Here is a 56789-nt window from a genome sequence, read left to right as displayed (position 1 = left end):
GCGTCACCACCACCGGCCACAGCAGCAAAGGCTGGGCAGTGCTCGGCGAAGTCGGCAAGCGCTTCGACAGCCTGGCCTGGACGCCACGCCTGGCCCTGCGCGGCGGCCTGACCGACAAACCCAGCGACGAAAACGACGGCTTTCGCCTGAACGCGATCCAGTCCGACCGCATCACCCGTACTGGCTCCTACAGCACCCGCCTTACCAGTTCGTTCGTCGCCCTGGACCTGCGCAACCTGAGCTACTACGGCTTCGCCGTGGAAACCCGCCCCACCCCACGCAGCGCGCTGGACCTGCGAGTTACCCAACTGCAACTGCGCGACCCCGACGGCACGCTGCCGATCCGCATGAACGGCGACCAGCGCACGCAGCGTAACCGCGCCATCAGCCAAGGTACCCAGGGCAACGGGCGCAACGTCGGGCAAATGATCGACCTCAACTACTACTGGAAGATGTTTCCGGTGGCTATCGATGGCAAACACCTGGACGTCAACGCGCTGGTCAGCGCCAGTTACCTCAATGCCGGCAGTGCATTGGAAACCGGCGATGACTACCAGTTGAGCGTCGGTGTGGTGATCAGTTACTAAGGAAGGGCCGTGCCATGATCTTCGCCTCCAATGTGTTCCTGTTCCTCTACCTGCCGCTGTTCCTGGCCGTGTACTTCCTGGCCAAAGCGCAGTGGCGGTCAACGGTGATCGTCGCCGCCAGCTACATCTTCTATGCCTGGTGGCGGCCAGACTTCCTGCTGTTGTTCGTCGGTATCACCTACTGGAACTACTGGTTCGGCCTGCGTATCAAGGCACGCCTGGATGCCGGCGACAAACCCATGGCTCTGCGCCTTCTGTGGATCGGTGTGGCCGGCAACCTGTCGACCCTGGGCTATTTCAAATACGCCAATTTCGGCGCCGAAGTACTGGCCATGCTGCTGGCACCGCTGGGCATCAACACCTGGACGCTGGAGAACATCTTCCTGCCACTGGGCATTTCCTTTTACGTGTTCCATGCCCTTAGCTACATCGTCGACATCTACCGCAAGGACGCTACGCCCACGCGCAATTTCATCGACTTCGCCGCCTTCGTCGCGCTGTTCCCGCACCTGGTGGCCGGGCCAATTCTGCGCTACAGCCAGCTGGCGCCACAGCTACGCGAGCGCACCCACTCGCTGGAGCTGTTCTCGCTGGGGGTTTGCCGTTTCATGCTCGGTTTCATCATGAAGGTGTTGATCGCCGACCGCCTGGCACCGATCAACGTGCTGTTCGTCAGCGAAGGTACGCTGCAGTTCAGCGACGCCTGGTTCGGCCTGGTGATCTCGACGCTGCAGCTGTATTTCGACTTCGCCGGCTACAGCCACATGGCCTTGGGCCTGGCACTGATGATGGGCTTTCGCTTCCCGGAGAACTTCAACCAGCCCTACGTGGCGCAGAGCATCACCGAGTTCTGGGCACGCTGGCACATGACCCTGGCGCATTTTTTGCGCGACTACGTGTACATGCCGCTGGTGCGTAAACGGGTGGCCGGTGCAATGCCGGCGCTGATCTGGACCATGCTGCTGTCGGGCCTGTGGCACGGCGCGAGCTTCGCCTTCATCTGCTGGGGCCTGTTCTTTGGCGTTGGCATGGTGCTGGAGCGCAAGTTCAACCTGGCGACCAAGGTTGGCGCGCCTTACAAGCTCGGCCGACACCTGCGCACCGGCCTGCTGATCCTGTTGAGCATGCCGCTGTTCTTCACCATGGACCTGCGCCACAGCATCGATATCTACAAGGCGTTGTTCGGCTTCAACGGCTTCGGCTCGCTGGAGCTGTATGTGCTGGGTGCCTCGAAGATGGCCATGGCCTTCGCTCTGGTGGCGCTGGCCTGGCTGCTGCTGGCCGGCATCAATAATTTGCGCTTCTACGCCGGCAACAAGGAAGGCTACTTCATGCGCCATGTCGGCGCGTTGCACAGCGTGCTGCTGTGGGGGGGCTTCCTGCTGGCCCTGAGCAGCCTGGCAGCCAACTCGTTCTCACCCTTTCTGTATTTTCAGTTCTAGGAGAACGCCATGTATCCGGTGATGAATTCGGCCAGCAAGGCCAACGGCATTGTGTTCATTGTGGTGCTGGCGGCCATGTTCCTCTATTCGCTGCCGCCGGTGTTCAGCTTTGCGCGCACCTCGACCGACACCTGGAACCTGTTCGTCGACGGCAAGCTGCTGCGCAAGTTCGAGCAGGCCTACGACAAGCGCTTCTTCCTGCGCGACCCGTCGGTTGAGTTGTGGGCCGACGCCCAGTTCCATCTGTTTGGAGAAGGCACCAAGGGCGTGGTACTTGGCAAAGATGGCTGGCTCTACACCAATCAGGAATACCGCGTACCCAACGATTTAGACGCCAATCTGGCGGCACAACTTGAGCAGATCGCCAAGGTGCGCCTGCAACTGGCAGAGCATGGCAAGCACCTGGTTATTCTGCCATTGCCGATGAAGCTCGACGTCTACGCAGCCCACGCCCAGCATGCTTTCGACCCACGGGTAATCAGCCTCTACGACCGCTTTGTCAGCGAGCTGCAAGGCCGCCAGATGGATGTGGTGCCGTTGCGTGCGGCCTTCCTCGCCAACCTTGAAGGCCCACAGCTGTTTCTCAAGTCCGACACTCACTGGAGCCCTGAAGGCGCACGGCTGTCGGCCTATGAATTGGCACGTCAGCGCCCGCAATTGCTCGGCGACCAAGTCTACGTTTCGCACAAGGCCGGCGACAAAAGCGTCAAGGGCGACTTGATGAATTACATCCAGTTCGACCACGCGCGCCTGGCCCCCCAGTTCGGCCCCAACCCCATCGCCCTCTACGAAACCCTCAAGGCCGAGCAAGGTGCCGACGACCTGTTCGCCGAACAAGACCAGAGCCTGATGCTGGTCGGCACCAGCTACAGCAAGATCGACGACTGGAACTTCGTCGGCTTTCTCAAGGAAGCGCTCAACCGCGACCTGTTGAGCATTGCCGTGGAAGCGCGGGGCCCGTTCGAGGCGATGAACCAGTTCCTCGCCAGCGATCAACTGGCAAGTACCCAGATCGACACTGTGGTGTGGGAATTCCCACTACGCACCCTGCTCGCCCACCGCCCAGGCTCACTTAGCCGTAGCGCTGCGCCCCAGCATTTCTGACGAATCAAGGAGAGTCCGAATGAAGCTTACCCACCTGTTCACCGCCATCGCCCTGGCCACCGCCGGCCATACCGTTTTGGCTGCCGAGGGCAACGCTGACCTATACGACGCCGTGGCCCCTGCCGACTCGGCCTTCGTGCGGGTGCTGAACCTGTCCGACAGCAACATCGACGTCAGCCTCAGTGGCAAGGTCAACCCGCAGCGGGTCGCCGCCGGGCAGCTCAGCGGCTATCGGTTCACACCCGCAGGCCCGCACAAGATCACCATCGCCGGTAAATCCATCGAACCGCAGCTCAAGGCCAATGCCGCCAGCACCGTGGTGTACGACGGCAAGCAGCTCAAGCTGATCAGCGACAAGTACGTCAATGAGCCGAAAAAGGCGCAGATCGCTTTCTATAACCTGACCCAGAACCCGGCAGCGCTGAAGACCTCCGATGGCAAGCACGACGTAGTACAGACCCTGGGCAATGGTGAGACCGGCACGCGCATGGTCAATGAGATCAAGATCGACTTCGCTGCCTACCAGCAGGACACCAAAGTTGCCAGTTTCGACGAGCAGTTCCTGAAGAAGGGGCGCTCGTACAGCTATGTACTGCTGCCGGGCAACCGCAGCATGACCCTGGCCAACAGCATCGACCCGACCGAGTGACGATTGCTCAGCAAGGATGAATGGCACATGAAGACCCTTGTACCTGTTGCCCTGAGCGCTGCCATCGCGCTGCTCAGCCTGCCCAGCCAGGCCGCGCAACCCGCCCAGGCGGGCAAGCCTGGTTGCGAGAACCTGCAGTGCATGGTGTGCCCGGCTTTGAGCGACCCGCAACGCTATGCCGAAGGGCGTATGAAGTTGATGCGCGAGATCGTGCCTGGCAAGGACCGCTGGCTGTTCCGTTCGGCCGTGGACCTGACCAATGAATTCGGTATTCCAGCACCGATGCGCCCTGAGTTCGCGCGCCTGATGCAGGCGTTCGAACGCCAGGGCATTCATGTGGCCATGGCGATCCAGCCGACCCGCGGGCTGATGCACCGCGACAAGCTGTTCGCCAACCAGCTGCACGGTTTCGACTACGCCCGCGCCAGCGGTAATCTCGCCACCTACCTTGGCCAGCTGCGCCAGAGCGGCGCGGTGGTAGCACCGATGATGCAACTGGTACAGCAGCCGCCCAAAGGCGAGTACTTCTTCCGCCGTGACCACCACTGGACACCGGCTGGGGCCGAGGCCACGGCGAAGCTGATGGCCGAAGAAATCCGTCGCCAACCGTTCTATGCCGGGCTGACCAAAAAGCAATATCGCACCGAGCCGGGCGTGATGGTGCCAAAGGACGGCACGCTGAACCTGGCGATGAGTTCACTGTGCGGCAACAACTATGGTTTTCAGTACGTGCGTGGCTACCAGACGGTTCCGGTGGCCAGTGGCGGCGATGCGCTGTTCGATGACGCGCCGGACCCTGAGGTGATCCTGGTGGGTGACAGTAACGCCGCCGCCCGCGAGGACGAAAGCAAGCAGTTCAACTTCGACGGCTACCTCAAGCAATACCTGAACGTCGACGTACTGAACTATGCCCTGCCTGGGGTTGGCGAAGACGGCTCGCTGCTCGAGTACCTGTTGTCCAGCGACTACAAGCCCAAGGCACCGCCCAAGCTGATCGTCTGGGAGCTGCCGGCCAACTACCGGTTGGACTCGCCGTTGATGTACCGGCAACTGGTGCCGGCCATTCAAGGCGGCTGCGCGGCAAGCCAGCAGGTTCTGGAAAGCAAACTCAAGCGTCCGGCCTTGAAGGTGGGTGAGCGCATCGAGCTGCTGAGCAATGCGGGCAGTGGCCGCCAGTCGCTTTCTAAAGGTTTTCTGGACATTCGTCTGAGCGACAAGAACGTCAAGGATTTCTACATCATCGTCTATTACGACAACGGCGCGCGGGACAAGGTGTGGTTCCGCCGTGAGGCGGCGGTGACTGGCGGCCAATATTATCTGGAGCTGAGCAAAGCACCGGAATTCGCCGGCGCCAACCTGTTATCGGTATTCATGGAGCCGACCAAGGCCGGTACCGCAGCGACCGCCGTGGAGACCCGCCTATGCCTATGAGCAAACTATTACCGGGCATCGGGTTACTGGCCATGAGCCTCGTGTTCCCCCACGCCCATGCGGCGCAGTCCATCTGGCCGGCACACCCCACGCCGCAATCGGCCATGATTGCCGATTACCGTACCCTGGTCTGCACCAAGGAACCGCCAGCACCTTTTACCGGCAGCCTGCGCCTGCAGAGCAAGTACGACCAGCGCGATGCAAGCAAGTCGACACTGCGCAGCAGCCCCGACGCCGACAGCGAACGTATCGGCAAGCAGGTCAAGCAGTTCGTCGGCGGCCTGATCTACGCCAGCAAGCGCTTCCAAGGCGCCAAGAAGCCGCAGGACGCCAACATGGCGCTGGCCTGTCAGGACCAGTGGCTGCAGCGCTGGGCCGACGCTGGCGCCCTGCTCAACCCTGATGCCACCGGCACAGGTATGGCGGCGCGCAAATGGGCGCTTGCGGCCATGGCTGGCACCGTGCTGCTTACCCAGGCAGCCAGCGACGGCAAGCTGCAACTGAGCGATACACAGCGTACCTGGTTCGCCGACCTTGGCGAGTTGGTGATCCGTGAATACGACCCCCGCCGCAGCGCCAGCGGCGTGTACTTCAACAACCACGACTATTGGGCAGCCTGGGCGGTGGCAGCCACCGGCATGCTGGTTGGCCGCGACGACTTCATCCGCTGGGCCGATGGTAATTTGCGCCGCGGCCTGGCTCAGGCCGTGCGCTCCAACCAGGGCAACTACGCCTACCTGCCGCTGGAGGTGGCGCGCAGCAAGCTGGCAGCCAACTACAGCCAGTACGCCCTGGTGCCGCTGGTGCTGCTGAGCGAGTCGGCGCGCGCCAACGGCCTGCCGTGGAGCAGCCAAGACCAGCAGACACTCGACCTGCTGGCCAATTTCGCCGCGCGCACGGTGCTCGACCCCGCCGACCTACCAGAACTCAAAGGCCAGTCGCAAAGCGATGTGGCGCCATACAAGATGGCGTGGCTGATCCCATTTCTGCAGCGCAATCCTGGTCATGCGCTGGCGCGTCAGCTGTACGACAGCCAAGACGGCGAGGTGGACAACTACAGCCAGCTCGGCGGCCCGATCAAAGCCTTCTATTCCCCTCTGCCCGGATCAAGGAGCTGACCCATGGCTGCCCTCGCCCGCTTTTCCATCACCTGCCTGGCTGCGCTGTGGCTGGCAGGCGCTGCTCAGGCCGCCAGCCAGGCGCTACCAGCCAACCAGATCGTCGATACCCTGCCGGCTGAGCAACGCCAGCTCAAGGTCGATCAATTGCGCCAGCAGGTGCGCCAGGCAGTCGCCTTTGCGCAAACCGAACGGCAGCGCCCGGCCGGGCGTGCCAGTGTCAGCCTGCAACCGATGTTTTCTTCCCAGGCCGGCAGCTGGCCCTTCGAGCCATTGGTCAACAACGGCCTGTTCCGCGCCATCGCCGGTTATCAGGCGCATCACCCACAAGTGGTGATGCTGCGTGGTGGCAGTATCACGCTGGCGCAGTTGCATGACGCACTCAACAACCCGCGAGTGCTCAAGCGCTACAAAGACGGCTACCTGTTGAGCTACCCGCTGATGATCGGCAGCGACGCCGGCCTGGTCCTTGAAGGCACCAGTCTGTACCTGGCGAGTTTCTCCGGTACGGCACTGATCAACCAGGGCTGGCTTAGCCTGAACCAGTCCAGCCTGCAGAGCATGGCCGGCGACAAACCGGCGAGCACCGACCGCGCGTGGCGACCCTTCGTTGTGGCCTGGGCTGGCAGCCATACCCAGGTGCTGGGTTCGACCCTCAAGCGCCTGGGCTACAACGCCAACCTCTCGCGGGGCTTGACCACCGCCTTGAGTACTCAGCAGGCGGCCAGTACTCGCCCGGCCACGGTGATCATCCGCGATAGCCAGTTCAGCGAAATGTCCACAGCGGTGGAGTTGCAGCATAGCCAGGCGACCATCAGCACCAGCCAGTTCGAGCGCTCGCAACAATACGCCGTGGATGTGCAGAACAGCCAGGTCAAGTTGCAAGGCAACCAACTACGTGGCATCGACAACAACAGCGGCGTACGACTGCGTGGCAAGACGCGGGCCTTGGTCGAAGACAACCTTATCCTTGGCGCGACCAAGGCTGGGATCGAAATCACCGAACAACAGGGCGCAGTGCTGCTGACTGGCAACCGCATCGGCGACAGCCGCGGCAACGGCATTCAGTTGCGCAGCCTGACACCAACTGCGGCGGCGCCACTGGTAATCGACGACAACCTGCTGGCCAGCAGCCAAGGCAGCGCAGTGGACGCCAGCGAGGTCGGCGCCGTGGCCCTGCTGGACAACCGTATCGGCAATACCGCCGAATACGCCGTCAGCCTGCGCAATACGACGCCGCTGGCCGGGCCGTTGCTGCTCAGTGGCAACCGCCTTGGCCGGGTCGGCAAGGCGCTGGTCAGGGTCGAGGGGGTTCGGGACGTGGTGTTGGGCGGCAACAGCTTCGACGGCAAACCGTTGCTGCAGAACCTGTTGATTGGTGACTTGTTGCCGCTGCAAGGGCAGCTGCTAGAGGCGACTGTTCGCCAGGGCGCGACGGTGCGGGTAAGGCAGCCATGAGGTATCGGTTGCAGTGATTTGCCGGGCCGGTAGCGGTCAACCAATGGCCCGTTGCATCCTCACGAAACACTCATCGTTACCCATGTCGATGAAACCCTGGCGCAGGTACAACTGCCGCGCCGGGTTGCTCTTGAACACCATCAATCGCAGCAGCGGCAAACGGCGCTGCGCGGCCCAGCCCGCCAGTGTCTGCAACACCTGACTGCCTACCCCTCGCCCCCGGTGTTGCTCACTCAGGTGCAGTTCACGAATGAACAGTGCCTGCCGATCCTGGCTAAGGCTACAAAAACCCAGCACCTGATCATCCTGCATCACCAGCCATTGCTCGCGCCAAGCCCACGCTTGATCGAAGGCCTCCTCGACCCACAATAGGCCGAACTCGTGGTAATAGGGCAACATCGCCCGCCGAGTAAGGTCACGGGCGAAGTCGCGATGGGCATCGCTTGCGCCAATCAATTCAACGGGCATGCTACACACCTGCGGCGTTCGAGGTTCAGCCTCGCTGGTCAGGCTGGGATTTTGAGGCCACGCTGTACCGCCGGGCGCTCGAGGAATTTCGCCAATACCCGCTGCACCTGCGCAAACTGATCGAAACCCACCAGTTCGCGGGCGTTGTAGCGCTCTACCAGGTTGCGCACCCATGGGAAAATGGCGATATCGGCAATGCTGTATTCATCGACCATCCAATCACGCCCCTTCAGATGCCGATCGAGCACACCCAAGAGACGCTTCGATTCATTGACATAACGGTCACGGGGGCGCTTGTCCTCGTATTCCTTGCCAGCGAAGAAATGGAAGAAACCCACCTGGCCGAACATCGGCCCGATGCCGCCCATCTGGAACATCAGCCACTGCAGGGTTTGATAACGCTGGGCCGGGTCGTTGCTCAGCAGCTGGCCGCTTTTCTCCGCCAGGTACTGCAGGATTGCCCCCGACTCGAACAGCCCCAGCGCCTGGCCGCCTGGCCCATTGGGGTCGAGGATGGCCGGAATCTTGTTATTGGCGCTCAGCGAGATGAACTCGGGGCTCAACTGGTCATCGCTATCGAAGCTGACCTTGTGCGGCTCGTAGGGCAGGCCAATCTCCTCGAGCATGATCGAGACCTTCACGCCATTGGGAGTGGGCAGCGAGTACAGCTGCAGCCACTCGGGATGCTTGGCGGGCCATTTACGGGTGATGGGGAAAGCGCTCAAGTCGGTCATGGTCAATTTTAGCCTTGGGGGTGGACGTACCACTGTAGTGACATCCCGCGCGGCTGACCATCACCGGCCATTGATCAACTGGCCTTGCCATGGGCCTTGAGTTTGAGCTTTTCGGTATCCACCCGCGCGAATACCGAGTCGGCACTCACCGTCAGCACATCGCCGGCCCAGACTTCACAGATCACCCGCGTCTTGCGCCCGACTTCACCTTCGACCCGGGCCCTGAGCAGCAGCTCCACGCCCATGGGGGTAGGTTTGAGGTAGTTCAGCCCAAGGCTTGCGGTAACGCAATCGATGCGCGGCAGGCTCCCCGCCTCCCGGCCTTCGGCGCGGTAGTGATGCGCCATCGCCGTCCAGTTCGAATGGCAGTCGACCAACATGGCCAGCAGGCCACCATAGACCAGGCCAGGCCAGCCGATGAAGGTGCTGTCGGGTGAATGCCGGCACAGCAGGTGAATGCCGTCGGCATCCCAGTAGCTTTGCAGGTGCAGCCCACTTGGATGGGAGCAGCCGCAGCCGTAACAGGTACCTTCGGGTGCGGCCAGTGCTTGAAGGGAGGGAATCGGATCGTTCATACGCTGCCTGTGCTTGTTGAAATGGGGGCGCGAAACGCCCCCATTAAAGCAGAAGCTCAAGCCGGTTGGGCGAGCGCCTTGCCACCCTTCTGGGTCAGCGACACCAGCAGGATGAATGCGGTCACGCCAGCGGTCATCAGCGTCTCGTAGCGATAGGCGTCGCTGAGCAGCATGTAGCCCAGGACCATGACGATAGTGCCGATGACCAGCCAGGTCAGCCAAGGGAACAACCACATCTTCAACTCCAGTGCACGCCCCTCCCGCTCGGCACGTGCCCGCATGCGCAATTGCGACACGGCGATTACCAGGTACACCAACAAGGCGATGGCACCGGTGGTGGACAGCAGGAAGCCGAACACCTTGCCTGGCAGTACATAGTTCACGAAACAACCGACGAAGCCTGCCAGGGTGGAGACGATCACCGCAACGGTCGGCACACCGGCACCAGAAATACGCTTGGTCATGCTCAAAGCCTGGCCGCGGGCGCCCAGTGAATAGAGCATGCGCGAAGCGGTGTACAGGCCAGAGTTCATGCAACTGGTCACAGCCACCAGCACCACCAGATCGACCAGCAGCTTGGCGCCTGGCACGTTCAGCACCTCAAGCACTCGCTGGAACGAGCCCACTGCCTTGAGGCTCGGATCGTTCCAAGCCACCAGCGACACCACCAGAAAGATCGACGCCAGGTAGAAAATCGCGATGCGGTAGACCACAAGGTTGGTGGCACGGCGGATCTTGTCCTTGGGGTTGGCAGTTTCGTCGGCCGCAATGGTGACGATCTCAGCGCCGAAGAACGAGAAGATGGTGATCAGCACCCCACCGAGCACTGTGCCGAAACCGTTGGGCATGAACCCACCGTTTTGCCAAAGATGGCCAATGCCAGATACCTCGGCCAGCGGCCAGAAGCCGAACACCGCCAGGCTGCAGACCACGATGAAGGCGATGATCGCGACCACTTTGACCAATGCGAACCAGTACTCGAACGCACCGAAGTTCTTGACGCTGATCAGGTTGGTGGCCGACAGCACCACCATGATCACAAAGGCGAACAACCAAGACGGCACGTCGGGGAAATAGGCATGCAGGATGTCTGCGCCAGCGATGGCCTCGACAGGAATGATCAATACCCAGAACCACCAGTAAAGCCAGCCAATAGTGAAGCCGGCCCAAGGGCCGATCGCCTCGCTGGCGTAAGTGGAGAACGACCCGCTATTGGGGTTGGCAATGGCCATCTCCCCTAGCATGCGCATGACCAGCAGCACCAGTAAGCCGGTCATGGCATAGGAAATGAGGATGGCTGGGCCGGCGGTAGCGATGGCGTTCGATGAGCCAATGAACAGGCCGGCACCAATGATGCCAGCGATTGAAATCATCGACACCTGACGCGAAGTCAGGCCGTGTTGCAAGGACCGCTGTTTGTTCTTATTTGGCGAAACCATGGTGAACCCTCGAATGGGTCGGCCGCTATACGGCACTCGGCCGTGGGCGGCTGAAAGTTGAAGCAGAATTCAGGTAATAGGGTGTTCGTTGTTCTTGTTTTATATCGCCGGTTGCGCATAGCCCTCCTCTTTGCGTTACCGGTTGTAATCGTTGTTCAAGGTCAGTATTAATCTATAAGGCGAGGTCAACAAACGACCTTTTCGAAACACATGATTCCATTGCGGAATGAACTCTTTCCTTTTTTGCTGGGTACGCCTTTGCTATGTCCAAACGCCTGATGCCCTCGACCACTGCCCTGCAGTGCTTCGAAGCTGCCGCCCGGCACCTGAGCTTCACCCGTGCAGCCCAAGAGCTGCACCTGACCCAGAGCGCCGTCAGCAAGCAGGTCGCGCAGCTTGAAGAGATGCTGTCGCATTCGCTCTTCCAACGAATTCGCAGGCGCCTGCACCTGACTCCGGCTGGGGCGCTGTACCTCACTGAAGTGAACAAGATCCTCACCCAGATCGATATCTCCAGCCGTTACATCCTCAGCTACGGCGACGAGACCGAGGTGCTGCGCATCGCGACCCAGCCGACCTTCGGCGCACGCTGGCTGATACCTAGGCTCAAAGGTTTCGGCGAGCGCCATCCTCGCATTCACTTGGACATTCGCAACGAACTGGAGCCCTTCGACCTGGTGCAGGCCAAAGCTGACATCGCGTTCTTTTTCGGTCAGGGCACCTGGCCCGGCGCCACATGCATCGCGTTGTTCAGCGAGGCCGTGGTTCCTGTGTGCGCGCCAGAGCTGCTGGCCCGGCACCGGTTCGACAGCGCAGAGGCGCTCATCGAACACCGCCTGCTGCAATGCGCATCGCGCCCTGAAGCTTGGCACGAATGGTTCCAGGGGCTGGGTCTGCATAGCCAGAACAGCTACCACGGCCCACGCTTCGACACGTTCTACCTGTGCATCCGCGCGGCCATCGCCGGCTGCGGGGTCGCTCTGATCCCACGCTACCTAGTGGCCGAGGAACTGAGCGAAGGCAAGCTGGTGATCGCCTGGGACCACCCGGTGCCAAGCAACGGTCGGCATTTCATCGCCCATGCCGAACATGCCGCCGAAGTGCCCAAGGTCAAAGCGTTCGTGCAGTGGATCCGCGAGCGGGTGGCCGAGCACGACCAGTAAAGATCGCGAATTCAGGGAATGATCGCAATCGAATAATTCGTTTGCAGAATAATACCGCGGCGCGCTTGGATAATAGGAAACATGAACAAGGTCCGCGTGCCCATGAAGCTGGAAAGTATCAGTCAATCCATCGCCATCGTTCACCCGATTACACTTTCCCATGGCCGCAATGCCGAAGTCTGGGATACCGATGGCAAGCGTTACATCGACTTTGTCGGCGGTATCGGCGTGCTGAACCTGGGCCATTGCAACCCGGCTGTGGTCGAAGCGATCCAGACCCAGGCCAGCCGCCTGACCCATTACGCGTTCAACGCCGCGCCTCATGGCCCCTATCTGGAATTGATGGAGCGCCTGAGCCAGTTCGTGCCGGTCAGCTACCCGCTGGCAGGCATGCTCACCAACAGCGGTGCCGAAGCCGCCGAAAACGCTCTGAAGGTGGCACGCGCAGCCACCGGCAAACGCGCCATCATCGCCTTCGACGGTGGCTTTCATGGCCGTACCCTCGCCACCCTGAACCTCAACGGTAAGGTCGCGCCATACAAGCAGCGGGTCGGTGAGCTGCCGGGGCCCGTCTATCACCTGCCCTATCCCAGCGCAGATACCGGCGTCAGCTGCGAGCAGGCGCTCAAGGCCATGGAGCGCCTGTTCAGCGTGGAGCTGGCGGTGGAAGATGTAGCGGCTTTCGTCTTCGAGCCCGTGCAGGGAGAAGGGGGCTTCCTGGCCCTGGACCCGTCATTTGCCCAGGCGCTGCGGCGGTTCTGCGACGCGCATGGGATCCTGATCATCATCGACGAAATTCAGTCCGGTTTTGGCCGCACTGGCCAGCGCTTTGCCTTCCCGCGCCTGGGCATCGAGCCGGACTTGCTGCTGCTGGCCAAGAGCATTGCCGGTGGCATGCCGCTGGGCGCAGTGGTCGGGCGCCAGGACTTGATGGCCGCCCTGCCCAAGGGTGGCCTGGGGGGAACCTATTCGGGCAACCCGATCGCCTGTGCGGCGGCACTGGCCAGCTTGGCGCAGATGACCGACGAGAACATCGCTACCTGGGGTGAACGCCAGGAGCAGGCGATTGTGGCCAGGCATGCCCGCTGGAGGGCCGCTGGCCTGAGCCCATACCTGGGCCGCCTGACCGGTACGGGCGCCATGCGCGGCATCGAGTTGGTCAATGCAGACGGCAGCCCTGCACCGGCTCAGCTGGCTAAGCTGGTGGAGGCCGCACGGGCCAAAGGCTTGTTGCTGATGCCTAGCGGCAAGGCACGGCACATCATTCGCCTGTTGGCGCCGCTGACCATCGAAGCTGAGGTACTCGAGCAGGGGCTGGATATCTTCGAGCAGTGCCTGGCCGAGCTCGAGTGAAGCTTACAGGCCCAGTTCTTCCGGGGTGAGCATGTCGGATTCGAAGGCGATCCAGCCGCCTTCGAGTTCGGCATGGCCGTTGACGATCGGGCCATAGTAGGTAAGGCCGTTTTCCAGCGTTACGCAGATGTGCGTTGCCGATTTCTCCGGGGCTGCCAGCGTACCGACGAAATGCACCTTTTTCAGGGTTTCGGTCACCGCTTCCAGGCCAACACGCATGCCGGGGTTTTCCGAGGCCTCGGTATCGCCCCCACGGTCTTCGGCGCTGACGGTCACGGTGGCAGTGTAAGGGTACTTGGTGCTCAAGCGGGTTACCTCGAAAAATGTCTAAGCGTGAAGGCGCGTAGAGTACGGCAGGTGATTCCACTTGTCTCTACCAGCCTCCTCACAGGTGGCCTGCACCAACAGGCCAGCCTGCAACAGGTGATCTGAAAGGGCTGATCTGTTAGGGTGCCCGCCGATGTACGCCATACCACACGAGGACACCTGCGTGAGCGCCGAACAACCCATGATCGCCGACCTGTTCGAGGTCGACAAACGCCTGACCCTCAAGCCCGTCGTGGACTTCAACAGTTATCTGCGCAACGCCTTCGGCGAAGGCCCGTGCAGTTGTCACCGCTGTGCCGAAGGCAGCGACCAAAGCAGCTACAGCCACGCGCACACCTTCACCTTCGAAGGCCGCCAATGGCACCGCCGCTTTGCCAGCACTGCTGGCAGCGACGTGGCGCAAGTTCTGAAAAAGGCCTGGCTGTCCTACACCAAAGCCGATCTGAGCTTGGTTGGCGCGCTGGACTTCACCACCCTCAAGACCTTCACCGAACCTGCCTTGCACGAACGCCTGCTGGTTCTGTTGCCCGCCAGCGGGCTGGCCCGCGAAATCGACGGCCAGTGGGTGCTGCAAGCGCAGGCGGACTGACGGCCCGACGGTCAAGCAAGATTCCCCTGCTCTGCTACCGTGGGAGAATCCGTACCGCCGCAGGTAGTCCACCATGGCCCGCACAACCCCCATCGAGCTGTACCGCAATATCGGTATCGTCGCCCACGTTGATGCGGGCAAGACCACCACTACCGAGCGCATTCTGTTCTATACCGGGGTCAACCATAAGATGGGCGAGGTGCACGACGGCGCCGCGACCATGGACTGGATGGCCCAAGAGCAGGAGCGCGGTATCACCATCACCTCGGCGGCAACTACTGCCTTCTGGCAAGGCTCGACCAAGCAGTTTCCCGACAGGTACCGCTTCAACATCATCGACACACCCGGCCACGTCGATTTCACGATTGAAGTCGAGCGTTCACTGCGCGTGCTCGACGGCGCGGTCGTGGTGTTCAGTGGCGCCGATGGGGTCGAGCCGCAGTCAGAGACGGTTTGGCGCCAGGCCAACAAATACCACGTGCCACGCCTGGCCTACATCAACAAGATGGATCGCCAGGGTGCCGATTTTCTACGGGTGGTCAAGCAGATCGATCAGCGCCTGGGCCACCACCCGGTGCCGATTCAGCTGGCCATCGGCAGCGAAGAAAACTTCATCGGCCAGATCGACCTGGTGAAGATGAAGGCCATTTACTGGAACGACAACGACCAGGGCACCAGCTACCGCGAAGAAGAGATTCCCGCTCAATTGCAGGCGCTGGCCGATGAATGGCGCGCACACATGGTCGAGGCCGCCGCCGAGGCCAATGATGAGCTGACCCTCAAGTTTTTGGAGGGTGAAGAGCTGAGCATCGATGAAATCAAGGCCGCCTTGCGCCAGCGCACCATCGCCAATGAAATCGTTCCGACCATTCTCGGCTCTTCGTTCAAGAACAAGGGCGTACCGCTAATGCTCGATGCGGTTATCGATTACCTCCCTGCTCCGTCGGAAATCCCAGCGATCAAGGGCACCGACCCGGACGATGAAGACAAGCACCTGGAGCGCCACGCCGACGACAAAGAGCCCTTCTCTGCCCTGGCCTTCAAGATTGCCACCGACCCGTTCGTTGGCACCCTGACCTTCGCCCGTGTGTATTCAGGCGTGCTCAGTTCGGGGAATGCTGTGCTCAACTCGGTCAAAGGCAAGAAGGAACGCATCGGCCGGATGGTGCAGATGCATGCCAACCAGCGCGCCGAGATCAAGGACGTATGCGCGGGCGACATCGCCGCGCTGATCGGCATGAAGGATGTCACTACCGGCGACACGCTATGCGACATCGACAAGCCCATCATCCTCGAACGCATGGACTTCCCCGACCCAGTGATCTCGGTGGCAGTGGAGCCCAAAACCAAGGGCGACCAGGAAAAAATGGGCATAGCGCTGGGCAAGCTGGCTCAGGAAGACCCCTCCTTCCGCGTGCGCACAGACGAAGAAACCGGCCAGACCATTATCTCTGGCATGGGCGAGTTGCACCTGGACATCATCGTCGACCGCATGAGGCGTGAATTCAACGTCGATGCCAATATCGGCAAGCCGCAGGTGGCCTACCGCGAAAAGATCCGCAACACCTGCGAGATCGAAGGCCGCTTCGTGCGTCAGTCTGGCGGGCGCGGCCAGTATGGCCACTGCTGGATTCGGTTCGCTCCGGGCGATGAAGGCGCCGAAGGCCTTGAGTTCATCAACGAAATCGTCGGCGGCGTGGTACCGCGCGAGTACATCCCGGCAATCCAGAAAGGCATCGAGGAGCAGATGAAGAACGGCGTGCTGGCCGGCTACCCGCTGATCAACCTCAAAGCAGCAGTGTTCGATGGCTCGTACCACGACGTTGACTCCAACGAAATGGCCTACAAGATCGCCGCCTCCATGGCCACCAAGCAGTTGTCGCAAAAAGGCGGCGCAGTGCTGCTGGAGCCGGTGATGAAAGTTGAAGTGGTAACGCCGGAAGAGTACCAAGGCGATATTCTGGGCGACCTGAGCCGGCGCCGCGGGATGATCCAGGACGGCGACGAGACGCCGGCCGGCAAAGTGATTCGTGCTGAAGTACCGCTGGGCGAGATGTTCGGCTACGCCACCTCGATGCGTTCGATGACCCAAGGCCGGGCGAGCTTCTCCATGGAGTTCACCCGGTACGCCGAGGCGCCGGCAAGTATTGCCGACGCGATCGTGAAGAAGAATCGCGCAGAATAAGCCTTTGTTCTGCGCTGGCCCATTCGGCTATGGCCGCACACAGGGGCGAATGCATGCTTTGAGGTGCCCGCCAACCTGTGTGGGCTTTATATCAGCACCTTCCTTCAGTGCTGCTCACCCGCGCGTCTGAGCAACTTCTTGCAGCGCTCCGACAGGTGCACCACGCGCAGGTGCTTACCCGCTTTTTCATAGCGCTCACGCAGGGTCTGCAATGCAGCGATGGCCGAATAATCGACAAAACTCAAATGCTGGCAGTCCAGGGTGACCTTGGCCGGGTCATTGGCCGGATCGAACTGGTTGAGAAAGGGCGTGACCGAGGCAAAGAACAGCGTGCCATGCACCTGATAATGCTTGCCCTCGCCGTCCTGATGGCTGTCGGCATAGAGCTCGCGAGCATGCTGCCAGGCAAAATTCACGGCGGCGATGACGATGCCGAACAGCACCGCCATGGCCAGGTCGGTGAACACGGTCACCACCGTTACCGCGATGATCGCTAGCACGTCGCTCAGCGGTACCTTGTGCAGCACTCGCAACGACGCCCAGGCAAAGGTCTGCTGGGCCACCACGAACATCACCCCGACCAGTGCCGCCAGCGGAATACGCTCGATCAGCGGCGACAGGAACAGCACGAACAGCAGGATCATCACCCCGGCCGCCACGCCCGAGAGCCGGCCACGGCCATTGGAGCTGAGATTGATCACGGTCTGGCCAATCATGGCGCAGCCACCCATACCGCCGCACAGTCCGGAGACCATGTTGGCTGCACCCAACGCCACGCACTCGCGATCCGGGTAACCGCGGCTTTCGGTGATCTCGTCGGTTAGGTTCAATGTAAGTAGCGTCTCGAGTAGGCCCACCATCGCCATCAGCACCGCATAAGGCGCAATGATCTTCAGGGTTTCCAAGCTCCAAGGCACATCCGGCAGCGCCAGGTGCGGCAAGCCGCCGGCAATGTGCGCCATGTCGCCAAGGGTGCGCGTAGGCAGATCGAGCAGGTACACCAGTGCGCCAACTCCAAGAATCGCCACCAGTGCTGGGGGCACAGATCGGGTCAGCTTCGGCAGCACGTAGACCACCAGCATGGTCAGCGCCACCAGGCCGATCATCAGATACAGCGATGTGCCACTGAGCCAATGCTCACCTTCCTTGAAGTGTTCCAGCTGAGCCATGGCAATGACGATCGCCAGGCCATTGACGAAGCCAAGCATCACCGGATAAGGCACCAGCCTTACCAACTTGCCAAGGCGCAGCAAGCCGAACAGAATCATCACCCCACCGCCGAGCAAGACCGTGGCCAACAGATACTGCACACCGTGTTGCACCACCAGCGCGACGATGACCACCGCCATGGAGCCTGCAGCCCCGGATATCATTCCTGGGCGACCGCCGAACAACGCAGCCAGCGTGCAAATGATGAAGGCACCATACAGCCCCATCAAAGGGTTGAGATGGGCTACCAAGGCAAAGGCAATGCACTCGGGAACAAGGGCGAACGAGGTGGTCAGGCCGGCGAGCAGGTCGGCACGTAGTCGGGCGGGCTTCATGGGTATCCTGTGGTGCGGTCCAGGCGGACGGGCGGTGAATCGGGGGCGCGATGTTACGGAATTCGTCTGACAGCGGCCAGCGCAAGGTGTTTCAGCAAAGGCTGCGGGTCAGCCATTGGGCCATCGAAGCATCTTCCAAGGCATATTCGCCGCGATTGGCTTTCCACACCAGTTCCTTGTCGCGCAGGGCGTCCAGAGCCTTTTGCACGTTCGGCGTACTGGCTGTGACCTCAACGCCGCCCTGCTCAAGCTTGCGTGTTATCTGCAGCAAGGTGTGCTCGGTGAATGGCGAGAACGGCTGTCGGCTCTGCGCTCGCTCGGCCATCACCTGAAGCACTGCCTGTTGCAAGGGCGAAAGCTCGTTCCAGGCACTTTCGTAATCGCTCCAGACTCCAGCTTGATGGTTGAGTGCACCGGTGCGTAGCAACTCTCCAAGGTTGGCCGCTTCGCCCAGCCCGACACTGACCTCAGCCAGCAGTTTATTGAGCATTTCCGGCCGCCGCCCAACCAGTTCGAACGCATACTCCATGTCCTGTACCTTGAACTGGTTGCTGTCGGCCAGGCGCTGGTTCCACAACTCGGTAATGAAGCCGACGTACTCTCGGCCTAGCAATGGAAACGGGGTAATGCTGGCCCCATAGAAGGGCTGCTTGCTCTTGAGCACCAGGTTGGCGAGCTTGTCGCGGCTGGACCCTGTGAACACCAGGCGCAGACCGTCCGGGCAGTCGCCCCGGTTGAGATGGTCACGGGCGGCCTTGAGGGCGAACATGGCGTTAAGGCCATCCTCACTGTTAAGAGCGTGCTGAGCTTCGTCGATGATCAACACTATCATTTGCCCTGAGATCTGATGCAGTACTGCCAGCGCCTGGGCCAGGGTAGTGCCTGCGGGCAACTGGGGCTTGGTGAAGTCCCAGCTGAGGGTGCGCAGCAGGTTGATCTTGTCGATGCCGGCTTTTTTCGCCGCCTTCGCCAGGGCGCCCTCGAAACTACTCAACGCCGCGCCAATCGCCCCGCTGATCAGATCAGCCGGAGCTGCGTCCCGATCTGACCACAGGTCGACATACACCGGTAGCCAACCCCGCAGCCTGCACTGCGGGATGAAATCATTATTGAGGAAGGTACTTTTGCCGGTGCGCCTGGGTGCAGCCAGAAACATACCGGAGCTGTAGTCCACCAGGGACTCACCGGCCAAGTCCTGCGCCAGCGCCTTGGCAAGCGGTTCACGACGCAAAAGCGGGCGGGAGGGCGACATGGGATTATCCTGAATTATCCTGCTGACTATAATTTATAGCCTACAAGATAAAATCAGATAAAGCACCGTGCGTGACCCGAGCCCGGCAAACGGCTGGCAAATTTGCCATCATGTGGATTCCAATCGCGGAGAACATGAGCATGCCGCTACGCCCTCTATTCGCATCGCTGCTGCTGGCAGTCAGCGTACCTGCGCTGGCCGCCACCGAAGTTGTGCCGCTGCAGCACCGCAGCAGCGCCGAACTGCTGCCGGCCGCCCAGGCCTTGATCGGGCGCGACGGTACCGTCAGCGCTTTCGAGAACAAGCTGATCGTCAATGCCAGCGCCGAGCGCATCGACGACTTACGCGCCTTGCTACAGCAACTGGACACTGTACCCAAGCGCCTAATGATCAGCGTCGACAACAGCGACAGCAATTACCAGGACACCCGCGGCGAAGGCCAGGTGATCCATTACGGCACCAGCAACCGCGAGGGCGGCCTGCAACAGATCCAGGCCAGCGAAGGCCAACCGGCACTGATCCAGATCGGCCAGAGCATCCCGATCACCAGCACCAGCACCGACGGCTACGGTCGCGTCCAAAGCAACACTGAGTACCGCAATGTAACCCAAGGTTTTTATGTTACGCCGAGCCTGATCGGGGATAGGGTTCGCCTGCAAATCAGCAGCAATAATGATCGATTGAGCCAGGAACGTGCTGATGTAGTGAAGGTGCAAAGCACCGACACGACAGTCAGCGGAAGGCTTGGCGAATGGATCACCCTGGCCGGTTACAACCAGCAGAGCCAAGCCGAACGCGACCCTTCGAGCCGTACATACAGCACTCAACGGGGTGAAAACATGACATTGCGGGTCAAAGTCGAGCTTCTGGACTGATCCCTGCAAATTCAAGGCCTCGACCAAAGGCCTCGAAACTGACTGCCAAGTCGCATTAGACCAAAGATGTAGTAATAGAAAAAAAGCACTACAAAACGTTTGACAGGGTGTTTTTCCCAAGGGCATGATGGCCTCGCTCCCGCTAATCAGGGGCCCTGACAAGGGCCTTCGAGGCGCACTCCTCTCACCCCTGGAGGCGTCTCGTGTCTATACGGCCCACAAGGCGGTTCGACGGGATTGCGACTGCAACGAAGAAGTTGTCCCGAGGGACGGAAGCGCATCACCGCAGTTCTGGCAATCGCGTCGCACCGCAGCAAGGCATCCACGAGCCGACCTGCCGGAGCACACTGGCGCCTGGCCTGCACCTCCTTCCCCTTCGAGCCTTCGCGTTCGCCGCCGCACGCCCTGACAGACACCCGCCTGGCCCCTGCTTCGCCCCGAGCATCAGCACAATTAACCCAAGATCGATGCGACGAGGTTTATTTCCATGGCACTGACACGCGAACAGCAAATTGCAGCCCTCGAGAAAGACTGGGCCGAGAACCCGCGCTGGAAAGGCGTGACCCGTACCTACTCCGCCGCCGATGTCGTTCGCCTGCGTGGCTCCATCCAGCCCGAGCACACTTTTGCTCGCCAAGGCGCTGAAAAACTGTGGAAGCTGGTCACCGAAGGTGCTCACCCGTCCTTCCGCCCCGAAAAAGATTTCGTCAACTGCATGGGCGCCCTTACCGGCGGCCAGGCAGTGCAACAGGTCAAAGCCGGCATCCAGGCCATTTACCTGTCCGGCTGGCAGGTGGCTGCAGATAACAACTCGGCCGAGTCCATGTACCCGGACCAGTCGCTGTACCCGGTGGACTCGGTCCCCACCGTGGTCAAGCGCATCAACAACGCTTTCCGCCGTGCTGACCAGATTCAATGGAAAGCCGGCAAGAACCCTGGCGACGACGGCTACATCGATTACTTCGCTCCGATCGTCGCAGACGCCGAGGCCGGGTTCGGCGGCGTGCTGAACGCATACGAGCTGATGAAGAACATGATCGAAGCAGGCGCTGCCGGCGTGCACTTCGAAGACCAACTGGCCTCGGTGAAAAAATGCGGCCACATGGGTGGCAAGGTATTGGTGCCGACCCAGGAAGCGGTGCAGAAGCTGGTAGCCGCGCGCCTGGCTGCCGACGTGTCGGGGGTACCAACCATTATCCTGGCGCGTACCGACGCCAATGCCGCTGACCTGCTGACCAGCGATTGCGATCCGTACGACCAGCCGTTCGTGATTGGCGAGCGTACCCGTGAAGGCTTCTACAAGGTGCGCGCTGGCCTGGACCAGGCGATCGCCCGCGGCCTTGCCTACGCCCCTTACGCCGACCTGATCTGGTGCGAAACCGCCAAGCCGGATCTGGATGAGGCCCGTCGCTTCGCCGAAGCGATCAAGAAGGAGTACCCGGACCAGATCCTGTCGTACAACTGCTCGCCTTCGTTCAACTGGAAGAAGAACCTGGACGACGCCACCATCGCCAAATTCCAGCGCGAGCTGTCGGCCATGGGTTACAAGCACCAGTTCATCACGCTGGCCGGTATTCACAATATGTGGCATGGCATGTTCAACCTGGCGCATGACTATGCCCGCAACGACATGACCGCCTATGTGAAGCTGCAGGAACAGGAGTTTGCCGACGCCAACAAAGGCTACACCTTCGTGGCGCACCAACAAGAGGTGGGCACCGGCTACTTCGACGACATGACCACCGTGATCCAGGGTGGCGCTTCGTCGGTGACTGCACTGACCGGTTCGACCGAGGAAGAGCAGTTCCACTGATAAGGGGTTGCTGTTGAGCAAAGGTCCGGGGCTTGCGAGAGCCCTGGGCCTTTTTATTTAGGCAGCGTGGTGGCGCTTGTGACTGGCGCGAGGGTTGCAGCGCTTGTGAGATCGAGCGCCGCCCGCGCGGCGCATCGCGAGCTGCGCTCGCTCCTACGTTTGTTTCGGGCCAATTATGCCTGCGGGATTTGCGCGCGAACGCCTTGGCGCATGACGCAATATCGCGTCGTACAAACAAGGCGGTCGCGCGCGCCTGTCACAGGCGTTACTGGCCCGAAACAAACGTAGGAGCGAGCAAAGCTCGCGATGCGCCGCGCGGGCGGCGCTCGATCTCACAGGCGCTAAATCAATTCCGCCATCCCCTAGCAGCCCTCACCCCACATCTCCAGCCAGCAGCTATGCTGTGCTGGCACCCGCGCAAAACGATGCATCAGTACCTGACGCAACAATTATTGATCCAGAGCGGTGCGCGTGGCGCTGGAGGGTGCTAGAACACCTACTTTTTCGCGCCTGCAAAAAGGGCAAGTAGGCATATCAACTTTGCAAGGGGCGTAGAATCGAACTAGTAAGCACCGCGACAAATGATATTAATTATCATTACGAGACTTGTAATTCGTTACCAGTCGCAAGAAACATAATTAACAAAACCCCATGCAATGCCCGAATTTCAAGGCTTTCAGCCAGTTAGGCGCGGGTTTTGTTCTAAAACCTAGGAATAAATTTGCAACGGAAATTTTACTTGCTGGGGCTTTACCCATAAAATCAGCCCGATTGATTCAGCTGCGACATTTGGTCACTGCACCTGCGACACCTCGTCGCCGCTCTACTTATTTCAGACTGCAGAGCTGGGTCTCTGTATAAGGATTTCTCGCATGTCCGATTCGGCAGGACTCATCGCCCACAACTGGGGCTTTGCCATCTTCCTTTTGGGTGTCGTCGGCCTGTGTGCCTTCATGCTCGGCCTCTCCAGCCTGCTTGGTAGCAAGGCTTGGGGCCGCGCCAAGAACGAACCCTTCGAATCCGGCATGCTGCCCGTCGGCAGCGCCCGCCTGCGCCTGTCCGCCAAATTCTATCTGGTCGCGATGCTGTTCGTGATCTTCGATATCGAAGCCCTCTTCCTGTATGCATGGTCTGTGTCCGTCCGCGAAAGCGGCTGGACCGGATTCGTCGAAGCACTCGTTTTCATAGCAATTCTGTTGGCAGGTCTTGTCTACCTATGGCGCGTCGGGGCCCTTGACTGGGCTCCCGAAGGTCGCCGCAAGCGGCAAGCGAAGCTGAAACAATGAGGCTTTGGCAATGCAATACAATCTCACCAGAATCGACCCGGATGCGCCCAATGAGCAGTACCCGGTAGGTGATCGGGAAACCGTCACCGACCAGCTGCTCGAAGACCAGGTCCACAAGAACATCTTCATGGGCAAACTTGAAGATGTGATGCGTGGCGCGGTTAACTGGGGTCGCAAGAACTCCCTCTGGCCGTACAACTTCGGCCTGTCCTGCTGCTACGTGGAAATGACCACGGCCTTCACGGCGCCCCACGACATCGCGCGCTTTGGCGCCGAGGTCATCCGGGCATCGCCGCGTCAGGCCGACTTCATGGTCATCGCCGGGACCTGCTTCGTGAAAATGGCGCCGATCATCCAGCGCCTGTACGAACAGATGCTCGAGCCTAAATGGGTCATCTCCATGGGCTCGTGCGCCAACTCCGGTGGCATGTACGACATCTACTCGGTCGTTCAGGGGGTCGACAAGTTCCTCCCCGTGGACGTCTACGTACCTGGCTGCCCGCCGCGCCCTGAGGCTTTCCTGCAAGGCTTGATGCTGTTGCAGGAGTCGATCGGCCAAGAGCGACGCCCGCTTTCCTGGGTGGTTGGTGATCAAGGCATCTACCGTGCCGAAATGCCAGCCCAGAAAGACTTGCGTCGTGAACAGCGCATTGCGGTTACCAACCTGCGCAGCCCCGACGAAGTCTGATCCAGCGACCTGCCGCCCGCTCCCGAAAGAGCCGGCGGCCTGGCTTCATTCTTAACGCTGACCCAAAGCGACCGAGACCATGACAGCGGACAACGCTATTTTCATTCCGCCCTACAAGGCAGACGACCAGGATGTGGTCGTCGAACTGCACAACCGTTTTGGCGCCGACGCATTCGTCGCCCAAGAGACCCGCACCGGCATGCCCGTACTGTGGGTCAAGCGCGCTCAGCTCAAGGAAGTGCTCAGCTTCCTGCGGGGCGTGGCCAAACCGTACAGCATGCTGTACGACCTGCACGGCGTCGACGAGCGCCTGCGCACCCAGCGCCGCGGCTTGCCAGCTGCCGACTTCAGCGTGTTCTACCACTTGCTGTCGATCGAGCGTAACAGCGATGTGATGATCAAGGTTTCGCTCAGCGAGGGCGACCTGAACCTGCCGTCGGTGACCAGCATCTGGCCGAATGCCAACTGGTACGAGCGTGAGGTGTGGGACATGTTCGGCATCGACTTTGCCGGCCACCCGCACTTGAGCCGCATCATGATGCCGCCGACCTGGGAAGGTCACCCGCTGCGCAAGGACTACCCGGCCCGTGCCACCGAGTTCGACCCCTACAGCCTGACCCTGGCCAAGCAGCAGCTCGAAGAAGAATCGGCGCGTTTCAACCCAGAAGCCTGGGGCATGAAGCGTCAGGGCGCGAACGAGGACTACATGTTCCTCAACCTTGGCCCCAACCACCCCTCTGCCCACGGCGCCTTCCGTATCGTGCTGCAGCTGGACGGCGAAGAAATCGTCGATTGCGTGCCCGACATCGGCTACCACCACCGTGGCGCCGAGAAAATGGCCGAGCGCCAGTCCTGGCACAGCTTCATCCCCTACACCGACCGCATCGACTACCTCGGCGGGGTGATGAACAACCTGCCATACGTGCTCGCGGTCGAGAAGCTGGCCGGCATTCAGGTGCCACAAAAGGTCGACGTGATCCGCATCATGCTGGCCGAGTTCTTCCGCATCACCAGCCATCTGCTGTTCCTGGGTACCTACATCCAGGACGTCGGCGCCATGACCCCGGTATTCTTCACCTTCACCGACCGCCAGCGCGCCTACACGGTGATCGAAGCAATCACCGGGTTCCGCCTGCACCCGGCCTGGTACCGCATCGGTGGCGTTGCTCACGACCTGCCGCGCGGCTGGGACAAACTGGTCAAGGACTTCGTCGAATGGCTGCCCAAGCGCCTTGACGAATACACCAAGGCTGCCCTGCAGAACAGCATCCTCAAGGGTCGTACCATCGGCGTTGCTGCCTACAACACCAAAGAGGCCCTGTCCTGGGGTACCACCGGTGCCGGCCTGCGTGCCACCGGATGCGACTTCGACCTGCGCAAAGCGCGCCCCTACTCCGGCTACGAAAACTTCGAGTTCGAAGTACCCCTGGCCCACAACGGCGATGCCTACGATCGCTGCATGGTCCGCGTCGAGGAGATGCGCCAGAGTATCCGCATCATCGACCAGTGCCTGCGCAACATGCCGGAAGGCCCGTACAAGGCGGATCACCCGCTGACTACACCGCCGCCCAAAGAGCGCACCCTGCAGCACATCGAAACCTTGATCACGCACTTCCTGCAAGTCTCGTGGGGCCCGGTCATGCCGGCCAACGAGTCGTTCCAGATGATCGAAGCGACCAAGGGCATCAACAGTTACTACCTGACGAGCGATGGCGGCACCATGAGCTACCGCACCCGGATCCGTACCCCGAGCTACCCGCACCTGCAGCAGATCCCTTCGGTGATCAAAGGCAGCATGGTCGCCGACCTCATTGCGTACCTGGGCAGTATCGACTTCGTTATGGCTGACGTGGACCGCTAAGCATGAACAGCACGCTTATCCAGACAGACCGTTTCGCCCTGAGCGAAACCGAGCGCTCGGCCATCGAGCACGAAATGCATCACTACGAGGACCCGCGCGCGGCGTCCATCGAAGCCTTGAAGATCGTCCAGAAGGAACGTGGCTGGGTGCCCGATGGCGCCATCCATGCCATCGGCGAAGTGCTTGGCATCCCGGCAAGCGACGTCGAAGGTGTGGCCACATTCTACAGCCAGATCTTCCGTCAGCCTGTTGGCCGCCACATCATCCGTGTGTGCGACAGCATGGTCTGCTACATCGGTGGCCACGAATCCGTGGTCAGCCAGATTCAAAGCGAACTAGGTATCGGCCTCGGCCAGACCACCGCGGACGGGCGTTTTACCCTGCTGCCGGTGTGCTGCCTGGGCAACTGCGACAAGGCCCCGGCGCTGATGATCGATGACGACACCTTCGGTGACGTGCAGCCGGCTGGCGTTTCCAAACTGCTGGAGGGTTACGTATGACCATTACTTCCTTCGGCCCGGCCAACCGCATCGCGCGTTCGGCCGAAACCCACCCGCTGACCTGGCGCCTGCGAGATGACGGTGAGCCGGTCTGGCTGGCCGAGTACGAGTCGAAGAACGGCTATGCCGCCGCGCGCAAGGCGCTGGCAGACATGTCCGCCGACGACATCGTGCAAAGCGTCAAGGACTCTGGCCTCAAGGGCCGGGGCGGTGCAGGTTTCCCCACTGGCGTGAAGTGGGGCCTGATGCCCAAAGACGAATCCATGAACATCCGCTACCTGCTGTGCAACGCGGACGAAATGGAACCCAACACCTGGAAGGACCGCATGCTGATGGAGCAACAGCCCCATCTGCTGGTCGAGGGCATGCTGATCAGCGCCCGCGCCCTGAAGGCCTACCGTGGCTACATCTTCCTGCGTGGCGAGTACACCACTGCGGCGAAGAACCTCAACCGTGCCATCGATGAAGCCAAAGCCGCAGGCTTGCTGGGCAAGAACATCCTGGGCAGCGGCTTTGACTTCGAGCTGTTCGTGCACACCGGTGCCGGGCGCTACATCTGCGGTGAAGAAACCGCACTGATCAACTCGCTGGAAGGCCGCCGCGCCAACCCGCGTTCCAAGCCGCCCTTCCCTGCCGCCGTGGGTGTGTGGGGCAAGCCGACATGCGTGAACAACGTAGAAACCCTGTGCAACGTGCCAGCCATCGTTGCCAACGGCAACGACTGGTACAAGTCGCTGGCCCGCGAAGGCAGCGAAGACCACGGCACCAAGCTGATGGGCTTCTCCGGCAAGGTGAAGAACCCTGGCCTGTGGGAACTGCCATTCGGCGTGACCGCCCGCGAGCTGTTCGAAGACTATGCCGGCGGCATGCGCGATGGCTTCAAGCTCAAGTGCTGGCAGCCAGGCGGCGCCGGTACTGGGTTCCTGCTGCCAGAGCACCTCGACGCACAGATGTACGCCGGTGGCATCGCCAAGGTAGGCACCCGCATGGGTACCGGCCTTGCCATGGCGGTCGACGACAGCATCAACATGGTCTCGCTGCTGCGTAACATGGAAGAGTTCTTCGCCCGCGAATCGTGCGGCTGGTGCACCCCATGCCGTGACGGCTTGCCGTGGAGCGTGAAAATGCTGCGCGCGCTGGAAAACGGCCAAGGTCGCGCCGAAGACATCGAGACGCTGCTGGGGCTGGTCAACTTCCTCGGCCCAGGCCGTACCTTCTGTGCTCACGCACCAGGTGCCGTCGAGCCATTGGGCAGTGCCATCAAATACTTCCGCTCGGAGTTCGAGGCAGGTGTCGCTCCAGCGGGTGCTGGTGATGCTTTGCGCGCGAACCTGGCAAAGCCAATCCAGCCCGGGCCGATCGTGGTCGGCGCATAACAAGATGATTAGGCCAGTGGCCCGTGCCACTCGCCAGCTAGCCGGCAGGCCCGAGAGATCGTGGCGTGTCGCAAGCTCACCGATTTCCATTAGCCACGCCCGCTCACGCGGGCCAACGAAGAACTTTGAACAATGGCCACTATCCACGTAGACGGCAAAGCGCTCGAAGTCAACGGTGCGGACAACCTGTTACAGGCTTGTCTGTCGCTCGGCCTCGACATTCCTTATTTCTGCTGGCACCCGGCGCTTGGTAGCGTCGGCGCCTGCCGGCAGTGTGCGGTCAAGCAGTACACCGACGAGAACGACACCCGTGGTCGCATCGTCATGTCCTGCATGACCCCAGCCTCCGACGGCACCTGGATCTCCATCGACGATGATGAGTCCAAGGCGTTTCGCGCAAGCGTCGTCGAATGGCTGATGACCAACCACCCGCACGACTGCCCGGTGTGCGAGGAAGGCGGTCACTGCCACCTGCAGGACATGACGGTAATGACCGGCCACAACGAGCGCCGCTACCGTTTCACCAAGCGTACCCACCAGAACCAGGACCTCGGCCCGTTCATCGCCCATGAGATGAACCGCTGCATCGCCTGCTACCGCTGCGTGCGTTATTACAAGGACTACGCCGGGGGTACCGACCTGGGCGTGTACGGCGCCCACGACAACGTGTACTTCGGCCGCGTCGAAGACGGTGTATTGGAAAGTGAGTTCTCCGGTAACCTGACCGAGGTCTGCCCGACCGGCGTGTTCACCGACAAGACCCACTCCGAGCGCTACAACCGTAAATGGGACATGCAGTTCGCCCCGAGCATCTGCCACGGCTGCTCCAGCGGCTGCAACATCAGCCCGGGTGAGCGCTACGGCGAACTGCGCCGGGTCGAAAACCGCTTCAACGGTTCGGTCAACCAGTACTTCCTGTGCGACCGCGGCCGCTTCGGCTACGGCTACGTCAACCGCAAGGACCGCCCGCGCCAGCCACATCTGGCCGACGGCACCAAGCTGGGCCTGGACGCCGCTCTGGACAAGGCCGCCGATCTGCTGCGCGGCCGTACCATCGTTGGTATCGGCTCGCCACGCGCCAGCCTCGAAAGCAACTACGGCCTGCGTGAGCTGGTCGGCGCCGACTATTTCTACTCCGGCATGGAAGAAGGCGAACTGGCCCGCGTGCGCCTGGCCCTGAACGTGCTGAACAACAGCCCGCTGCCAGTGCCGACCCTGCGCGACATCGAAGACCACGACGCGGTGTTCGTGCTCGGTGAAGACCTGACCCAGACTGCTGCCCGTGTGGCGCTGTCCGTGCGCCAGGCCACCAAGGGCAAAGCCGAGGCCATGGCCGAAGCGATGAAAGTGCAGCCTTGGCTGGACGCCGCCGTGAAAAACATCGGCCAGCACGCACTGTACCCGCTGTTCATCGCCTCGCTGGCCGAAACCAAGCTGGACGACGTTGCCGAAGAATGCGTACACGCAGCCCCTGCTGACCTGGCCCGCATCGGTTTCGCCGTGGCCAACGCCATCGACCCGAGCGCCCCTGCCGTCGCTGGTCTGGACGACGAAGCCAAGGCCCTGGCCCAGCGCATCGCCGACGCCCTGGTCGCGGCCAAACGCCCGCTGGTGATTGCCGGTACCTCGCTGGCCGACCCTGCGCTGATCGAAGCCGCCGCCAACATCGCCAAGGCGCTGAAGCTGCGCGAGAAGAACGGCTCGCTGAGCCTGGTGGTGCCTGAGGCCAACAGCCTGGGCATGGCCATGATGGGTGGCGAGTCGCTCGACGCTGCGCTGGACGCAGTCATCAGCGGCAAGGCCGACGCCATTGTCGTGCTGGAAAACGACCTGTACGCCCGCGTAGCGGCTGCCAAGGTTGATGCAGCCCTGGCCGCCGCCAAGGTAGTGATCGTGGCCGACCACTCCAAGACCGCCACTGTCGATCGCGCCCACTTGGTACTGCCGGCGGCCTCGTTCGCCGAAGGCGACGGTACCCTGGTGAGCCAGGAAGGCCGCGCTCAGCGCTTCTTCCAGGTGTTCGACCCGCAGTACCTGGACAGCAGCATCCTGGTTCACGAAGGCTGGCGTTGGATGCACGCCCTGCGTGCCACCTTGCTGAACAAGCCGGTCGACTGGACCCAGCTGGACCATGTCACCAGCGCCTGCGCCCAAGCCGTACCGCAACTGGCCGGCATCATCAACGCAGCCCCGAGCGCGGCGTTCCGCATCAAGGGCTTGAAGCTGGCCCGCGAGCCGCTGCGTTACTCCGGCCGTACCGCCATGCGCGCCAACATCAGCGTGCACGAGCCACGTACCCCCCAGGACAAGGACACCGCGTTCGCCTTCTCCATGGAAGGTTACTCGGGCTCGGCTGAACCGCGCCAGCAGGTGCCGTTCGCCTGGTCGCCGGGTTGGAACTCGCCGCAAGCCTGGAACAAGTTCCAGGACGAGGTCGGTGGCCACCTGCGTGCCGGCGACCCAGGCGTTCGTCTGATCGAATCCCAAGGCGATCGCCTGAGCTGGTTCAACACCATTCCGGGCGCGTTCAACCCGGCCCGCGGTACCTGGACTGCGGTACCGTTCTTCCACCTGTTCGGCAGCGAAGAAAGCTCCTCGCGCGCCGCTCCGGTGCAGGAGCGCATCCCGGCCGCCTACGTCGGCCTGGCCAAGTCCGAAGCCGATCGCCTGGGCGTCAACGACGGCGCGCTGCTGAGCTTCAACGTCGGCGGTGTGGCCCTGTGCCTGCCGCTGCGCATCAATGAAGAACTGGGCGCTGGCCTGGTTGCGTTGCCCAAAGGCCTGGCCGGCATTCCGCCTGCCATCTTCGGTGCATCCGTCGAAGGTCTGCAGGAGGCAGCACAATGAGCTGGTTCACCCCCGAAGTGATCGATGTGATCCTTACCGTGGTCCGGGCCATCGTGGTCCTGCTCGCGGTGGTGGTCTGCGGCGCACTGCTCAGCTTCGTCGAGCGTCGCCTGCTGGGCTGGTGGCAGGACCGTTATGGTCCGAACCGGGTGGGCCCGTTCGGCATGTTCCAGATCGCGGCCGACATGCTGAAGATGTTCTTCAAGGAAGACTGGAACCCGCCTTTCGTCGATCGCATGATCTTCACCCTGGCGCCGGTCGTGGCCATGAGTGCGCTGTTGATCGCCTTCTGCGTGATCCCGATCACACCGCTGTGGGGCGTGGCGGACCTGAACATCGGCCTGCTGTTCTTCTTCGCCATGGCCGGCCTTTCGGTTTATGCGGTGCTGTTCGCTGGCTGGTCGTCGAACAACAAGTATGCCCTGCTGGGCAGCTTGCGCGCCTCGGCACAGACCGTGTCGTACGAAGTGTTCCTGGGCCTGGCGCTGATGGGCGTGGTGGTGCAGGTCGGCTCGTTCAACATGCGCGACATCGTCGAGTATCAGGCGCAGAACCTGTGGTTCATCATTCCGCAGTTCTTTGGCTTCTGCACATTCTTCATCGCTGGCGTGGCCGTGACTCACCGTCACCCATTCGACCAGCCGGAAGCGGAGCAGGAACTGGCCGACGGCTACCACATCGAGTATGCCGGCATGAAATGGGGCATGTTCTTCGTCGGTGAGTACATCGGCATCATCCTCATCTCGGCGCTGCTGGTGACCCTGTTCTTCGGCGGCTGGCACGGCCCGTTCGGCATCCTGCCGCAACTGTCGTTCCTGTGGTTCGCCCTGAAGACCGCGTTCTTCATCATGCTGTTCATCCTGCTGCGCGCGTCTATCCCGCGCCCACGCTATGACCAGGTGATGGACTTCAGCTGGAAGTTCTGCCTGCCGCTGACCCTGATCAATTTGCTGGTGACCGCTGCGATCGTGCTCTACAACACGCCAGCCGTCGCGGCCCAGTGAGGATTTGACCCATGTTCAAGTATATCGGCGACATCGTTAAGGGCACCGGCACTCAGCTGCGCAGCCTGGCCATGGTGTTCTCCCACGGGTTCCGCAAGCGCGACACCCTGCAGTACCCCGAAGAACCCGTGTACCTGCCGCCGCGCTACCGCGGCCGCATCGTTCTCACCCGCGACCCCGATGGCGAGGAGCGCTGCGTAGCGTGCAACCTCTGCGCGGTGGCCTGCCCGGTCGGCTGCATCTCGCTGCAGAAGGCCGAAACCGAGGACGGGCGCTGGTACCCGGAGTTCTTCCGCATCAACTTCTCGCGCTGCATCTTCTGCGGCCTGTGTGAAGAGGCGTGCCCGACCACCGCGATCCAGCTGACTCCGGATTTCGAAATGGCCGAGTTCAAGCGTCAGGACCTGGTGTACGAGAAAGAAGATCTGCTGATCTCCGGCCCCGGCAAGAACCCTGACTACAACTTCTACCGTGTTGCGGGTATGGCGATCGCTGGCAAGCCCAAGGGCGCTGCACAAAACGAAGCCGAGCCGATCAACGTGAAGAGCTTGCTCCCATAAGGACAGAAAGATGGAATTCGCTTTCTACTTCGCATCCGGGATCGCCGTGGTCTCCACCCTTCGGGTGGTGACGGGCACCAACCCCGTACACGCCTTGCTTTACCTGATCATCTCGCTGATCTCCGTTGCGATGATCTTCTTCGCCCTGGGCGCGCCGTTTGCCGGCGCCCTGGAAGTGATCGCCTATGCCGGTGCCATCATGGTGCTGTTCGTGTTTGTGGTGATGATGCTCAACCTGGGGCCGGCTTCGGTGGCCCAGGAGAGGGGCTGGCTCAAGCCCGGCATCTGGGCAGGGCCGGTGCTTCTGGCCGCCCTGCTGCTGCTGGAGCTGCTGTACGTGCTGTTCGTCGCCCCGACCGGTGCGGCCATCAGCGGTACCACCGTCGGCCCCAAAGAAGTGGGTATCAGCCTGTTCGGCCCCTACCTGCTGGTGGTCGAACTGGCATCGATGCTGCTGCTGGCAGCAGCGGTCACCGCCTTCCACCTGGGCCGCAACGAGGCGAAGGAGTAAATCATGGGTGCTATCCCTCTCGAACATGGTCTGGCAGTCGCCGGCATCCTGTTCTGTTTAGGCTTGGTTGGCCTGATGGTCCGCCGCAACATCCTCTTCGTGCTGATGAGCCTGGAAGTCATGATGAACGCGGCTGCTCTGGCGTTCATCGTCGCCGGTGCCCGCTGGGTCCAGCCCGACGGCCAGGTGATGTTCATTCTGGTGATCAGCCTGGCAGCCGCCGAAGCCAGTATTGGCCTGGCGATCCTGCTGCAGCTGTATCGCCGCTTCCACACTCTCGACATCGATGCTGCCAGTGAGATGCGCGGATGAACCTACTCTTCCTGACTTTCGTCTTCCCCCTCATCGGCTTTGTGCTGCTGTCGTTCTCGCGCGGGCGGTTCTCGGAGAACCTCTCGGCGCTGATCGGCGTCGGCTCGGTAGGCCTCTCGGCAGCCACCGCTGCCTATGTCATCTGGCAGTTCAATGTCGCCCCACCTGAAGGCGGCGCTTACAGCCAGTTGCTGTGGCAGTGGATGTCGGTGGACGGCTTCGCGCCGAACTTCACCCTCTACCTGGACGGCCTGTCGGTGACCATGCTCGGCGTGGTTACCGGGGTCGGCTTCCTGATCCACCTGTTCGCCTCCTGGTACATGCGCGGCGAAGCCGGTTACTCGCGCTTCTTCTCGTACACCAACCTGTTCATCGCCAGCATGCTGTTCCTGATCCTGGGCGATAACCTGCTGTTCATCTACTTCGGCTGGGAAGGCGTGGGCCTGTGCTCGTACCTGTTGATCGGTTTCTACTACAGCAACCGCAACAACGGCAATGCCGCGCTCAAGGCGTTCATCGTCACCCGCATCGGCGACGTGTTCATGGCCATCGGCCTGTTCATCCTGTTCGCCCAGCTTGGAACCCTGAACGTGCAGGAGCTGCTGGTATTGGCGCCGCAGAAGTTCCAGGCTGGCGATACCTGGATGGTGCTGGCGACCCTGATGCTGCTGGGCGGTGCGGTCGGTAAGTCTGCCCAGCTGCCACTGCAGACCTGGCTGGCCGACGCGATGGCGGGCCCGACTCCGGTTTCGGCGCTGATCCACGCTGCAACCATGGTTACCGCAGGCGTGTACCTGATCGCCCGCACCAACGGCCTGTTCCTGCTGGCACCGGACATTCTGCACCTGGTGGGCGTGGTCGGTGGCGTGACCTTGGTACTGGCCGGCTTCGCCGCGCTGGTGCAGACCGACATCAAGCGTATCCTCGCCTACTCGACCATGAGCCAGATCGGCTACATGTTCCTTGCGCTGGGCGTAGGTGCCTGGGACGCGGCGATCTTCCACCTGATGACTCACGCGTTCTTCAAAGCCCTGCTGTTCCTTGCCTCCGGCGCGGTGATCGTTGCCTGCCACCACGAACAGAACATCTTCAAGATGGGCGGGCTGTGGAAGAAGCTGCCGCTGGCATACGCAAGCTTCGTGGTCGGCGGCGCCGCCTTGGCTGCACTGCCGATCGTGACCGTGGGCTTCTACTCCAAGGACGAGATCCTCTGGGAGGCCTTCGCCAGTGGCAACACCGGCCTGCTGTATGCCGGCCTGGTGGGCGCGTTCATGACCTCGCTGTACACCTTCCGCCTGATCTTCATCGCCTTCCACGGCGAAGCGAAGACCGAAGCCCACGCTGGCCACGGCATCAGCCACTGGCTGCCACTGGGTGTGCTGATCGTGCTGTCGACGTTCGTCGGTGCCTGGATCACGCCACCGCTGGCAGGTGTGCTGCCGCAAAGCGCCGGCCATGCCGGCGGCGAAGCCAAGCATGCGTTGGAGATCACCTCCGGTGCCATCGCCATCGCAGGCATCCTGCTGTCGGGCTTGCTGTTCCTCGGCAAGCGCCGCTTGGTCAGTGCAATCGCCAACAGCGGCATCGGGCGCGTGTTGTCGGCCTGGTGGTTCGCCGCCTGGGGCTTCGACTGGATCTACGACAAGCTGTTCGTCAAGCCTTACCTGTTGATCAGCCACCTCCTGCGCAAGGACCCGGTTGACCGCGGCATCGGCCTTATCCCTCGCATGGCTCGCGGCGGCCACGTCGCCATGAGCAAGACCGAGACTGGCCAGCTGCGCTGGTACACCGCCTCGATCGCCGTTGGCGCAGTGCTGGTACTCGGCGCTGTGGTAGTGGCAGCGGTATGACCATGAACTTTGCGAACCTTGCGACTCTGCGAAAGGAAACGAACCCGTCATGATTTTGCCTTGGCTGATCCTGATCCCCTTCATCGGCGGCTTCCTGTGCTGGCTGGGTGAGCGCTTCGGCGCCACCCTGCCGCGCTGGATCGCGCTGCTGACCATGTCCCTGCTGCTCGGCATCGGCCTGTGGCTGTGGGCGCACGGCGACTACACTCTCGCCCCCGCTCCTGGCGCAGAACCGGCCTGGGCCCTGGAATACAAAGTCCAGTGGATCCAGCGCTTCGGCATCAGCATCCATCTGGCCCTCGATGGCCTGTCGCTGTTGATGATCCTGCTCACCGGCCTGCTCGGTGTGCTGTCGGTGCTGTGCTCCTGGAAAGAGATCCAACGCCACGTCGGCTTCTTCCACCTCAACCTGATGTGGATCCTCGGCGGTGTGGTCGGTGTGTTCCTGGCCCTGGACCTGTTCCTGTTCTTCTTCTTCTGGGAAATGATGCTGGTGCCGATGTACTTCCTCATCGCGCTCTGGGGCCATAGCTCGGCAGATGGCAAGAAGACAAGGATCTACGCGGCGACCAAGTTCTTCATCTTCACCCAGGCCAGCGGCCTGATCATGCTGGTGGCGATCCTTGGCCTGGTGCTGGTCAACTACACCAACACCGGCGTGATCACCTTCAACTACAGTGACCTGCTCAAGGCCGAGCTGCCGGCCGGTACCGAGTACCTGCTGATGCTGGGCTTCTTCATCGCCTTCGCGGTGAAGCTGCCGGTGGTGCCGTTCCATTCCTGGCTGCCCGACGCCCACGCCCAGGCGCCGACCGCAGGCTCCGTGGACCTTGCCGGTATCTTGCTCAAGACTGCGGCCTACGGCCTGCTGCGCTTCGCTTTGCCGCTGTTCCCCAATGCCTCGGCAGAGTTCGCGCCTATCGCCATGACCCTGGGCCTGATTGGGATCTTCTACGGTGCCTTCCTGGCCTTCGCGCAGACCGACATCAAGCGCCTGATCGCCTTCTCCAGTGTCTCGCACATGGGCTTTGTGCTGATTGGTATCTACTCGGGCAGCCAGCAAGCTCTGCAAGGCGCGGTGATCCAGATGCTGGCCCACGGCCTGTCCGCAGCCGCGCTGTTCATTCTGTCCGGGCAGCTGTACGAGCGTCTGCATACCCGTGACATGCGTCAGATGGGTGGCCTGTGGCACCGCATCGCCTACCTGCCAGCGATCAGCCTGTTCTTCGCGGCGGCATCGCTGGGCCTGCCAGGCACCGGCAACTTCGTCGGCGAGTTCCTGATCTTGATCGGCAGCTTCGTGCATGTACCGTGGATCACCGTGATCGCCACGACTGGCCTGGTATTCGGTTCGGTGTACTCACTGATCATGATCCACCGCGCCTACTTCGGCCCGGCCAAGGCCGACACCGTGCTGGCCGGCATGGATAGCCGCGAACTGATCATGGTCCTGGGCCTTGCCGGGCTGCTGATCCTGCTGGGCGTGTATCCACAGCCGTTCCTCGATACCTCTGCAGCCACCATGAGTGGTGTGCAGCAGTGGCTCGGTTCCGCTTTCACTCAACTCGCTTCGGCCCGGTAAGAGCGCTATGGAATTCACCACTCAACACTTCATCGCATTGGCGCCGATGCTGATCACCACCATCACCACGGTGGTGGTGATGTTGGCGATCGCCTGCAAGCGCAACCACTCGCAGACCTTCCTGCTGTCCACCGTGGGCCTGAACCTGGCCCTGCTGTCGATCCTGCCAGCGCTGAAGGTCGCGCCACTGGCGGTCACCTCGCTGGTCACCATCGACAAGTTCGCCTGCCTGTACATGGCGATCATCCTGGTCGCAACCTTGGCCTGCGTGACCTTGGCCCACGCTTATCTGGGTGAAGGCTCCAAAGGCTTCCCGGGTAACCGTGAAGAACTGTACCTGCTGCTGCTGATGTCCGCCCTCGGTGGCCTGGTGCTGGTGAGCGCCAACCACCTGGCTGGCCTGTTCATCGGCCTTGAGCTGCTGTCGGTACCGGTCTACGGCCTGGTGGCCTATGCGTTCTTCAACAAGCGTTCTTTGGAAGCCGGCATCAAGTACATGGTGCTGTCGGCCGCAGGCTCGGCCTTCCTGCTGTTCGGCATGGCCTTGCTGTACGCCGATGCTGGCAGCCTGACGTTCGACCAACTGGGCAAGGCCCTCGCCGCTACCAGCATGCCTAGCCTGATGGCTCAACTGGGCCTGGGCATGATGTTGGTTGGCCTTGCCTTCAAGCTGTCCCTTGTGCCCTTCCACCTGTGGACTCCGGACGTCTACGAGGGCGCCCCGGCGCCAGTCGCCGCGTTTCTGGCCACAGCCAGCAAGGTTGCCGTGTTCGCCGTTGTGGTGCGCCTGTTCATGCTGTCGCCGGCTGCCAGCAGCGGCGTACTAAGCACCGTGCTTGCGGTAATTGCAGTAGCCTCGATCCTGGTCGGCAACCTGCTGGCGTTGACCCAGAGCAACCTCAAGCGTCTGCTCGGTTACTCGTCCATCGCTCACTTCGGCTACCTGGTCATCGCGCTGGTCGCAAGCAAAGGCCTGGCCATGGAGGCCATGGGCGTTTACCTGGTCACCTACGTGATCACCAGCCTGGGCGCCTTTGGCGTGATCACCCTGATGTCGTCGCCCTACGGTGGCCGTGACGCCGACGCGCTGTACGAATACCGCGGCCTGTTCTGGCGCCGTCCGTACCTGACCGCGGTACTGACCGTGATGATGCTGTCGCTGGCAGGCATTCCGCTGACGGCAGGCTTCATTGGCAAGTTCTACATCATCGCCACTGGCGTCGAGTCGCAGTTGTGGTGGCTGGTCGGTGCGCTGGTGATAGGTAGCGCCATCGGCGTCTACTACTACCTGCGTGTGATGGTCACCCTGTACCTGGTGGAACCGAACCTGCGTCGCCACGATGCCCCGCTGAAGTGGGAACAGCGCACTGGCGGTGTAATGCTGCTCGCGATTGCCATTCTCGCCTTCGTTCTGGGTGTGTACCCGCAGCCACTGTTGGACATGGTTCAGCACGCTGGCCTGCAACTGCTCGGCTGATCGCAGCTGCAACACAAACACCCCGCACATGCGGGGTGTTTTGTTATCTGCACCTGGCAACTGCCGAGCCGGTGCCCTTCAATCCCCGGCCGTGTGCGACTCTTGAGCGCGTGGCGCAAGCGCAGACCTGCGCAGTTCTCTGCTCGCTGATGGCAGATGCACTTCGGGGTTGGGCATGCCACTGGGTGAAAGTTCGTGGGTCATTTCGAACTCCGCACGCACCGACCAGCCACAGGCCTCGTTGATACATTGCAAGTAGGCAATGCGCAGAAAGATATGCCGACCTTCACTGGTACGAATGCGCATACGGCTGTTGCAATGTGGGCAGACCAGCTTATAAGTACTCACGCCGTGTACCTGCATAGGCGGAATGCATAAACATGCTGTAAGAAAACTCGATACTTAGGTCGAGTATTGGCTACTTTCATAGAAAGCTTTTTCATCAAATTGCAGCTCATGCCAAGATATCTCCTCAAATAGAAGGGCATATATTCATTAAGAGTATTTTAAGCCCAAGGAATGTCATTAAACCAGTCATGGATATTTGCTATGAATAGCCACTTGTTTGCAGCGGTGCTGTCACGCCTCAAGCTTATTACGGGTTCAAGCACCGACGTTCAACTGGCCAGAAGCCTGGAGGTCAGCCCGCAGACGTTGAGCAGCTGGAAGGTCCGCCAAAGCATTCCATACTCATTATGCGTAGATTTAGCCCGAAAACAGGGTTGTTCGCTGGATTGGCTATTGCTCGGTGAGCGCGACGGTAACGCGGCCGAGCAAACCCAGGAAAGCTGGGAAAGCGACGTGCTCACGCGCCTGCGTGAGCTTTCCCACGCAGACCGCCAGGCAGTGCTTCTGCACATCGAGGACAAGCAACGCTTACGTCAACTGGAGCAGCAGGTGCAGCAACTGGCCAAGTGCTTGCCCGGTGCAGGCTTGGGTTAATCACGGCGCCGCCAGCGCTGTACGAGCTCGCGCAGGTCCACCGAGTCCAGCCACACCAACACTTTCAAGGTGATCGGTATGACCACTACCGCAGCGGCAAAGGCTGCCATTCCCCGAGATAACATAGGCGCCAGCGAGAGCAGCAGAGGTTCGAACAAGTAGCCCACGCCTAATGTCAGAAACACTAATAGCAGCTGCTTACCGCCCGACAGGCGCTTGCGCGACACGGTGATGAAGCGGTCTCTGACTGCGTTCACCAGCAGGGTACCCAATAACGCGCCAAACAGAGCTAGGCCTTCGGTGTCGATCAATTGGTAGATGGCCGCGATGGCTGCATCCATCAAATAGGGTTCATCCATGGCTACCCCCCTCGCGGCCTTGCGGCCCACCCAGTAGATCGCGTCTAACCGCAGCCTCGACAAAGGATCGATAGCAGATCGACAGTGCCCTTCCACTGGCATGCCCGCATACATCCTCCAAACGCCGGAAACCATGACCACGCAATGCGCTGCGCCAATTGGCGAATTCCTCAGCCGCTTCGATTGCCGCGCAACGCACGGCCACTGCAAGGCGGGCTTCACTGACCTTCCCGTCCAGCTGCAGGCGTTCACGCAAGACGCAAAGTTCGATGCGGGGCCAAAATGGATCGTGACAATCAGGGTACCTTGGAGGGCTGAATGAGGACTCGGTGGTTGACGGAGCTTCGTGTTGTTCTGCACGCATGTCATATCCTCACTGCTCTTGCAGCATGCCGTAGCGAATGGCTTTGATGACCGCCGCTACGCGCGTGGGAACCTCGAACTTGCGCAATAGGTTGGATACGTGAAAATTCACTGTCGACTCTTTGCACTGCAGGATCTGGCCAATCTCCCATGAACTCTTGCCATAGGCGCACCACAGCAACACTTGCTGTTCACGCGGGGTCAGGTAGATCGGCGCACCGGTGTGGCCTTCAGGTGTCGGTCGCAGGTTGGTTTGCATCGCTGAGCTCCCTAGTCGTTCGCCAGATGCGGCAGCGGACAGTGCTGCCGCCTATGGAGCCACCTTACGAATGCCTGCCCTTTGCACACCAGCGGTGTCACTTGTAAAGAACGTTCCTACAAATACCGCCTACCCGAACTACACAGGAAAGTTTCTTATCGCCGTGCTCTAACCTGCCTTTCGTGCGTCACAACGCCGTTGTCCATTCGTCTATCGCCTGGAGTTGTACGATGCGTCCCGTTTTACCCTACTCGTCTTACCTTGGTGTGCTGGCAATTTTCACCGTCAGCCAGCAAGCCACGGCTGCGCCTGCGATCGAACTGGGTCAGATGCTGGTCAACGCCCAAGAGCAAAGCACACTGGACGACGCACGCGAACGCTTAGAGCAAGTACCTGGCGCCAGCAACCTGATAGACATGGGCAAGGTGGGACAAGGCCGGGTTGCCAGCAATCAGGATGTGCTGGCCTATCAGCCTGGCGTATTCGCCCAATCGGCCGGTAACGACGGTATCAAGCTATCGATCCGTGGTTCGGGCATCAACCGCGCGCCGGGCGCACATGGCTCGGGTGTATACACCATGTTCGACGGCCTGCCGCTCACCGGCCCGGGCGGCACGCCCTATGAACTCTTCGAACCCCTGTGGCTAAGCCGAGCCGAGGTACTGCGCGGGGCCAACGGCTTCGACCAGGGGGCTTTGGCGCTGGGCGGCGCCATCAATTATGTGACCCATACAGGCTTTGATGCAGCGCCGCTGCAACTGCGCTACGAGCTGGGCAGCCGCGGCTATCAGCACCGCCAGATCAGTTCCGGGCAAGTGTTGGGCAACCTTGACTACTACGTGGCCCTGACCGATTCGCAGTACGACGGCTACCAAGCGCACAGCAGCGGCAGCTCCAAAGGTGTTGCCGCCAACGTCGGCTACCGCTTCAACCCGAATCTGGAAACGCGCTTTTACCTACGCTACCGCGAAACCCAGAACGAACTGGCTGGGCGCCTGACCAAGGCGCAGATCAAGCACGACCCTCGAGCAGCCAACCCCGGTTACCTATCGCGCAATGACAGCCGGCCGCAACCGGGCAGTACCTGGGTCGGCAACAAGACCACGTTCTACTTTGAGGATGATTCGCGCGTGGAAACCGGGCTGGTCTATCACGATTACCCGATGGACCTGCGCGAAGGCGCCATGCGCTTGAAGGTGGCCTACAGCGATGTCAGTGGCACGCTGAACTATTTTCGGCGCGACACCCTATTGGGCTTACAGAGCAAGACCAACATCGGCTGGCGTACTACCAAGCATCTGCCCAATAGCGGCGCTTCTCAGTTCTCGCGGGTCAATGATGTGGTCGGCGCTCGCACTAGAGACTTCAGCTACCAAGGTTCGGACACCGTACTCCATGTCGGTAATGACCTGGAACTGGTGCCCGACCTTTGGCTGACCACCGGGCTGGCCATGATCTACACCCGCCGGGAAAGCGATGTCACCTACCCCGCCAGTGGCGGCAGGGTCAGCCAGCATGATTGGGACTACGCGCCACGCATCGGCCTGCGCTACGACATTCGCCCGGACTTGCAACTGTACGGCAACCTTAGCCGATCGGTAGAACCACCGCACCCTTGGTCGCTTGTCTGGAGTGCGCCGGTCACCAACCAGCCGATGAAGATGCACAATCAGACAGCCACCACTCTGGAGCTCGGCGCCCGCGGTGATTCGGCGCTAGGACAGTGGGACTTGGCCTGGTACTACTCGCAAGTACGCCATGAGCTGCTGAACGTGGAGGTGGTGCAGGGTCTGCCGTTCAAGGAGTTCAATGCCAGCCCCACCGTGCACCAAGGTATCGAGGCCGGCCTGAACAGCGTTCTCTGGCAGCAACCGGCAAGCGGCACGCTAAGCCTGCGCCAGGCCTATACCTTCAGTGACTTCCATTACCGCGACGATGAAACCTTCGGCGACAACCGCTTGCCCGGCATTCCCATGCACTACTACCAGGCCGAACTGCGCTACGACTGGCCAAGCGGCTTGTATGCCGGGGTCAATACGCAGCTGGCCTCAAAGGTGCAGGTCGATTACGCCAATAGCTACCACGCCGATGCCTACGCGCTGCTTGGTGCGCGCCTGGGCTGGGACTCCCCCAAACAGGACTGGCAAACCTGGCTGGACCTGCGCAACCTGACCAACAAGCGTTACGCCGCCACGGTAACACCAGGCTACAACGATGCAGGCCAGGACGTCGCCCGCTCTACACCGGGTGAGGGCTTGGCGGTGTATGCGGGCGTTTCCTATAGGTTTCGGTAGCAGGCCATCACGACGGTAACTGCACCTGCGGCCTGCTTTCGGCGAAAATTGTCCAACTGGAAAGAAACAGCGCGGCGATCAACGGCCCGATCACGAAGCCATTGAGCCCGAACACCGTCAGCCCGCCCAGCGTAGACACAAGAATCAGGTAGTCGGGCATGCGTGTGTCCTTACCCACCAGGATCGGTCGCAGTAGGTTATCAACCAAGCCAATGACCAGTACGCCGAAGGCGGCGAGGATCACCCCCGGCAGAATCTCCCCCGTTAGCAGGAAGTAGGCGGCTACCGGGGCCCAGACGATTCCTGCGCCCACTGCCGGCAACAGCGACAGGAACGCCATCAGCACGCCCCAGATCAGCGCACTGGGAATATCCAGCACCCAGAAGATGAAGCCACCCAGTGCCCCCTGGGTGATAGCGACCACCACGTTACCCTTGACGGTAGCTCGAACCACGCGTTGAAACTTGAGCTGCAGCCGACGTTTCTGCTGCTCGGGCAGCGGCACCGCCATGCGTACGCGCCGCGCTATATCGGCGCCCTCACGCAGGAAGAAGTACAGCAAATACGTCATGATGCCGAAGCTCACCAGAAACTCGAACGTGCCCTGGCCGAAACTGAACGCCTGGCTGGCCAGCACCTGGCTACCTTGAGTGGCCCATTTGGTAATCTTGTCACGCAACCCCTCAAGGTTGCCCATGCCCAAGTTGTCCAGCCCGTGCTGGGCGAAGGCCGGAAGCATGTTCTTGCCATGCTCGACGTACCCGGCGATATCCAACTGCCCGCTTTCGATACGCTGATACAAGCTGGCGCCTTCCTGCACCAGCAGCGCACTGGTGACGATAACCGGCAACACCGCCACCAGCAGGCACACCAGCAACGTGGTGAGCGCCGCCAGGTTGCGGCGCCGGCCGAAACGCATGACCAAGTGACGCTGCAGCGGTGCGAACAGGATGCCGAGAATCACCGCCCAGAAGATGGCGCCGTAATAAGGCAGCAGAATCCAGGCGAAGGCGATGGTGACCAGCGCCAGGAGTACTGCCAAGGCTTTGTTCTGTAGAGCGTCGTGGTTCATGGTTGATCCTCAGGTGTCATGGTCCTTAGTGCATCTCACCTTTGCAAAAGTGCCAGCTTGGTCATGATTCAAATCAATACTCCGCTGCCAAACAACCCTTAGCATCCGCGGCTTTGCCCGGTGCGCCCGATGAACCTACCCGCCAAGCCTGAACTGCTAGCCCCTGCTGGCAGCCTGAAGACCCTGCGCTATGCCTTTGCCTACGGCGCCGATGCCGTCTACGCAGGCCAACCCCGCTATAGCCTGCGGGTGCGCAACAACGCGTTCGACCACGCGACCCTGGCCCAAGGCATCGACGAGGCGCATGCCTTGGGCAAACGTTTCTACGTGGTGGTCAACATCGCCCCGCACAACGCCAAGCTCAAGACCTTTCTAAAGGATCTGAAGCCGGTGATCGACATGGCCCCCGATGCTTTGATCATGTCCGATCCTGGCCTGATCATGCTGGTGCGCGAGCACTTTCCCACGATGCCGGTGCACCTTTCGGTGCAGGCCAATACGGTGAACTGGGCCAGCGTGCAGTTCTGGCAGCGATTGGGCCTGAGCCGTGTGATCCTGTCACGTGAGCTGTCGCTGCAGGAAATCGAAGAAATTCGCCAGCAGGTGCCGGACATGGAGCTGGAGGTATTCGTTCACGGCGCACTGTGCATGGCCTATTCCGGGCGCTGCCTGTTGTCCGGCTACCTGAACCGGCGCGATGCCAACCAAGGCACCTGCACCAATGCCTGCCGCTGGAAGTATCAGGCCACCCCCGCCACACAGGACACTACCGGCGACATCGTCCGCGAGGTCGAGCCGACCTTGGGATTGGGCACGCCGACGGATCAAGTCTTCCTCCTACGCGAAAGCGAACGCCCGGACGGCGACATGCCGGCCTTCGAGGATGAGCATGGGACCTACATCATGAATGCCAAGGACCTGCGCGCCATCCAGCACGTCGGACGCCTGGCGGCCATGGGCGTGCACTCCTTGAAGATCGAAGGCCGCACCAAGAGCCACTTCTACTGTGCCCGTGCGGTACAGTCCTACCGCAAGGCCATCGACGATGCCGCAGCGGGTCGGCCATTTGACATGACGCTGATGGACAACCTCGAATCACTGGCGCAGCGCGGTTATACCGAAGGCTTCCTACGCCGCCATGTGCACGATGAATACCAGAACTACCAGCGTGGCAACTCGCTGTCTGACCGACAGCAATTCGTGGGTGAGCTAACAGGATTGCGCGTGGAGGGCCTGGCCGAGGTCAAGGTCAAGAACCGCTTCGCATTGGGTGATCACCTTGAGTTGATGACCCCGCGTGGCAACTACCACTTCGACCTGCACCGCCTTTGTGATCGCCAGCAACGTGACCTTGAAGTAGCGCCCGGAGATGGTCACGTGGTGTACCTGCCGATCCCCGAACAGGTATCGCTCGACTTCGGCCTGCTGATGCGCGACCTGCGCAACGATGAAAGACCGGCCTGACAACCACCGGCTGCCGGCAGCGCTGCAGCGCATGATGCCTTGGGTTATCCTGCTGACCCACTGTCCAAGCCACAGGCCAGCCGCGCCTACAGGAGTTGTCCCGACATGCTGCGTAAACACCTGATCACACTCGGCCTGCTGGCCATCACCGGCTTGGCCCAAGCCGCTGAAACCATTGATGTGTACCGCGACCCCAACTGTGGCTGCTGCAAAGCCTGGATCAGTCACCTGCGCCAGAACGGCTTCACTGTGAACGACCACGTCGAGCCGAACATGAGCGCTGTCAAACAGCGCTTGGGTGTGGCGCCGCACCTGGCCTCGTGCCACACCGGGGTGATCGGCGGCAAGTTCGTCGAGGGCCATGTGCCTGCCGAGCAGGTGCGCCTGCTGGCTGCGCGTAAGGACCTCAAAGGCTTGGCCGTGCCCGGTATGCCGATGGGTTCGCCGGGCATGGAAATGGCTGGCCGCAAGGATGCTTACCAGGTCATTGGTGTGACCCAGGCTGGCCAGGACACCGTGGTCGCCAACTACTGATGCTGAGCCTGTGGGCGCTATTGCTTAGCGCTTTTGGGGCTGCCACCCTGCTGCCACTGCAATCGGAAGCGGTGCTGGTCGCGCTGCTGCTGCGCCAGCCCGAGGCCTGGATGACGTTGTTGGCAGTCGCCACCTTGGGCAATGTGCTGGGCTCGGTGGTGAACTGGCTGCTTGGCCGAGCCATCGAGCATCTGCGCCATCGGCGCTGGTTCCCATTCAATGCCAGCCAGCTTGAACGGGCACAGCAGCGTTATCAGCGCTGGGGCCAGTGGTCATTGCTGTTGAGCTGGATGCCGGTGATAGGCGACCCCCTGACCCTGATCGCCGGTATCATGCGCGAGCCATTCTGGCGTTTTCTGCTGCTGGTGACCCTGGCCAAGGGCGGGCGCTACATCGTCGTGGCGATGATTACGCTGGGCTGGTTTCATGCTTGGTAACACCTTTGCCCTTTGTGCTAGTCCACTGACTGCTACAGTCGCCAATTCCTACATGGTCCTACACGGAGTGCCCCCATGCTGCGCGCAACCGCTCTGGCCCTGGCCTGCCTCGTCAGCGTTTCGGCCATCGCCGCCGAAACACCCACCTACGGCAAACAGCTCGAAGGTTTCAGCTACCCCCACCCGCTCAAGCACTTTGACTTCCAGTCCCAAGGCCAGCAGCTGCAGATGGGTTACATGGACGTCCCGGCCCGCGGCCAAGCCAATGGTCGCAGCGTGGTGCTGATGCACGGCAAGAACTTCTGCGCCGCCACCTGGGAGACCACCATCGAAGCGTTGAGCCAGGCTGGCTACCGGGTGATTGCCCCGGACCAGATCGGGTTCTGCACCTCGACCAAACCGGCCAACTACCAGTACAGCTTTCAGCAACTGGCGGTGAACACCCATGCGCTGCTCGAACAGTTGGGCGTCAAGCAGGCTGTGGTACTCGGCCACTCCACAGGCGGCATGCTCGCCACCCGCTACGCGCTGATGTACCCGCAGCAGGTCGAGCGCCTGGCAATGGTCAATCCCATTGGCCTGGAGGACTGGAAAGCGCTGGGTGTGCCTTATCGCACGGTTGACCAGTGGTATGCCCGCGAACTGAAGCTCACTGCCGAAGGGGTGCGCGAATATGAACGCAAAACCTACTACGTCGGCCGCTGGAAGCCTGAATACGAGCGCTGGGTACAGATGCTGGTAGGGCTGAATCAGGGGCCGGGGCATGAGGTGGTGGCGTGGAACTCGGCGCTGATCTACGACATGATCTTCACCCAACCGGTGTATTACGAGTTCAAAGACTTGCAGATGCCCACGCTGCTGCTGATCGGTGACAAGGACACCACGGCAATCGGCAGCGATATCGCCCCGCCTGGGGTCAAAGCGAAGCTGGGCAAGTATCAGGACTTGGGGCCGCAGGTCGCCAAACTCATCCCGCAAGGTGAGCTGGTAACCTTCGAGGGCATGGGGCATGCGCCGCAGATCGAGGAGCCACGGCGCTTCAACCGTACGCTTGTGCAATGGCTTGAGCGTTGACCGAGTATCGGGGTGCTGTGCCCAGGGGCAGCAGCGTCCCCATGGCTGAGCTTGGTCAGGCGAAGCGCTGAAGTTGCATCTCCTTCAGCCGGCTCAGGGTTCGTTGATACGGGAACGCCAAATAACCCTGGGTGTAGAGCTCATCCAGCGGAACCTGCGCTTGCAGATAAAGCGCCACCCGGCGGTCATAGCACTCATCGACCAATGCTATGAAACGGCGCACAGCATCGTCCTTGGGTGACAGCATCGGCAACTCACGGTCCCCGGCCGCGACCCGCGCAGCACCATCTTCGGTGCCACGGGCGATGCGCCCGGCGCGCTGCCGAGCCCCGAGAGCCGGAATACCTTCGACCAGAATCGCTGAAAAGCGGTCGCACAGGGCCATGAAATCCATCGCGGCCAATGGACGTTCGCACAGTTCGCTAAAGCGGCACCATACGGCCTGATCACTGCTGCGGATCACATCAATCTGCCGCGATCCGATCTGCAGCGGCGCGTCGCTACCGGTGTCGCCGCCGCTGAGCTGCTGGAAGACCTTCTCCAGCGCCCGGTCTTTGCTGCCTGCTTCGGCCACCCAGTAACGCTGAAGCGGTGTGCCGGGATGCAGGCGATGGTCGTGGTCGCCTGCCACCGAGAGCACCTGCATGTGACGCTCGATAGCGCCGATGGCAGGTAGGAAGCGCTCGCGATTGAAGCCGTCACGATACAGCTGGTGAGGCGGTTGATTGGAAGTGGCGACAATCACCACTCCGTGATCGAACAACACTTGGAACAGGCGGCCGAGGATGATCGCATCCCCGATATCGTTGACGAACAGCTCATCGAAGCACAAGACACGGATCTGCCCGGCCAGCTCCCGTGCCAGCGCCTGCAAAGGGTCAGCGGTACCGTTGAGCTGGAACAGCCGTTGGTGAACCCAGCCCATGAAGTGGTGAAAGTGCTGGCGCCGGGACGGCACGCTCAGGCAGCGGTGGAAGAGGTCCATGAGCCAGGTCTTGCCGCGCCCGACTGGCCCCCAAAGGTACAGGCCCTGGGGCGTGTCACCCTTTAGCAGCGCCTCGAAACAAGCTTGCAGGGCCTCGACAGCCTTGGCTTGCGCGGGGTCCTCGGCAAAGCCTTGTTCTGTAATCGCCGTGCGATAGAGATTCAGTGGGTCTGGTTGCATGACTGCAGGCTTGGCCATTGAGAGCTGCATTGTATGGGCTGGCCCTTTTGCGGGTAAACCTGACCCCACTAACACTGAACATGTTTTGAGGTAAGTCACTGTATGGCAGCGGCCGCCAGCGCTTTACAGGGCCTCTGAACCGTCACTCAACCCCACTTTCAGCAGCGCACCATCCTTGGCATCGGTCAGCACATACAGGTAGCCATCCGGCCCAACCCGCACGTCGCGGATCCGTGCTTTCAGTTCACCCAACAAACGTTCTTCATGGACAACCTTGTCGCCATCGAGCTGCAAGCGGATCAGCGACTCAGATGCCAGAGCCCCTATGAACAAGTTGTGATCCCAGGCCTTGAAGGTCGGGCTGTCGTAGAAGGCCATGCCGCTGATACCGGGCGATTTTTCCCAGACATGGTGCGGGTCGACCATACCGTCCACATGCTTGCCCTTGGCCTCGGGAATGGGCAACAGAGAATAGTTGATACCGTGAGTGGCAATCGGCCAGCCGTAATTCTTGCCGGGCTCCGGGATGTTGATTTCGTCGCCACCGCGCGGGCCATGTTCGTGGGTCCAGAGCTTGCCAGTCCAGGGGTTGAGCGCGGCACCCTGTTGGTTACGGTGGCCGAACGACCAGACTTCCGGGCGCACGCCTTGCTTGCCGACGAAAGGATTATCCTTGGGTATCTCACCGTCGGGCAGAATCCGTACGACCTTGCCCTGAAGTTTGTCCAAATCTTGAGCGGTGGGGCGCTGGTTGTTCTCGCCCAAAGCCACGAACAAGAAGCCGTCGCGATCGAACACCAGCCGCGAACCGAAATGGTTGCCTACAGAAAGTTTGGGCTGTTGGCGAAAGATCACATTGAAGTTGTCCAGCCGGGCGCGATCTTCGGACAACTGGCCACGTCCCACTGCCGTGCCTGCCTTGCCATCACTGCCCTGCTCGGCATAGGACAGGTAGACCGTGCGGTCCTTTGCGAACTCTGGCGACAACACGACATCGAGCAATCCGCCCTGGCCTTCGCTCCAGACCTTGGGCACTCCGTTGATGGGCGGCCCGACCTTGCCTTCGGCGCTGATTACCCGAAGGTTGCCAGAGCGCTCGGTGACCAGCATGTCCTTGCCACCTGGCAGAAACGCCAATGCCCAGGGGTAGCGCAGGCCATCAGCCAGAGTGCTGACGGTGAGCTGGCCTTCTTCACTGGGGAGCTGTTGCTCTGGAGCCGCATGAGCAATCAAAGGCAGCAATGCGGCGACTGTCAGGGTGGTCAACCAGGTGGCTCGGATCATTCGGAATTCCTTTCTGGCAGATGGGCTCAAGGCGCACGTGGGTTATCGCGCGGCGGTCGGGAAGGTTCCAGGTTTGGCACCTGCTGCTGGCGGCGCAGGTTATCGCCGTTGCCGATGCCACGATTGTCCAGGTTTGGTGTGCGGTACGTCGGTGCTGTGGAGGGGCCGCGAACAGGTGGGGCGGCCGGAACGCTACCCTGACGGCTGTTGGGGTTAGCGCGCTGGATCGGGCTGTTGTAGGGGTTACTGTTGCTCGCGGAAAGCTGCAAGGGCGCAGCCTGCGCTTGCAGGCACCATAGCAAGGTGATGGCCATCACGGGGGATGTAAGGTTCATGCTTCACCTCTTGTACGAAAATGCTCGCCTTAAGCAGTTTGATAGCCTAAGGCGCGCGGGGTTCGGGACAAAAGTATGAATGCGATTCCTGATGTTTCAGATAAGCCCGATGGGCCAGACCTTTACGTCAATGCATCACCGTGCAATATCGACCTTGTGCCGAGCCGCGTATAGGCAAAGCATCTCCATGGCCAAAGTGGCGCCAGCCAAGGCCGTGATATCGGCATGGTCATAGGCTGGCGCGACTTCCACAAGGTCCATCCCCACGAGGTTGATGCCACGCAGGCCACCAAGGATTTCAGAGGCCTGAGCAATCAGTACGCCATGCTCCAGGTCAGGGTGTAGGTTCGCCCTCGGCCCTGGTAGTCATACAGATAAGCCGGGCCATAGGTCGGCGAATAGAACAATGTCGCCCGTTGGCCCCAAACCGTGCTGTAACGCTTGTCCAGCAAGTTCTGGATGCCCGCACTGAAGGTGCCAAAACCGCTGTCCTGGCTGGCAAGCAAATCGAAGGTGGTGTAGCCATCGATCTCATGGTCGGCATCGTCTTTGAGACTGAAAGCGTGATTGGCCTGCAGCCGGGCGCTGCGGCCATCCGCCTTGTAACCGACGAATGCGGTGGCCTTGGACAGTGAAGCATAGCGGGCATCGCGCTTGATCCAGTCGCCATCGGCGCCCTTCTCCTCAGACCGGGTCAGGTGCAGCGTGCCGCCTGCTTCCCAGCCGGTCTGGAAGTGCCGGGTCAAGGCGCCTTCAAAGCCGAAGTCGCGGCTCTTCTGGTCTTCGACGTCGATGGTCAGAGTCTGCGAGTCGACATTGATGATCTTGTCAGACCAAATGTAATACAGCGCCGCCTGCGCGTCCCAGTCCAGTTCCGCATAACGCCAACCCAGCTCGACCTGGCGGCTTTTGATGCCGGCCAGCGGGTTGTCCGCCACGCTCAGGCCCGGTTTACCGTAGTACTTCGCCGGGTCCGGCAGGTCGAAACCTTCGCCGTAATTGGCCCACAGCTGATGGCCGTTCTTGAAGTCGTAAATGGCGCCGGCATTGTACAGGTTGACCTCATAATCGTTGCTGCCACCCGGCACGCCTTTGAAATCGCTGACATCGACGTCCATTTGCTGGCGCCGGGCGCCGCCTGACAAGGTCAGGTTGTCGGTGGCGTGCCAGTCGAGCTGGGCATAGACCGAAACACCATCGACACGATAACTGGGATACCGCGCTGCCTTGCTCTGCTTGTCCAGGTCCAGGCCCCCGCTTTGGGATGAGGTCCAGGCGTCGAATGTGGTCTGGTCGGCACTGAAGCGCTCACGATCAAGGTCCAGGCCATAGGTCAGCTTGAGCGTATCCCACTGCTTGGCGAACAGCCCTTTGAGGCTGCTGACTTCGAAATTCTGCTGTGAGCCTGCAAAGTAAACCCCGCGCGAACCGGTCGGCGTGGCCCGGTTGTAATAGGGAAATGGATAGAAGTTGTCGTTTTCCTTGCGGTAGGAGGCCTGCAGGTAGAAATCCTGGCCAAGCACATCGGTATGGTGATAGTTGGCATTGAGCAGCAGACGTCGGGTGCGCGGCTGCAGATCCGAGGAATAGCCGCTGCGCAGCTCGGCATCTTCCAGGTCCGAGGGCGCGTTGTAGTTCAGATTGGGAAAATAGATGCCAGTGCTGCCGTGATTGCCTGAATCGTAATACTGCGCCAGCAGATCAAGGCTCTGTTGGTCTGTGAGTTTCAAGCCAAGCGAGCCCAGCACATCGAGCGTACGGTTGTATTGCAGGTCGGTCTGAGTGTTATCGATGAAAATCTGCTCGCCCGCGCCATCGTAGAACGCCTCGTTCTGCTCGCCGGAAACACCAAGGCGTGCGCTGACTCGGTCGTTGCCGCCACTGATCGACTGGGCGAAACGCGTGGCGAAGTCGTCACTGTTGTTGAAGCCGGAGCTCGCACCCAACTGGGTTTCGAAGCGGGCCGGGCCTGGTTCGCCCTTCTTGGTGACGATGTTGATGATGCCGCCAGTGGCGCCGCCGCCATAGATGGCACTGGCCCCGGAGAGCACCTCGACGCGCTCGACGTTGAACGGTGAAATGCTGTCGAACTGGCGTGAAAGCCCGCGCGAGCTGTTCTGACTGACACCGTCGATCATCACCAGCACATTGCGCCCACGCATGTTCTGGCCATAGTTGGTTCGCCCTTCGGGAGCCAGGTCCAGGCCCGGTACGAGCTTGCCGATGGCCTCCTTGAGGCTGACGCCGCTATCGATCTGTTCACGCAGTTGCTGTTGGTCTACGACCCACACTGTACCGGGTATTTCACTGATGGCGGTGCTGGTGCGCGAAGCGACGCTGACTTCGATGGGTTTGAGGTTGACCGCCTGCGCAACAGGCACGGCCGTGCGCAAGGTGACCGTACGCGCATCGGTGAACTGCCAAGCCATGCCGCTGCCTGCGAGCAGCAATTGCAACGCCTGCTCGACGCTGTAACTGCCTTGCAGCGCCGGGCTGCTAAACCCAGCTACCTCACCCGTGGTGTACAACAGTTGCAAACCCGCCTGGTCGGCAAAGGTAGTCAGAGCCTGATCCAGTGGCTGCACCGGCAGGTCCAGTTGAACTAGACGGGCCTGGGTATGTGCGACCCCATCGGAGGCCGCCCACCCCTGGATGGGGCCGGAAAGCACGGCCAGCGCACTGCAGGACATCAAGGCGAGGTGAAGACGACTTCCGCGACGGTGGTAAGGCTTGGGCATAAAAGACACGAATGAGCTTCCAGACAAGTCGTAATTGAGAATGGGTTACTGATCAGTCCCACTACGACGATCTGGCACAGCCAAACTTGCAGCACCAAATGAGAAAATTTCTGATTATTTTTTACAGAATCAATGCACCACGGCCAGCCATGGCAGATGAGTGACCTTGATGCCGTAGCGCTGCTCAAGGGTGTGCAGCAGCGCTTGAGGGTCGTTCAGGTCGAAGACACCACTGATTTGCAGGGCCCCCAACGTGCTATCGGACAGCACGATTCGTCCGTGCTGGTAGCGCTCAAGCTCCGCGAGCACCTGGCGCAGCGGTTTGCCATTGAATATCAGCTTGCCGCGCTGCCAGGCTGTCTGTGCCTCGGCGTCGGCGGCGACGGCCAGGGGAAGCCCGCCGATACTGGCGCTGCCCTGGGCCACTACCACCTGGCCGTTACGACGCACACTGAAGGTTGCAGCGCGGCTTTGCACCGGCTGCCCTGCGGTTTCGACCACGAAAGGCCGTGGATCATCAGCAGTTTCGAACAACGCCTCACCCGCTTGCAGCTTCACCCGGCGCTCACCTGCACTAAAAGCCACGCTCAAGGCACTTGCGCTGTTGAGCGTAACCTGCGATCCGTCGGCCAAGGTCACGCGTTGTTGTTCGCCAATGGCCGTGTGGTAGTCCGCCATCCAAACAGGGATCTGCTGCCAGCCGCTGTAGCCTACGATCAGCAATACCAGCGAGGCAGCGATGCTCATTGCCCAGCGGCGCTTGCTGCGGGGCTCAGGGACCGTCGCCTGCCCTTGGGAAATTGGCGCGTGGCCGATTTCTTCCCACAGCCCCTCGGCTTCGCGTCCGGCTTCGGCATGAGCCGGGCTCAATTGGCACCAACGCTGGTAACGTTCCCGGTCGGCCGGGCTAGCATGGCCTGAGTGCAGCAGCACCTGCCAGTCGAGGGCATCGTCGGACAAGTTGCAGATGGGCTGAGGAGAAGGCATGGTCAACCTGTCAGTCATGGTTGTGCTTGAGCCAGTCGCGACAATGGCGCAGCGCTTGGCCGATGTATTTTGCCACCATGCTTTCGGAAACACCCAGTCGCTGTGCAATCTGTGCGTGGGTCAGGCCATCGACCCGGTTCAGCAATAGCGCCTGACGCGCATTGGCAGGCAGTTGCATTAGCGCCTCATCCAGGATCTGCAAGCGCTCACGCGCGAGCAAAGTCGCCTCCGGGGCAGGCCGTGTACACGCAACCTCGCATGTGACATCGCTTTCATTGTGGCTGGCGGCAATGCGTTGTTCGCGGCGCAATGCATCGATGGCCAGGTTTGCAGCCACGCGAAAGATGAAACTACGCGCATGGAGTACGGCCACCGATTGTTCGTCGATCTTCAGCAGTTTGAGATAAGTTTCCTGAGCCACGTCAGCTGCACGCTGCCGATCACTCATGCGCCGGGTAAGAAAACGCAAAAGGTCGTCGTAATGCTCTTGGAAACTTGCCAGCAAACCGGACGCGGGTGATGTCAGCATGAGGTGGAGGTGCTGCCAGTAAGATGAATTATCGGGCGTTAATGAGAAACAGTATCTTTCATAACACCGGGTACTTTCAACGCTGACGTGCATTTGACACACTGCGGCCTCAACTTCGTCGGCAAGGTACTTACCATGGCTGCCCGTTTGCCCCGTTATGTCCGCATGCTCCTGGCTCTGTTTCTGGCAAGCGGCCTCAGTGCCTGCGCACTGTTCCAGGCCCATGACCCGCTCAACATCAGTGTGATCGGCGTCGAACCTTTACCAGGGCAAGAGCTGGAGATGCGCATGGCCATTAAGCTAAGGGTACAAAACCCAAACGAGGCGGCCATCGACTACAGCGGCGTAGCCCTGAACCTGGAGGTCAACGGCCAGCCGCTGGCAGCAGGCGTCAGTGACCAGCAAGGGCATATCGGCCGCTACGACGAAGGCGTAATCGTAGTACCTGTGAGCGTCACAGCATTCGCCTTCCTGCGTCAGGCCTATGGGTTGGGCAAGCTTGATTCGTTGCAGGGACTACCTTACAAGCTTCGCGGCAAGTTCGCCGCAGGCCCGCTGGGCACCGTCCGCTTCACGGACGAGGGCAAACTAGACCTGCCCAAAGATGGCAGCCTTTACTGGTAAGGGCCGTATCAACGATTTGCGCTGGCTGCGGCCATCATTTTGTTGACCTCGCTGCGCACCATATCGGCGTACTCGGGTGGTGACATGCTGTCGAGCTCGGTACGCACCCACTCTGCCCACTTGCCCTTGCGGCGAGATTTTTCAGCGATCAGCCGGGCGGCCTCGCCCTTGGCCTTACCTAGGTTGTTCTTCCACATCTCGAACAGCCGGGCCTTTTGCGCCTCGATCTGCGCCCGTTCCTCGAAGCTCATGTTGGCCAGATTGAAACTCATGGATGCACCTGCCTGTTGAACACGGGCGCTATATTACACCGTGACGGTGTATCAACGACAAAGCCATCGCAACTTTCCTGGCGTGCCGGCATCCATTGTACAAACCACTGCATCGACGAGGACGTGTTCATGGCTCGAAAAAAAACCGCTTTGCCCGACAATGATCAGATCAAGGATCAAGTATTCAGTGAGCTGCAGGCATTGATCGAGGAATCGGAAAAGCTGCTCAGCCAGAGCGCCACATTGGTGGGTGAAGAAGCTGAAACCCTACGGGCTCAGATCAGCCTGAAACTGCGTCAGGCAGGCCAGGCTGCCGGCCAGGTACGCGCCAAGGCGCAGCCGGCGGTTGAGGCCACCGAAAATTATATTGGTGGCCATCCATGGCAGACCGTTGCAGTGTCAGCCGGCCTGGGTTTGGTAATGGGTTTGATTTTGGGGCGTCGCCATTGAATCTCAGGCAGCCTGGACCATGGGAATTCCGCTGTGAAAACGTAGTTCCTGGTCCGGTGACGTGATGAGTTCGGCCTCAGCCTCACGAACTAGGGTGATGCGGCGGTCAATATCCGTCTCGTCACCATACTGGTGGGCCAGCTTCAGGTAGCCTTGGTAGTGACGTGCCTCGCTCTTTAGCAGGCCGTGGTAGAAACCGCCGAGTTCTTCATCCAAGTGAGGCACCAAGGCTGCAAAACGCTCGCAGCTACGCGCTTCGATGAATGCCCCAACTACCAGAGTATCAACCAGCTTGGCCGGCTCATGGGCACGCACCAATCGACGCAGACCTGAAGCGTAACGGCCGGCCGATACCGGTCGCAAGGGCACTCCTCGACGCTTCATCAAGCGCAACACCTGTTCGTGATGCACCAGCTCTTCCCGTGCCAGCCGCGACATCATGTTTATCAGATCCAAGTGGGTGTTGTATTTGGCAATGAGGCTCAACGCGGTGCTGGCAGCCTTGAATTCGCAGTTCTTATGATCGATCAGCAAGGTTTGCTGGTCGGCAAGTGCTGCCTCTATCCAGGCATCTGGGGTCGGGCAGCCGAGAAAAGCTTCGATTTCGGGGATCAGGGACATATGCGAACAACCACACTGGACAGGCAAGACCGGCGATTATACCGACGGTGGCATGCAGCACCAGTGACTATGCTTGATGTACATCAAACGGCGATACGAGAGGCGCCGACTATAGTCAGGCATGCCTATCCCCAGAAAGGAGTTCTCACCATGCAAGCGGTTCGTAGCATTCTGGTCGTCCTTGACCCCGAACATGCCCACAGCCTTGCACTGACGCGAGCCAAACTGATCGCTGGTGTGACCGGTGCCCGTCTGCACTTGGTGATGTGTGACAAGAAGCACGACCATAGCGCCCTCCTAAGTCTGCTCGGTAACCAGCTGCGCGAAGATGGTTACGATGATGTCACCTATGAGCAGACCTGGCACGAAACCCTGCATGAGTCGATCATCGCGGTGCAGCAAGCCGAAGGTTGCGAGTTGGTCATCAAGGAGCATCGACCGGATAATCCACTCAAAAAAGCACTATTGACGCCTAGCGACTGGAAGCTCCTCCGCCAGTGCCCTTGCGCTGTATTGATGGTCAAGAGCGAGCGGCCTTGGACGGGCGGTGTGATCTTGGCGGCGGTGGATGTCGGCAACCAGGATGAGGATCACCGTCGATTGCATGCCAGCATTGTCGACCATGGCTATGGAATTGCTGGCTTGGCCAAGGGGGCCCTGCATGTGGTCAGTGCCCACCCCTCCCCTATGCTTTCAGCAGCCGATCCCGTGTATCAACTTACCGATACGATTGAAAAGCGCTACCGAGAAGCCTGCAGAGCGTTCCAAGCGCAATTTGATATCAGCGAAGATCACCTACACGTCGCGGAAGGCCCCGCCGATGTATTGATCCCATACTTCGAGAAGAAGTTGAATGCAGTTGTTACGGTGATCGGTACCGTCGCGCGCGGCGGAGTTTCCGGGGCACTGATAGGCAATACCGCAGAAGTGGTGCTCGACTCGCTGGAGGGTGATGTTCTGGTGCTAAAAAGCGAAGAAGTAACAGCCCATCTGGCGGAACTTGCTCAAGGATAAGATGTGGCCGAG

The 56789-nt window shown here is 60.9% G+C and carries 54 protein-coding genes and 2 pseudogenes (1 of these 56 running past the window's edge); 35 read left to right on the top strand and 21 right to left on the bottom strand.

From position 1 onward, the window contains the following. The 7 genes in view from ACK59H_RS12565 to ACK59H_RS12535 are tightly spaced (at most 27 nt apart) and all read left to right on the top strand, a layout consistent with a single transcriptional unit that may run on beyond the window. A protein-coding gene (locus ACK59H_RS12565; RefSeq protein WP_060478019.1) for an alginate export family protein crosses the window boundary here: on the top strand, positions 1–587 show its 3' end. Its footprint begins 868 nt before the window's first position; 587 of the gene's 1455 nt are visible here — the last part of the coding sequence; the start codon falls outside the window, past its left edge; it ends in the stop codon at positions 585–587. A 14-nt stretch (positions 588–601) separates the two neighbouring features. After that, positions 602–2029 carry an MBOAT family protein gene (locus ACK59H_RS12560; protein WP_060478020.1) on the top strand — a complete coding sequence of 476 codons (1428 nt, stop codon included), beginning with the start codon at positions 602–604 and terminating at the stop codon, positions 2027–2029. A gap of 9 nt (positions 2030–2038) precedes the next feature. Continuing rightward, on the top strand, positions 2039–3133 hold the full coding sequence (locus tag ACK59H_RS12555) for an alginate O-acetyltransferase (protein ID WP_060478021.1): 1095 nt from the start codon (positions 2039–2041) through the stop codon (positions 3131–3133). Between the two features lie 19 nt (positions 3134–3152). Continuing rightward, on the top strand, positions 3153–3782 hold the full coding sequence (locus ACK59H_RS12550) for an alginate O-acetyltransferase AlgF (protein ID WP_060478022.1): 630 nt from the start codon (positions 3153–3155) through the stop codon (positions 3780–3782). Between the two features lie 27 nt (positions 3783–3809). Continuing rightward, the gene (locus ACK59H_RS12545; protein ID WP_060478023.1) at positions 3810–5213 is read left to right on the top strand and encodes an alginate O-acetyltransferase AlgX-related protein; all 1404 of its coding nucleotides are present in this window, start codon (positions 3810–3812) and stop codon (positions 5211–5213) included. Then, entirely contained in the window at positions 5204–6331 is a 1128-nt protein-coding gene (locus ACK59H_RS12540; protein WP_081016636.1) for a polysaccharide lyase, read from the top strand. Before ACK59H_RS12545 ends, ACK59H_RS12540 begins: the two co-directional genes overlap by 10 nt. A 3-nt stretch (positions 6332–6334) precedes the next feature. Beyond that, positions 6335–7789 carry a right-handed parallel beta-helix repeat-containing protein gene (locus tag ACK59H_RS12535; RefSeq protein ID WP_081016637.1) on the top strand — a complete coding sequence of 485 codons (1455 nt, stop codon included), beginning with the start codon at positions 6335–6337 and terminating at the stop codon, positions 7787–7789. Between the two features lie 36 nt (positions 7790–7825). On the opposite strand, the gene ACK59H_RS12530 is transcribed toward ACK59H_RS12535, so the two are convergent. From ACK59H_RS12530 to ACK59H_RS12515, 4 genes are all read right to left on the bottom strand, one after another. Continuing rightward, positions 7826–8257: a GNAT family N-acetyltransferase gene (locus tag ACK59H_RS12530; protein ID WP_060478025.1), complete on the bottom strand. Its 432-nt coding sequence runs from the start codon at positions 8255–8257 to the stop codon at positions 7826–7828. Positions 8258–8295: 38 nt separating this feature from the next. After that, complete coding sequence (locus tag ACK59H_RS12525) at positions 8296–8991, bottom strand: glutathione S-transferase N-terminal domain-containing protein (protein ID WP_060478026.1); 696 nt, start codon at positions 8989–8991, stop codon at positions 8296–8298. Positions 8992–9065: 74 nt separating this feature from the next. Next, positions 9066–9566, bottom strand: coding sequence for a PaaI family thioesterase (locus tag ACK59H_RS12520; protein WP_060478027.1), 501 nt, complete (start codon positions 9564–9566; stop codon positions 9066–9068). 56 nt (positions 9567–9622) lie between these two features. Continuing rightward, complete coding sequence (locus ACK59H_RS12515) at positions 9623–11005, bottom strand: amino acid permease (protein WP_060478028.1); 1383 nt, start codon at positions 11003–11005, stop codon at positions 9623–9625. Positions 11006–11268: 263 nt separating this feature from the next. On the opposite strand from ACK59H_RS12515, the gene gcvA reads away from it, so the two are divergent. Further along, positions 11269–12168 carry a transcriptional regulator GcvA gene (gcvA, locus tag ACK59H_RS12510; protein ID WP_060478029.1) on the top strand — a complete coding sequence of 300 codons (900 nt, stop codon included), beginning with the start codon at positions 11269–11271 and terminating at the stop codon, positions 12166–12168. A 102-nt stretch (positions 12169–12270) separates the two neighbouring features. Then, on the top strand, positions 12271–13521 hold the full coding sequence (locus tag ACK59H_RS12505) for an aspartate aminotransferase family protein (RefSeq protein WP_060478042.1): 1251 nt from the start codon (positions 12271–12273) through the stop codon (positions 13519–13521). A 3-nt stretch (positions 13522–13524) separates the two neighbouring features. Here ACK59H_RS12505 and ACK59H_RS12500 read toward each other — a convergent pair whose 3' ends face one another. Further along, positions 13525–13827, bottom strand: coding sequence for a hypothetical protein (locus ACK59H_RS12500; protein ID WP_054892710.1), 303 nt, complete (start codon positions 13825–13827; stop codon positions 13525–13527). A 184-nt stretch (positions 13828–14011) separates the two neighbouring features. On the opposite strand from ACK59H_RS12500, the gene ACK59H_RS12495 reads away from it, so the two are divergent. Further along, positions 14012–14437, top strand: coding sequence for a hypothetical protein (locus ACK59H_RS12495; RefSeq protein WP_060478043.1), 426 nt, complete (start codon positions 14012–14014; stop codon positions 14435–14437). A 73-nt stretch (positions 14438–14510) separates the two neighbouring features. Further along, complete coding sequence (gene fusA, locus ACK59H_RS12490) at positions 14511–16622, top strand: elongation factor G (RefSeq protein WP_060478030.1); 2112 nt, start codon at positions 14511–14513, stop codon at positions 16620–16622. A gap of 104 nt (positions 16623–16726) precedes the next feature. Here the strand turns inward: fusA and ACK59H_RS12485 are convergent, their stop codons facing one another. Further along, complete coding sequence (locus ACK59H_RS12485) at positions 16727–18166, bottom strand: SulP family inorganic anion transporter (RefSeq protein ID WP_060478031.1); 1440 nt, start codon at positions 18164–18166, stop codon at positions 16727–16729. A 91-nt stretch (positions 18167–18257) separates the two neighbouring features. Beyond that, on the bottom strand, positions 18258–19418 hold the full coding sequence (locus ACK59H_RS12480) for a hypothetical protein (protein ID WP_060478032.1): 1161 nt from the start codon (positions 19416–19418) through the stop codon (positions 18258–18260). Positions 19419–19558: 140 nt separating this feature from the next. Here ACK59H_RS12480 and ACK59H_RS12475 point away from each other — a divergent pair, with 140 nt between their 5' ends. The 15 genes from ACK59H_RS12475 (at position 19559) to nuoN (ending at position 37960) form a co-directional block, all read left to right on the top strand. Then, positions 19559–20293, top strand: a complete 735-nt coding sequence (locus ACK59H_RS12475; RefSeq protein ID WP_060478033.1) for a secretin N-terminal domain-containing protein — start codon at positions 19559–19561, stop codon at positions 20291–20293. Between the two features lie 487 nt (positions 20294–20780). Beyond that, positions 20781–22106, top strand: coding sequence for an isocitrate lyase (gene aceA / locus ACK59H_RS12470; protein WP_060478034.1), 1326 nt, complete (start codon positions 20781–20783; stop codon positions 22104–22106). Positions 22107–22978: 872 nt separating this feature from the next. Beyond that, the gene (locus ACK59H_RS12465) at positions 22979–23392 is read left to right on the top strand and encodes an NADH-quinone oxidoreductase subunit A (RefSeq protein WP_011534614.1); all 414 of its coding nucleotides are present in this window, start codon (positions 22979–22981) and stop codon (positions 23390–23392) included. A 10-nt stretch (positions 23393–23402) separates the two neighbouring features. Beyond that, entirely contained in the window at positions 23403–24080 is a 678-nt protein-coding gene (locus tag ACK59H_RS12460) for an NADH-quinone oxidoreductase subunit B family protein (protein WP_027920598.1), read from the top strand. A gap of 79 nt (positions 24081–24159) precedes the next feature. Further along, a complete protein-coding gene (gene nuoC, locus ACK59H_RS12455; RefSeq protein ID WP_060480264.1) occupies positions 24160–25941 on the top strand; it encodes an NADH-quinone oxidoreductase subunit C/D in 1782 nt (593 codons plus the stop codon). 2 nt (positions 25942–25943) lie between these two features. Then, positions 25944–26441, top strand: coding sequence for an NADH-quinone oxidoreductase subunit NuoE (nuoE, locus tag ACK59H_RS12450; protein ID WP_003251433.1), 498 nt, complete (start codon positions 25944–25946; stop codon positions 26439–26441). After that, the gene (gene nuoF / locus ACK59H_RS12445) at positions 26438–27817 is read left to right on the top strand and encodes an NADH-quinone oxidoreductase subunit NuoF (RefSeq protein WP_060480263.1); all 1380 of its coding nucleotides are present in this window, start codon (positions 26438–26440) and stop codon (positions 27815–27817) included. The genes nuoE and nuoF overlap by 4 nt, the downstream gene beginning before the upstream one ends. Before the next feature lie 132 nt (positions 27818–27949). Next, positions 27950–30664: an NADH-quinone oxidoreductase subunit NuoG gene (gene nuoG, locus ACK59H_RS12440; protein WP_060480262.1), complete on the top strand. Its 2715-nt coding sequence runs from the start codon at positions 27950–27952 to the stop codon at positions 30662–30664. Further along, the gene (gene nuoH, locus ACK59H_RS12435) at positions 30661–31668 is read left to right on the top strand and encodes an NADH-quinone oxidoreductase subunit NuoH (RefSeq protein WP_054884882.1); all 1008 of its coding nucleotides are present in this window, start codon (positions 30661–30663) and stop codon (positions 31666–31668) included. Before nuoG ends, nuoH begins: the two co-directional genes overlap by 4 nt. Positions 31669–31679: 11 nt before the next feature. After that, entirely contained in the window at positions 31680–32228 is a 549-nt protein-coding gene (nuoI, locus tag ACK59H_RS12430; protein ID WP_016488223.1) for an NADH-quinone oxidoreductase subunit NuoI, read from the top strand. A 10-nt stretch (positions 32229–32238) separates the two neighbouring features. Next, on the top strand, positions 32239–32739 hold the full coding sequence (nuoJ, locus tag ACK59H_RS12425) for an NADH-quinone oxidoreductase subunit J (protein WP_060480261.1): 501 nt from the start codon (positions 32239–32241) through the stop codon (positions 32737–32739). Between the two features lie 3 nt (positions 32740–32742). Then, on the top strand, positions 32743–33051 hold the full coding sequence (nuoK, locus tag ACK59H_RS12420) for an NADH-quinone oxidoreductase subunit NuoK (RefSeq protein WP_023631349.1): 309 nt from the start codon (positions 32743–32745) through the stop codon (positions 33049–33051). After that, the gene (gene nuoL / locus ACK59H_RS12415) at positions 33048–34901 is read left to right on the top strand and encodes an NADH-quinone oxidoreductase subunit L (protein WP_060480260.1); all 1854 of its coding nucleotides are present in this window, start codon (positions 33048–33050) and stop codon (positions 34899–34901) included. The genes nuoK and nuoL overlap by 4 nt, the downstream gene beginning before the upstream one ends. 49 nt (positions 34902–34950) lie before the next feature. Then, positions 34951–36483 carry an NADH-quinone oxidoreductase subunit M gene (gene nuoM, locus ACK59H_RS12410; RefSeq protein WP_060480259.1) on the top strand — a complete coding sequence of 511 codons (1533 nt, stop codon included), beginning with the start codon at positions 34951–34953 and terminating at the stop codon, positions 36481–36483. A gap of 7 nt (positions 36484–36490) precedes the next feature. Further along, entirely contained in the window at positions 36491–37960 is a 1470-nt protein-coding gene (gene nuoN, locus ACK59H_RS12405) for an NADH-quinone oxidoreductase subunit NuoN (protein WP_060480258.1), read from the top strand. A 78-nt stretch (positions 37961–38038) separates the two neighbouring features. On the opposite strand, the gene ACK59H_RS12400 is transcribed toward nuoN, so the two are convergent. Continuing rightward, complete coding sequence (locus tag ACK59H_RS12400; protein WP_060480265.1) at positions 38039–38308, bottom strand: ogr/Delta-like zinc finger family protein; 270 nt, start codon at positions 38306–38308, stop codon at positions 38039–38041. Between the two features lie 201 nt (positions 38309–38509). On the opposite strand from ACK59H_RS12400, the gene ACK59H_RS12395 reads away from it, so the two are divergent. Then, on the top strand, positions 38510–38902 hold the full coding sequence (locus ACK59H_RS12395; RefSeq protein ID WP_060480257.1) for a helix-turn-helix domain-containing protein: 393 nt from the start codon (positions 38510–38512) through the stop codon (positions 38900–38902). Here the strand turns inward: ACK59H_RS12395 and ACK59H_RS12390 are convergent. Genes ACK59H_RS12390 through ACK59H_RS12380 form a run of 3 tightly spaced genes read right to left on the bottom strand, consistent with a single transcriptional unit; the run spans position 38899 to position 39883 of the window. Then, entirely contained in the window at positions 38899–39243 is a 345-nt protein-coding gene (locus tag ACK59H_RS12390) for a hypothetical protein (RefSeq protein ID WP_371326792.1), read from the bottom strand. The two genes, ACK59H_RS12395 and ACK59H_RS12390, sit on opposite strands and share 4 nt — an antisense overlap. A 10-nt stretch (positions 39244–39253) precedes the next feature. Then, a complete protein-coding gene (locus ACK59H_RS12385) occupies positions 39254–39625 on the bottom strand; it encodes a head completion/stabilization protein (protein WP_081016702.1) in 372 nt (123 codons plus the stop codon). A gap of 9 nt (positions 39626–39634) precedes the next feature. After that, a complete protein-coding gene (locus tag ACK59H_RS12380; RefSeq protein ID WP_060480254.1) occupies positions 39635–39883 on the bottom strand; it encodes a response regulator transcription factor in 249 nt (82 codons plus the stop codon). Positions 39884–40113: 230 nt separating this feature from the next. Between ACK59H_RS12380 and ACK59H_RS12375 the strand changes: the two genes are divergently transcribed. Then, on the top strand, positions 40114–42177 hold the full coding sequence (locus ACK59H_RS12375) for a TonB-dependent receptor family protein (RefSeq protein WP_409264471.1): 2064 nt from the start codon (positions 40114–40116) through the stop codon (positions 42175–42177). A gap of 7 nt (positions 42178–42184) precedes the next feature. On the opposite strand, the gene ACK59H_RS12370 is transcribed toward ACK59H_RS12375, so the two are convergent. Further along, on the bottom strand, positions 42185–43249 hold the full coding sequence (locus ACK59H_RS12370; protein ID WP_060480455.1) for an AI-2E family transporter: 1065 nt from the start codon (positions 43247–43249) through the stop codon (positions 42185–42187). A gap of 129 nt (positions 43250–43378) precedes the next feature. On the opposite strand from ACK59H_RS12370, the gene yegQ reads away from it, so the two are divergent. The 4 genes from yegQ (at position 43379) to ACK59H_RS12350 (ending at position 46758) form a co-directional block, all read left to right on the top strand. Then, entirely contained in the window at positions 43379–44713 is a 1335-nt protein-coding gene (gene yegQ, locus ACK59H_RS12365; RefSeq protein ID WP_060480454.1) for a tRNA 5-hydroxyuridine modification protein YegQ, read from the top strand. 105 nt (positions 44714–44818) lie between these two features. Further along, positions 44819–45247, top strand: a complete 429-nt coding sequence (locus ACK59H_RS12360; RefSeq protein ID WP_060480453.1) for a DUF411 domain-containing protein — start codon at positions 44819–44821, stop codon at positions 45245–45247. Next, the gene (locus tag ACK59H_RS12355) at positions 45247–45684 is read left to right on the top strand and encodes a YqaA family protein (RefSeq protein WP_060480452.1); all 438 of its coding nucleotides are present in this window, start codon (positions 45247–45249) and stop codon (positions 45682–45684) included. The genes ACK59H_RS12360 and ACK59H_RS12355 overlap by 1 nt, the downstream gene beginning before the upstream one ends. Positions 45685–45759: 75 nt before the next feature. Continuing rightward, positions 45760–46758 (top strand): alpha/beta fold hydrolase, encoded by a 999-nt coding sequence (locus tag ACK59H_RS12350; protein WP_060480451.1) that lies wholly within the window; start codon positions 45760–45762, stop codon positions 46756–46758. Between the two features lie 55 nt (positions 46759–46813). Here the strand turns inward: ACK59H_RS12350 and zapE are convergent, their stop codons facing one another. The 7 genes and pseudogenes from zapE to ACK59H_RS12315 all read right to left on the bottom strand — a co-directional run. Continuing rightward, complete coding sequence (zapE, locus tag ACK59H_RS12345; protein ID WP_060480457.1) at positions 46814–47923, bottom strand: cell division protein ZapE; 1110 nt, start codon at positions 47921–47923, stop codon at positions 46814–46816. A 123-nt stretch (positions 47924–48046) separates the two neighbouring features. Continuing rightward, positions 48047–49207, bottom strand: a complete 1161-nt coding sequence (locus ACK59H_RS12340; protein ID WP_060480450.1) for a PQQ-dependent sugar dehydrogenase — start codon at positions 49205–49207, stop codon at positions 48047–48049. Between the two features lie 26 nt (positions 49208–49233). Beyond that, positions 49234–49542: a hypothetical protein gene (locus ACK59H_RS12335; RefSeq protein WP_060480449.1), complete on the bottom strand. Its 309-nt coding sequence runs from the start codon at positions 49540–49542 to the stop codon at positions 49234–49236. Positions 49543–49677: 135 nt separating this feature from the next. Next, a pseudogene (locus tag ACK59H_RS12330) lies at positions 49678–49851 on the bottom strand (arginase family protein); the annotation flags it as partial. A gap of 5 nt (positions 49852–49856) precedes the next feature. Further along, a complete protein-coding gene (locus ACK59H_RS12325; protein ID WP_409264475.1) occupies positions 49857–52280 on the bottom strand; it encodes a TonB-dependent receptor in 2424 nt (807 codons plus the stop codon). A gap of 129 nt (positions 52281–52409) precedes the next feature. Then, positions 52410–53285 carry a FecR family protein gene (locus ACK59H_RS12320; RefSeq protein WP_060480447.1) on the bottom strand — a complete coding sequence of 292 codons (876 nt, stop codon included), beginning with the start codon at positions 53283–53285 and terminating at the stop codon, positions 52410–52412. A gap of 7 nt (positions 53286–53292) precedes the next feature. Next, positions 53293–53796: pseudogene (locus ACK59H_RS12315) on the bottom strand (RNA polymerase sigma factor); the annotation flags it as partial. A 135-nt stretch (positions 53797–53931) separates the two neighbouring features. Here ACK59H_RS12315 and ACK59H_RS12310 point away from each other — a divergent pair. Then, on the top strand, positions 53932–54420 hold the full coding sequence (locus ACK59H_RS12310; RefSeq protein WP_060480445.1) for an LEA type 2 family protein: 489 nt from the start codon (positions 53932–53934) through the stop codon (positions 54418–54420). 8 nt (positions 54421–54428) lie between these two features. Here ACK59H_RS12310 and ACK59H_RS12305 read toward each other — a convergent pair whose 3' ends face one another. Then, positions 54429–54692 (bottom strand): hypothetical protein, encoded by a 264-nt coding sequence (locus tag ACK59H_RS12305; RefSeq protein ID WP_060480444.1) that lies wholly within the window; start codon positions 54690–54692, stop codon positions 54429–54431. Between the two features lie 129 nt (positions 54693–54821). Here ACK59H_RS12305 and ACK59H_RS12300 point away from each other — a divergent pair, with 129 nt between their 5' ends. Continuing rightward, entirely contained in the window at positions 54822–55142 is a 321-nt protein-coding gene (locus ACK59H_RS12300; RefSeq protein ID WP_060480443.1) for a YqjD family protein, read from the top strand. A gap of 3 nt (positions 55143–55145) precedes the next feature. Here ACK59H_RS12300 and ACK59H_RS12295 read toward each other — a convergent pair whose 3' ends face one another. Next, positions 55146–55763 carry a tRNA-(ms[2]io[6]A)-hydroxylase gene (locus ACK59H_RS12295; RefSeq protein ID WP_060480442.1) on the bottom strand — a complete coding sequence of 206 codons (618 nt, stop codon included), beginning with the start codon at positions 55761–55763 and terminating at the stop codon, positions 55146–55148. Positions 55764–55913: 150 nt separating this feature from the next. Here ACK59H_RS12295 and ACK59H_RS12290 point away from each other — a divergent pair, with 150 nt between their 5' ends. Next, positions 55914–56777: a universal stress protein gene (locus ACK59H_RS12290; RefSeq protein ID WP_060480441.1), complete on the top strand. Its 864-nt coding sequence runs from the start codon at positions 55914–55916 to the stop codon at positions 56775–56777. Positions 56778–56789 lie beyond the last annotated feature (12 nt).

The organism is Pseudomonas sp. KCJK9000 (assembly GCF_046230725.1).
GTDB classification, from domain to species: domain Bacteria; phylum Pseudomonadota; class Gammaproteobacteria; order Pseudomonadales; family Pseudomonadaceae; genus Aquipseudomonas; species Aquipseudomonas promysalinigenes.
This window is presented reverse-complemented; position numbering and strand designations above follow the sequence as displayed.

Excerpts from the sequence above, each read along its gene's own strand:
- ACK59H_RS12560 (WP_060478020.1), top strand. The coding sequence starts at position 602 with ATGATCTTCGCCTCCAATGTGTTCCTGTTCCTCTACCTGCCGCTGTTC.
- ACK59H_RS12555 (WP_060478021.1), top strand. The coding sequence starts at position 2,039 with ATGTATCCGGTGATGAATTCGGCCAGCAAGGCCAACGGCATTGTGTTC.
- ACK59H_RS12550 (WP_060478022.1), top strand. The coding sequence starts at position 3,153 with ATGAAGCTTACCCACCTGTTCACCGCCATCGCCCTGGCCACCGCCGGC.
- ACK59H_RS12545 (WP_060478023.1), top strand. The coding sequence starts at position 3,810 with ATGAAGACCCTTGTACCTGTTGCCCTGAGCGCTGCCATCGCGCTGCTC.
- ACK59H_RS12540 (WP_081016636.1), top strand. The coding sequence starts at position 5,204 with ATGCCTATGAGCAAACTATTACCGGGCATCGGGTTACTGGCCATGAGC.
- ACK59H_RS12535 (WP_081016637.1), top strand. The coding sequence starts at position 6,335 with ATGGCTGCCCTCGCCCGCTTTTCCATCACCTGCCTGGCTGCGCTGTGG.
- ACK59H_RS12530 (WP_060478025.1), bottom strand. The coding sequence starts at position 8,257 with ATGCCCGTTGAATTGATTGGCGCAAGCGATGCCCATCGCGACTTCGCC.
- ACK59H_RS12525 (WP_060478026.1), bottom strand. The coding sequence starts at position 8,991 with ATGACCGACTTGAGCGCTTTCCCCATCACCCGTAAATGGCCCGCCAAG.
- ACK59H_RS12520 (WP_060478027.1), bottom strand. The coding sequence starts at position 9,566 with ATGAACGATCCGATTCCCTCCCTTCAAGCACTGGCCGCACCCGAAGGT.
- ACK59H_RS12515 (WP_060478028.1), bottom strand. The coding sequence starts at position 11,005 with ATGGTTTCGCCAAATAAGAACAAACAGCGGTCCTTGCAACACGGCCTG.
- gcvA (WP_060478029.1), top strand. The coding sequence starts at position 11,269 with ATGTCCAAACGCCTGATGCCCTCGACCACTGCCCTGCAGTGCTTCGAA.
- ACK59H_RS12505 (WP_060478042.1), top strand. The coding sequence starts at position 12,271 with ATGAAGCTGGAAAGTATCAGTCAATCCATCGCCATCGTTCACCCGATT.
- fusA (WP_060478030.1), top strand. The coding sequence starts at position 14,511 with ATGGCCCGCACAACCCCCATCGAGCTGTACCGCAATATCGGTATCGTC.
- ACK59H_RS12485 (WP_060478031.1), bottom strand. The coding sequence starts at position 18,166 with ATGAAGCCCGCCCGACTACGTGCCGACCTGCTCGCCGGCCTGACCACC.
- ACK59H_RS12480 (WP_060478032.1), bottom strand. The coding sequence starts at position 19,418 with ATGTCGCCCTCCCGCCCGCTTTTGCGTCGTGAACCGCTTGCCAAGGCG.
- ACK59H_RS12475 (WP_060478033.1), top strand. The coding sequence starts at position 19,559 with ATGCCGCTACGCCCTCTATTCGCATCGCTGCTGCTGGCAGTCAGCGTA.
- aceA (WP_060478034.1), top strand. The coding sequence starts at position 20,781 with ATGGCACTGACACGCGAACAGCAAATTGCAGCCCTCGAGAAAGACTGG.
- ACK59H_RS12465 (WP_011534614.1), top strand. The coding sequence starts at position 22,979 with ATGTCCGATTCGGCAGGACTCATCGCCCACAACTGGGGCTTTGCCATC.
- ACK59H_RS12460 (WP_027920598.1), top strand. The coding sequence starts at position 23,403 with ATGCAATACAATCTCACCAGAATCGACCCGGATGCGCCCAATGAGCAG.
- nuoC (WP_060480264.1), top strand. The coding sequence starts at position 24,160 with ATGACAGCGGACAACGCTATTTTCATTCCGCCCTACAAGGCAGACGAC.
- nuoE (WP_003251433.1), top strand. The coding sequence starts at position 25,944 with ATGAACAGCACGCTTATCCAGACAGACCGTTTCGCCCTGAGCGAAACC.
- nuoF (WP_060480263.1), top strand. The coding sequence starts at position 26,438 with ATGACCATTACTTCCTTCGGCCCGGCCAACCGCATCGCGCGTTCGGCC.
- nuoG (WP_060480262.1), top strand. The coding sequence starts at position 27,950 with ATGGCCACTATCCACGTAGACGGCAAAGCGCTCGAAGTCAACGGTGCG.
- nuoH (WP_054884882.1), top strand. The coding sequence starts at position 30,661 with ATGAGCTGGTTCACCCCCGAAGTGATCGATGTGATCCTTACCGTGGTC.
- nuoI (WP_016488223.1), top strand. The coding sequence starts at position 31,680 with ATGTTCAAGTATATCGGCGACATCGTTAAGGGCACCGGCACTCAGCTG.
- nuoJ (WP_060480261.1), top strand. The coding sequence starts at position 32,239 with ATGGAATTCGCTTTCTACTTCGCATCCGGGATCGCCGTGGTCTCCACC.
- nuoK (WP_023631349.1), top strand. The coding sequence starts at position 32,743 with ATGGGTGCTATCCCTCTCGAACATGGTCTGGCAGTCGCCGGCATCCTG.
- nuoL (WP_060480260.1), top strand. The coding sequence starts at position 33,048 with ATGAACCTACTCTTCCTGACTTTCGTCTTCCCCCTCATCGGCTTTGTG.
- nuoM (WP_060480259.1), top strand. The coding sequence starts at position 34,951 with ATGATTTTGCCTTGGCTGATCCTGATCCCCTTCATCGGCGGCTTCCTG.
- nuoN (WP_060480258.1), top strand. The coding sequence starts at position 36,491 with ATGGAATTCACCACTCAACACTTCATCGCATTGGCGCCGATGCTGATC.
- ACK59H_RS12395 (WP_060480257.1), top strand. The coding sequence starts at position 38,510 with ATGAATAGCCACTTGTTTGCAGCGGTGCTGTCACGCCTCAAGCTTATT.
- ACK59H_RS12390 (WP_371326792.1), bottom strand. The coding sequence starts at position 39,243 with ATGGATGCAGCCATCGCGGCCATCTACCAATTGATCGACACCGAAGGC.
- ACK59H_RS12385 (WP_081016702.1), bottom strand. The coding sequence starts at position 39,625 with ATGCGTGCAGAACAACACGAAGCTCCGTCAACCACCGAGTCCTCATTC.
- ACK59H_RS12380 (WP_060480254.1), bottom strand. The coding sequence starts at position 39,883 with ATGCAAACCAACCTGCGACCGACACCTGAAGGCCACACCGGTGCGCCG.
- ACK59H_RS12375 (WP_409264471.1), top strand. The coding sequence starts at position 40,114 with ATGCGTCCCGTTTTACCCTACTCGTCTTACCTTGGTGTGCTGGCAATT.
- ACK59H_RS12370 (WP_060480455.1), bottom strand. The coding sequence starts at position 43,249 with ATGAACCACGACGCTCTACAGAACAAAGCCTTGGCAGTACTCCTGGCG.
- yegQ (WP_060480454.1), top strand. The coding sequence starts at position 43,379 with ATGAACCTACCCGCCAAGCCTGAACTGCTAGCCCCTGCTGGCAGCCTG.
- ACK59H_RS12360 (WP_060480453.1), top strand. The coding sequence starts at position 44,819 with ATGCTGCGTAAACACCTGATCACACTCGGCCTGCTGGCCATCACCGGC.
- ACK59H_RS12355 (WP_060480452.1), top strand. The coding sequence starts at position 45,247 with ATGCTGAGCCTGTGGGCGCTATTGCTTAGCGCTTTTGGGGCTGCCACC.
- ACK59H_RS12350 (WP_060480451.1), top strand. The coding sequence starts at position 45,760 with ATGCTGCGCGCAACCGCTCTGGCCCTGGCCTGCCTCGTCAGCGTTTCG.
- zapE (WP_060480457.1), bottom strand. The coding sequence starts at position 47,923 with ATGCAACCAGACCCACTGAATCTCTATCGCACGGCGATTACAGAACAA.
- ACK59H_RS12340 (WP_060480450.1), bottom strand. The coding sequence starts at position 49,207 with ATGATCCGAGCCACCTGGTTGACCACCCTGACAGTCGCCGCATTGCTG.
- ACK59H_RS12335 (WP_060480449.1), bottom strand. The coding sequence starts at position 49,542 with ATGAACCTTACATCCCCCGTGATGGCCATCACCTTGCTATGGTGCCTG.
- ACK59H_RS12325 (WP_409264475.1), bottom strand. The coding sequence starts at position 52,280 with ATGCCCAAGCCTTACCACCGTCGCGGAAGTCGTCTTCACCTCGCCTTG.
- ACK59H_RS12320 (WP_060480447.1), bottom strand. The coding sequence starts at position 53,285 with ATGACTGACAGGTTGACCATGCCTTCTCCTCAGCCCATCTGCAACTTG.
- ACK59H_RS12310 (WP_060480445.1), top strand. The coding sequence starts at position 53,932 with ATGGCTGCCCGTTTGCCCCGTTATGTCCGCATGCTCCTGGCTCTGTTT.
- ACK59H_RS12305 (WP_060480444.1), bottom strand. The coding sequence starts at position 54,692 with ATGAGTTTCAATCTGGCCAACATGAGCTTCGAGGAACGGGCGCAGATC.
- ACK59H_RS12300 (WP_060480443.1), top strand. The coding sequence starts at position 54,822 with ATGGCTCGAAAAAAAACCGCTTTGCCCGACAATGATCAGATCAAGGAT.
- ACK59H_RS12295 (WP_060480442.1), bottom strand. The coding sequence starts at position 55,763 with ATGTCCCTGATCCCCGAAATCGAAGCTTTTCTCGGCTGCCCGACCCCA.
- ACK59H_RS12290 (WP_060480441.1), top strand. The coding sequence starts at position 55,914 with ATGCAAGCGGTTCGTAGCATTCTGGTCGTCCTTGACCCCGAACATGCC.